Annotated in this window: 37 protein-coding genes, 1 tRNA gene and 3 rRNA genes (2 of these 41 running past the window's edge); 9 read left to right on the forward strand and 32 right to left on the reverse strand. The window is 49.4% G+C overall.

The features are described from left to right. Positions 1 to 1,466, reverse strand: partial view of a DNA polymerase I gene (polA, locus tag CBP12_RS09975; RefSeq protein ID WP_086964297.1) — the 5' portion only. Its footprint begins 1,273 nt before the window's first position; 1,466 of the gene's 2,739 nt are visible here — the first part of the coding sequence; its start codon is at positions 1,464 to 1,466; its stop codon lies beyond the left edge, outside the window. A gap of 311 nt (positions 1,467 to 1,777) precedes the next feature. Here polA and elbB point away from each other — a divergent pair, with 311 nt between their 5' ends. Next, on the forward strand, positions 1,778 to 2,425 hold the full coding sequence (gene elbB, locus CBP12_RS09980) for an isoprenoid biosynthesis glyoxalase ElbB (protein WP_086964298.1): 648 nt from the start codon (positions 1,778 to 1,780) through the stop codon (positions 2,423 to 2,425). Positions 2,426 to 2,736: 311 nt separating this feature from the next. Here elbB and CBP12_RS09985 read toward each other — a convergent pair whose 3' ends face one another. From CBP12_RS09985 to CBP12_RS09995, 3 genes are all read right to left on the reverse strand, one after another. Beyond that, on the reverse strand, positions 2,737 to 3,405 hold the full coding sequence (locus tag CBP12_RS09985; protein WP_086964299.1) for a 7-cyano-7-deazaguanine/7-aminomethyl-7-deazaguanine transporter: 669 nt from the start codon (positions 3,403 to 3,405) through the stop codon (positions 2,737 to 2,739). Positions 3,406 to 3,590: 185 nt separating this feature from the next. Further along, positions 3,591 to 3,872 carry a DUF3630 family protein gene (locus tag CBP12_RS09990; RefSeq protein WP_086964300.1) on the reverse strand — a complete coding sequence of 94 codons (282 nt, stop codon included), beginning with the start codon at positions 3,870 to 3,872 and terminating at the stop codon, positions 3,591 to 3,593. Positions 3,873 to 3,888: 16 nt separating this feature from the next. Further along, positions 3,889 to 5,322: a protein adenylyltransferase SelO gene (locus CBP12_RS09995; RefSeq protein WP_086964301.1), complete on the reverse strand. Its 1,434-nt coding sequence runs from the start codon at positions 5,320 to 5,322 to the stop codon at positions 3,889 to 3,891. A 198-nt stretch (positions 5,323 to 5,520) separates the two neighbouring features. On the opposite strand from CBP12_RS09995, the gene CBP12_RS10000 reads away from it, so the two are divergent. Beyond that, positions 5,521 to 5,820 (forward strand): c-type cytochrome, encoded by a 300-nt coding sequence (locus CBP12_RS10000; protein WP_086964302.1) that lies wholly within the window; start codon positions 5,521 to 5,523, stop codon positions 5,818 to 5,820. A 73-nt stretch (positions 5,821 to 5,893) separates the two neighbouring features. On the opposite strand, the gene recQ is transcribed toward CBP12_RS10000, so the two are convergent. Together recQ and CBP12_RS10010 are read right to left on the reverse strand one after the other, a co-directional pair. Further along, positions 5,894 to 7,720: a DNA helicase RecQ gene (gene recQ / locus CBP12_RS10005; protein ID WP_269765816.1), complete on the reverse strand. Its 1,827-nt coding sequence runs from the start codon at positions 7,718 to 7,720 to the stop codon at positions 5,894 to 5,896. Positions 7,721 to 7,877: 157 nt separating this feature from the next. Further along, entirely contained in the window at positions 7,878 to 8,273 is a 396-nt protein-coding gene (locus tag CBP12_RS10010) for a hypothetical protein (RefSeq protein ID WP_086964303.1), read from the reverse strand. A gap of 418 nt (positions 8,274 to 8,691) precedes the next feature. Between CBP12_RS10010 and rarD the strand changes: the two genes are divergently transcribed. Next, positions 8,692 to 9,594, forward strand: coding sequence for an EamA family transporter RarD (gene rarD / locus CBP12_RS10015; RefSeq protein WP_086964304.1), 903 nt, complete (start codon positions 8,692 to 8,694; stop codon positions 9,592 to 9,594). Between the two features lie 322 nt (positions 9,595 to 9,916). On the opposite strand, the gene CBP12_RS13595 is transcribed toward rarD, so the two are convergent. The 11 genes from CBP12_RS13595 to lptM all read right to left on the reverse strand — a co-directional run bounded on the left by CBP12_RS13595 (position 9,917) and on the right by lptM (position 24,983). Then, positions 9,917 to 11,203, reverse strand: a complete 1,287-nt coding sequence (locus tag CBP12_RS13595; RefSeq protein ID WP_198341790.1) for a penicillin-binding transpeptidase domain-containing protein — start codon at positions 11,201 to 11,203, stop codon at positions 9,917 to 9,919. Between the two features lie 80 nt (positions 11,204 to 11,283). Next, entirely contained in the window at positions 11,284 to 12,015 is a 732-nt protein-coding gene (locus tag CBP12_RS13600) for a transglycosylase domain-containing protein (RefSeq protein ID WP_198341791.1), read from the reverse strand. After that, on the reverse strand, positions 12,012 to 12,581 hold the full coding sequence (locus CBP12_RS13605) for an alpha-2-macroglobulin family protein (protein WP_198341792.1): 570 nt from the start codon (positions 12,579 to 12,581) through the stop codon (positions 12,012 to 12,014). The genes CBP12_RS13600 and CBP12_RS13605 overlap by 4 nt, the downstream gene beginning before the upstream one ends. Positions 12,582 to 12,592: 11 nt before the next feature. Then, positions 12,593 to 17,524 (reverse strand): alpha-2-macroglobulin family protein, encoded by a 4,932-nt coding sequence (locus CBP12_RS10025; RefSeq protein ID WP_198341793.1) that lies wholly within the window; start codon positions 17,522 to 17,524, stop codon positions 12,593 to 12,595. Between the two features lie 232 nt (positions 17,525 to 17,756). Then, entirely contained in the window at positions 17,757 to 19,925 is a 2,169-nt protein-coding gene (gene uvrD, locus CBP12_RS10030) for a DNA helicase II (protein WP_086964305.1), read from the reverse strand. Positions 19,926 to 20,173: 248 nt separating this feature from the next. After that, entirely contained in the window at positions 20,174 to 20,881 is a 708-nt protein-coding gene (locus tag CBP12_RS10035) for an HAD-IA family hydrolase (protein ID WP_086964306.1), read from the reverse strand. A 94-nt stretch (positions 20,882 to 20,975) separates the two neighbouring features. Continuing rightward, the gene (gene xerC, locus CBP12_RS10040; protein WP_086964307.1) at positions 20,976 to 21,893 is read right to left on the reverse strand and encodes a tyrosine recombinase XerC; all 918 of its coding nucleotides are present in this window, start codon (positions 21,891 to 21,893) and stop codon (positions 20,976 to 20,978) included. Beyond that, a complete protein-coding gene (locus tag CBP12_RS10045; protein WP_086964308.1) occupies positions 21,880 to 22,638 on the reverse strand; it encodes a DUF484 family protein in 759 nt (252 codons plus the stop codon). Before CBP12_RS10045 ends, xerC begins: the two co-directional genes overlap by 14 nt. Further along, a complete protein-coding gene (gene dapF, locus CBP12_RS10050; protein WP_086964309.1) occupies positions 22,635 to 23,444 on the reverse strand; it encodes a diaminopimelate epimerase in 810 nt (269 codons plus the stop codon). Before dapF ends, CBP12_RS10045 begins: the two co-directional genes overlap by 4 nt. Before the next feature lie 28 nt (positions 23,445 to 23,472). After that, positions 23,473 to 24,729: a diaminopimelate decarboxylase gene (lysA, locus tag CBP12_RS10055; RefSeq protein ID WP_086964310.1), complete on the reverse strand. Its 1,257-nt coding sequence runs from the start codon at positions 24,727 to 24,729 to the stop codon at positions 23,473 to 23,475. Positions 24,730 to 24,740: 11 nt separating this feature from the next. After that, on the reverse strand, positions 24,741 to 24,983 hold the full coding sequence (gene lptM, locus CBP12_RS13910; RefSeq protein WP_408634958.1) for an LPS translocon maturation chaperone LptM: 243 nt from the start codon (positions 24,981 to 24,983) through the stop codon (positions 24,741 to 24,743). Between lptM and cyaY the strand changes: the two genes are divergently transcribed. After that, on the forward strand, positions 24,936 to 25,247 hold the full coding sequence (gene cyaY, locus CBP12_RS10060; RefSeq protein WP_086964311.1) for an iron donor protein CyaY: 312 nt from the start codon (positions 24,936 to 24,938) through the stop codon (positions 25,245 to 25,247). The two genes, lptM and cyaY, sit on opposite strands and share 48 nt — an antisense overlap. A 24-nt stretch (positions 25,248 to 25,271) precedes the next feature. Here the strand turns inward: cyaY and CBP12_RS10065 are convergent, their stop codons facing one another. Further along, a complete protein-coding gene (locus tag CBP12_RS10065) occupies positions 25,272 to 27,773 on the reverse strand; it encodes a class I adenylate cyclase (protein ID WP_232455052.1) in 2,502 nt (833 codons plus the stop codon). A gap of 196 nt (positions 27,774 to 27,969) precedes the next feature. Between CBP12_RS10065 and hemC the strand changes: the two genes are divergently transcribed. Genes hemC through CBP12_RS10085 form a run of 4 tightly spaced genes read left to right on the forward strand, consistent with a single transcriptional unit; the run spans position 27,970 to position 32,170 of the window. Next, entirely contained in the window at positions 27,970 to 28,899 is a 930-nt protein-coding gene (gene hemC, locus CBP12_RS10070; RefSeq protein ID WP_086964313.1) for a hydroxymethylbilane synthase, read from the forward strand. After that, a complete protein-coding gene (locus tag CBP12_RS10075) occupies positions 28,896 to 29,648 on the forward strand; it encodes a uroporphyrinogen-III synthase (protein WP_086964314.1) in 753 nt (250 codons plus the stop codon). Before hemC ends, CBP12_RS10075 begins: the two co-directional genes overlap by 4 nt. After that, positions 29,638 to 30,897 carry a uroporphyrinogen-III C-methyltransferase gene (locus CBP12_RS10080; RefSeq protein ID WP_086964315.1) on the forward strand — a complete coding sequence of 420 codons (1,260 nt, stop codon included), beginning with the start codon at positions 29,638 to 29,640 and terminating at the stop codon, positions 30,895 to 30,897. The genes CBP12_RS10075 and CBP12_RS10080 overlap by 11 nt, the downstream gene beginning before the upstream one ends. A 10-nt stretch (positions 30,898 to 30,907) precedes the next feature. Next, positions 30,908 to 32,170, forward strand: a complete 1,263-nt coding sequence (locus tag CBP12_RS10085; protein ID WP_086964316.1) for a heme biosynthesis HemY N-terminal domain-containing protein — start codon at positions 30,908 to 30,910, stop codon at positions 32,168 to 32,170. A 61-nt stretch (positions 32,171 to 32,231) separates the two neighbouring features. Here CBP12_RS10085 and CBP12_RS10090 read toward each other — a convergent pair whose 3' ends face one another. From CBP12_RS10090 to ilvG, 7 genes are all read right to left on the reverse strand, one after another. Beyond that, positions 32,232 to 33,098, reverse strand: a complete 867-nt coding sequence (locus CBP12_RS10090) for an NAD(P)-dependent oxidoreductase (protein ID WP_086964317.1) — start codon at positions 33,096 to 33,098, stop codon at positions 32,232 to 32,234. After that, on the reverse strand, positions 33,095 to 33,409 hold the full coding sequence (locus CBP12_RS13760) for an urea transporter (RefSeq protein WP_232455053.1): 315 nt from the start codon (positions 33,407 to 33,409) through the stop codon (positions 33,095 to 33,097). Before CBP12_RS13760 ends, CBP12_RS10090 begins: the two co-directional genes overlap by 4 nt. After that, complete coding sequence (locus CBP12_RS10095; protein ID WP_232455054.1) at positions 33,388 to 33,939, reverse strand: urea transporter; 552 nt, start codon at positions 33,937 to 33,939, stop codon at positions 33,388 to 33,390. The genes CBP12_RS13760 and CBP12_RS10095 overlap by 22 nt, the downstream gene beginning before the upstream one ends. A 202-nt stretch (positions 33,940 to 34,141) precedes the next feature. Further along, positions 34,142 to 35,662 (reverse strand): threonine ammonia-lyase, biosynthetic, encoded by a 1,521-nt coding sequence (ilvA, locus tag CBP12_RS10100; protein ID WP_086965524.1) that lies wholly within the window; start codon positions 35,660 to 35,662, stop codon positions 34,142 to 34,144. 34 nt (positions 35,663 to 35,696) lie between these two features. Beyond that, a complete protein-coding gene (ilvD, locus tag CBP12_RS10105) occupies positions 35,697 to 37,547 on the reverse strand; it encodes a dihydroxy-acid dehydratase (RefSeq protein WP_086964318.1) in 1,851 nt (616 codons plus the stop codon). 170 nt (positions 37,548 to 37,717) lie between these two features. Then, entirely contained in the window at positions 37,718 to 37,972 is a 255-nt protein-coding gene (ilvM, locus tag CBP12_RS10110) for an acetolactate synthase 2 small subunit (protein ID WP_086964319.1), read from the reverse strand. Beyond that, complete coding sequence (gene ilvG, locus CBP12_RS10115) at positions 37,969 to 39,633, reverse strand: acetolactate synthase 2 catalytic subunit (RefSeq protein WP_086964320.1); 1,665 nt, start codon at positions 39,631 to 39,633, stop codon at positions 37,969 to 37,971. Before ilvG ends, ilvM begins: the two co-directional genes overlap by 4 nt. A 379-nt stretch (positions 39,634 to 40,012) precedes the next feature. Between ilvG and CBP12_RS10120 the strand changes: the two genes are divergently transcribed. After that, positions 40,013 to 41,524, forward strand: coding sequence for a YifB family Mg chelatase-like AAA ATPase (locus CBP12_RS10120; RefSeq protein ID WP_086964321.1), 1,512 nt, complete (start codon positions 40,013 to 40,015; stop codon positions 41,522 to 41,524). A 50-nt stretch (positions 41,525 to 41,574) separates the two neighbouring features. On the opposite strand, the gene CBP12_RS10125 is transcribed toward CBP12_RS10120, so the two are convergent. From CBP12_RS10125 to CBP12_RS10155, 7 genes are all read right to left on the reverse strand, one after another. Further along, a complete protein-coding gene (locus CBP12_RS10125; RefSeq protein WP_086964322.1) occupies positions 41,575 to 42,177 on the reverse strand; it encodes a thiol:disulfide interchange protein DsbA/DsbL in 603 nt (200 codons plus the stop codon). Positions 42,178 to 42,217: 40 nt separating this feature from the next. Continuing rightward, entirely contained in the window at positions 42,218 to 43,186 is a 969-nt protein-coding gene (locus CBP12_RS10130) for a serine/threonine protein kinase (protein WP_086964323.1), read from the reverse strand. A gap of 69 nt (positions 43,187 to 43,255) precedes the next feature. Further along, complete coding sequence (gene ccoG, locus CBP12_RS10135; RefSeq protein ID WP_086964324.1) at positions 43,256 to 44,677, reverse strand: cytochrome c oxidase accessory protein CcoG; 1,422 nt, start codon at positions 44,675 to 44,677, stop codon at positions 43,256 to 43,258. 430 nt (positions 44,678 to 45,107) lie between these two features. Continuing rightward, a 5S ribosomal RNA gene (gene rrf, locus CBP12_RS10140) occupies positions 45,108 to 45,222 on the reverse strand. Positions 45,223 to 45,236: 14 nt separating this feature from the next. After that, positions 45,237 to 45,312, reverse strand: a tRNA-Thr gene (locus tag CBP12_RS10145). A gap of 10 nt (positions 45,313 to 45,322) precedes the next feature. Next, a 5S ribosomal RNA gene (gene rrf / locus CBP12_RS10150) occupies positions 45,323 to 45,437 on the reverse strand. Between the two features lie 86 nt (positions 45,438 to 45,523). After that, positions 45,524 to 47,411: ribosomal RNA gene (locus CBP12_RS10155) — 23S ribosomal RNA — on the reverse strand; it runs 1,005 nt beyond the window's last position.

Below are 47,411 nucleotides of genomic sequence, written 5' to 3' on the forward strand. Positions count from 1 at the left end.
AGCGTAATGTCTGCATCCTCAGCCGCATAAAACGCCGCTTCTTCTAGCGGAATTTGGTTAAAAGTCAGCTGCTTGGCGCCCTTTCCGGCAATCGTTTCAAAAGGCGTAGTAGCATGGTTTAAGAAAAAACTGGCCATACTGTCCATATCGTGGCGCGTTTGTACCGAATTAAGCACATACGACTCCAACATGGTGTCTAACCCCATGCCGGCCATTTTAATGCCGTGGTTCTTTAACACGTTGGCGTCGTATTTAAGATTTTGACCTAGTTTTATCGGCTGTTCAGCTTCTAATAGGGGTTTAAGGGCGCTTAACACTACCTCTTCACTTAACTGTTCAGGAGCATCTAAATAATCGTGGCCAAAGGGTACATAAGCGGCTTGGCCCGCTTCAATGGCAAATGACAGGCCCACAACTTGTGCATCGCGATAATTAAGGCTGGTGGTTTCAGTATCAAAGGCAAAGTAAGGCGTTTTAGCTAAACGAGCCACCCAAGTGTGTAAGTCGGCCTCTGTTAAAATAGTGGCATAATCCACAGTCAGGGTCGGTGCAGCAGGCTTAGCAGGGGCGCTGTCTTGTTGGGGGTCTAACTCGGCTAATAAATTACGAAATTCATACTCTTGGTATAGGGCTTTAAGCGCCTGTGTATCGGGCGGAGTTTGCACTAATTCAGCGGGGCCGCATTCCAGTGCTACATCAGTTTTAATGGTCGCCAAGGTATAAGACAAATCAAGCAGCTCTTTATGCTCAATAAACCTAGCGGCAAAGCTTTTCGCTCCCCGAAAGCCAAGATCCGCCACTTTATCTAATTGCTCACTAATCTGTTCAATGGAGCCTAAGCCTTGTAGCAGCGCAAGTGCCGTTTTCTCACCCACTCCTGGCATCCCCGGAATGTTATCTACTTTATCGCCGACCAAAGCTAATAAGTCGATGATCAGCTCAGGTGGCACGCCAAACTTTTCAATAACGCCGTCTCGGTCCATAAATTCATTTTTCATGGTGTCCATTAACAGCACGTGATCCGTGACCAGTTGCGCCATATCTTTATCACCGGTGCTGATCACCACATCCAGCTTTTGCTCTGTGGCTTGGCGCGCTAGCGTGCCAATCACATCGTCCGCCTCCACACCAGACTCAATAATCAGTGGTAAGCCCATGGCTTTAATTATCTGATGGATGGGCGCTATTTGGCTGCGCAGATCATCGGGCATAGCAGGGCGCTGCGCTTTATATTCGCTATAAAGATCATCACGAAAGGTTTTACCTTTAGCATCAAATACCACTGTGACTTGTGACTCTGGAAACTGCTTATGCAGGCTGCGCAGCATATTCGTGACCACGCGGATCGCTCCACTAGGGCGCCCGTCACTGGTGCGCAGATCAGCACGTAAGGATGCAAAGTAAGCACGATAAAGATAAGAAGATCCATCGACTAGGATCAGAGGTTTTTGGAGTAAGGCAGCCATGGTCTATTCTCATTAATGCGTTGCCTATTAGCATGCCACAGCCAAGCGCCTGATACCACGCTCGACCTATTTCAGCCTGTGGATAAGTCTGTGCGAAACCGATCGGGATCCGATCTAAGTAAATTTAATTAGATCTTGTTTATCATATACTTAGATATTTATGCTTGATCTGTAATTAAGATCTTGCAATGTGGAAAATTGCTTTGTGTGAGCTGTGAATAATCATTGAGCTAAATAAATGCTAGCATAACTTATCCCTAGCGCTCGCCAATGACTTCATCGAGCATGCGCATTTTATAAAAGGAGTGAGTATGAAAAAGGTTGCCATTATCTTAAGCGGCTGTGGCGTTAATGATGGCTCAGAAATTCACGAGGCCGTACTGTGCTTATTACATCTCACTAAACAAGGTGCTGGCTATCAATGCTTTGCCCCTGATAAAAACCAAACCATTACCAATCATCTCACTGGTAAGCCAGAAGATAGTCAACAGCGTAACGTACTCACTGAGGCGGCGCGTATTGCCCGCGGTGAGATTAAACCGCTTAGCGAGCTAAAGGTAGCAGACTTTGATGCATTGTTATTACCGGGTGGTTTTGGGGTAGCAAAAAACTTAAGTGACTTTGCCAGCCAAGGCACACAGATGCAGCTAGACCAGGAAGTAGCCAGCGTCTGCAAGGCATTTGCCAGCGCTCGTAAACCTGCAGGCTATTGCTGTATAGCGCCTATTTTAATTCCGCGCATCTACCCTAGCGGAGTAAAAGGCACCATAGGCACAGATAGTGCGACTGCCGAAGCATTTGTCGCTATGGGCGGGGAGCACATTGGCTGTGCAGTAACCGATACAGTGGAAGATAGCCGCTATCAGGTGATCTCAACCCCCGCCTACATGCTGGCCAAAAATATTGCTGAAGCGGACATTGGTATCGGAAAATTAGTGAAGCGGTTATTGGAGATGTAATAAAAAAAGGGCCAGCTAATAAGCTGGCCTAAAAACTCTGGAAGCAATGTGAGCAATGTCGCGCCTTCAAAAACCGTCTCCTATTACGCATAGCGTAATACTGCGGGAGCCCTTCCTCGAAAGCAAGTTAACGATAACTATTATCATTAATGTTTGCAACTATAATTTGTATTTTTTTTAATTAAGTCGCTTAAGCGCCCTCACCGAGTATTTTAGCGAGGCTTTAAACCGGCTGCTCGCTTGCCTATAAAAAAATAAGACCCCTGTATCAAGCGATACTGGGGTCTGCATAAAAAGAGTGCGTCACAGAGCTAACTGATGGCTTGACTACTGACTCTGACTCCCGCCTCACCCACAAATTTAGTGGTTAAGTATTTAAGCAGTAAGCCATACGCAGGGACAAAGAGTGTTAAGCTAAACAATAGCTTAACGCCATAATCCACCACGGCGATCTCTACCCAATGCTCGGCCATAAAGGCATCGGGCGAGCGGTAAAAAGCCAAACAAAAGAACACTAAAGTATCCACTAAGTTGCCAAAAATAGTGGAACAAGTAGGTGCTACCCACCACGCCTTAATTTTGCGCAGTCGATTAAACACCGATACATCCATAATTTGACCTAATACATACGCCATAAAGCTGGCTAGCGCGATACGCGCTACAAATAGGTTAAATTCAGATAGTGCCGCTAGCCCTTGATATTTAGCATCAAAAAACAACACCGATAACACATAGGAGCTGGCTAGGGCCGGTAGCATTACCAATAAGATAATGCGCCGCGCCATGGCCGCACCAAAAATGCGCACCGTAAGATCGGTTGCTAAATAGATAAAGGGAAAACTCAGAGCCCCCCAAGTGGTATGAAAACCAAACAGGGTAAAGGGGAGTTGAACTAAATAATTACTCGCGGCAATAATTGCTACATGAAATAAAGACAGCCTAAGTAAAGCCGTATTGTACTGCTGAGGTGAAATAACCATGATGTACCTTTTTTAAAATGGGGTTAGGGAACCCATTGTGAAAATAATATTGGAGTAAACAGTGTACGCTAAACATGTGATTTATGCAGCGCTGTTGCCCGCTGGCGAGCCCACATGCCATAGCGGGCGCTATACTAGCCCATTATTTGCAACTTGTCTTCAGGTGAAACAAAATCGCCTTCCTATTAAGCCGATATTTGTTGCCAGTACTGAGTAAGCCAGAGAGCCGTTTCTCTATCTTGCTCGCTAAAGGGCACCAGCCAAGCGCAACCGGCATAATGCTCAAAACATAATAGTAAACGGCTGCCTTCAAAATCGATTAACCAACGCTGATAATCCGCTCCCTGTTCGCGTTCATAAAGCACCAGCCCTAATTGACGAATAAATTGCTCTGCCCAAGCGGGAAAGCTATCAAAGGTGAGCGCTTGGCTATTATTGAGCACCTGATGCTGCGTACAAGAGTGCATTTTTTATAACCTGTTATTAAGAGCTACAAGATATCGCTAATTCACTGGCCCATGCGGGGGCCGGCTCGGCATAGCGTTCAAATTCCGCTTGTTCATCAAAGGGGCGAGCGAGCAACATTAGTAAGGTATCGGCCTCGCTCAAATCACCCTGCTCCGCGTTAATAATGGCTTGCTGAGCAAGATGATTACGCAATATATATTTAGGATTAACACTGTGCATCTGGCGCACTCGTTCATGGTCTTTATTTGGCTCACGGGCTAGACGTAGCTGATATTGGCTAAACCATAAGGCGAATGCGTTAGTGTCTGGCAACAAAGCTTGTAAGTCTGCGGGAATAGCGCCGCTTTCACTGACTCCCGCTAATCGGCGAAACCAGCAGGTATAGTCCACCTTATGCTGTTGCATTAGGCTAAACATATCGCGAAATAGCACCGGATCCGTTTCTTCCCAGCTACTTAAACCTAATTTTTGGCGCATCCCTTCAGAATAGGCTCTCATTAATTGCCCTTCATATTGGCTTAATGCAACTTGTAATTTTTCCATTTCAATAACGCCAGAGAGCGCCTGTGCTAAGCGTTGTAAATTCCAATAGCCCACCGCCGGTTGCTGATCGTACGCATAGCGCCCGCCCGTGTCTGAGTGATTACAAATATGATCGCCGTCGTAGGCATCTAAAAAGCCATAAGGGCCATAATCTAGCGTTAACCCTAACATCGACATATTGTCAGTGTTGAGTACGCCATGGCAAAAGCCCACTAGCTGCCACTGAGCAATAAGAGCGGCCGTTTTCTCCACTACCCGAGTAAACAGCTCACCGTAACCGGCACTATCTTTGCTTAAATCAGGCCATTGAGTATCAATTAAATAATCAAGCAAGGTAGGAATATGCTCAGTCTGGCCGGCATAGTAAAAATACTCAAAATGCCCAAAGCGTAAATGGCTAGGTGCCGCACGTAATACGGCGGCACCTGCCTCTACTTGCTCTCGGTAAACAGGTTGTTTGCTGGTTACTAAGGCGAGCGCGCGCGTGGTAGGAATACCTAAGTGATATAGCGCTTCAGAGGCGAGATATTCCCGTAACGAAGAGCGCAAGACAGCACGGCCATCGCCAAAGCGAGAATAAGGGGTTTTGCCACCGCCTTTAAGGTTGAGATCCCACCGCTGCCCACTGGGCGTGATCACCTCGCCTAATAATAAGGCGCGGCCATCGCCAAGCTGGGGGCTAAAACCGCCAAACTGATGGCCTGCATACACTTGGGCAAAAGGTGCCATGCCCGGCGCTAGCCAATGGCCCGCCACTAAATCTCGCCATTGTTCTTGGCTAAGCTCAATACCCAACTGTTCGGCAAGTGCCGTATTAAGTAGCAGCAAACGCGGCCCGACTAAGGGGCTGGGCTGGACATGAGCCCCCGCCCAGGCAAAACCTGCGTATCTATTATCAAAGCGCATAAATTTGTCCTATTGCTGTTAGCAGAGTGTTATTTTTTAGCTTAACTTACTTTATACTGCGCCGGCCAAAGCAATAACTGGGTCGATAATGGGGAAAAGAGCAGTAATGGTGCTTATCACCTTAGTTAAGTCGATGTCTGCAACCGTTATTTGTCTTGGCAGCATTATTTTAATGAGCTAAAAATAACGGAGCCTTATATGCAAAAATGGTTAATAGCCATGGCGGCTTTTGCCTGTCTTTCTAGTCCCGCCTTTGCCGAAGGCAATGCCGATGCCGGTAAAGCAAAGTCTGCGGTGTGCGCCGCTTGTCACGGCGCCGAGGGCGTCTCTTCTTTAGAAATTTATCCTAACCTTGCTGGGCAAAAACAAGCCTATCTGGCAAGCCAACTTCAGCACTTTCGCGATGGCGAGCGCGAAAATCCTATAATGGCGCCGATGGCCAGACCTTTATCTGATGAAGATATCGCCGACTTAGCCGCTTATTACGCAAGTCTGTAATCAATACAGTGAAGGGTGAGAGGTAAATAGTGAGGGATAAGTTCAGCCCTCACTTCTCACATTTGACGATTTTTCAGCTTTGCTGGCGTAATAACGTTAAAAATGCCGCGCCAAAGCGCTCTAGTTTGCGCGCGCCTATGCCATTAATACGCAGTAATTGCGCCTCTGTCGTTGGCCGATAGCGCGCCAGCTCAATTAGGGTCGCATCACTAAACACCACATAAGGCGGCACATCGGCTTCATCGGCGAGCTGCTTGCGTAATTTGCGCATCTCTTGAAACAAGGCCTTATCTTGTGCTTTAGTTAAAGCGGTATCGCTCTTGTCTTTGGACTTAACACGCACTAACCGTGGCTCGGCAAGCTCTAAGCTTACCTCACCCCGCAACACAGGCCGCGCCGCCTCAGTAAGCTGCAACACCATATTACGGGTAATATTTTGGCTAAGTAGGCCACAATGAATAAGTTGTCGAATAACACTGACCCAGTGCTCTTGGCTTTGGTCTTTGCCAATACCATAGGTAGAAAGTTTGTCATGACCATGCTCGCGAATACGCTGGGTATCCGCTCCACGTAACACTTCCACGACATACATAACACCAAAGCCCTGCCCCACCCGATACACACAAGACAGCGCTTTTTGTGCATCTTGGCTCCCATCGTAGCGCGTAGGGGGATCCAGACAAATATCGCAGTTGCCGCAGGCCTCACGCTGATATTCACCAAAATAGTTCAGCAATACTTGGCGCCGACAAGTCAATGACTCGGCAAAGGCGGCCATCACATTGAGCTTATATAGCTCCACTTGGGTTTGCTGAGCATTTTCATTATTTTCTAATAAGCGCCGTACCCGCCCTACATCCCCCGGGTCATACAACAATAAGGCTTCAGCAGGTAAGCCATCCCGTCCACCCCGGCCGGTTTCTTGATAGTAGGACTCGATATTCTTTGGAATATCATAGTGCACCACATAGCGTACGTTGGGCTTATCGATGCCCATGCCAAAGGCCACGGTGGCCACCACTATATCGAGGTCATCACGGGTAAAACACTCTTGTACCGATTGGCGAACCTCTAAGGGCAAGCCCGCATGATAACTGGCCGCCTTATGGCCGCGCGCAATTAAGCGCTCAGCGATTTCTTCCACTCGCTTGCGACTTGAGCAATAAACAATGCCACATAAGCCAGGTTGGTCGGCCACATAACGCAGTAATTGCTCTGCCCCTTTAAATTTATCGACTAAGGTGTAGCGAATATTGGGGCGATCAAAACTTGCGATATGAATTAAAGGATCGGTTAAATTTAATCGGCTCAGCATATCTTGACGAGTGGCTTCATCGGCGGTAGCGGTGAGCGCCATGACCGGAATATGTGGAAACCACTGTTTTAAGCGCCCTAATAGCGCATATTCAGGCCTAAAGTCATGGCCCCACTGGGAAATACAATGCGCTTCATCAATAGCAAATAAACCAAGCTCTAACTCGCCAAGGCGCTCCATAAATTCTTGTTGCAGCAAGCGCTCAGGTGATACATACACCAGCTTTACCTCGCCACGACGCATGGCCGTAAAGTGATTGTGCATCACCTCCCGACTGAGGGTGCTATTGATATATACCGCCGCCACACCATTGGCCACTAAGCTATCTACCTGGTCTTTCATTAAGGAGATCAGCGGCGACACCACAATAGTTAGGCCGGGACGTAATAAGGCGGGAATTTGATAACAAAGAGACTTGCCGCCGCCGGTAGGCTTAATGACTAAGGCATCGCGCCCAGCAATCACAGTGTCTATGATCTCTTGCTGACCTTCACGAAAGCTCTGGTAACCAAAGACTTGCTGCAATACTGCTAAGGGCGTATCAGGAATAGCAACGGAGTCAGCGGGTGCAGTCAAGGGAGTCATGTCAGCCTACAAGATAAAAGCGGATTGCTATTGTAAAGCAGGGGCGCCCAACAATGAAGCTTGCAGCAAAATTGCACAATAAAATGCCACTCCGCTTTTCTATAAGCAAGGTAATGACACGTTATATTTAGGCCATTACCTTACCCAGATATAAGACTTATTTATGGCAAATATCCGCGGCTGAAATATGTACCTTAGGCTGTATTTCTTTGATATCGACTTCGCTATCGACTTGCTCAATAACGATAGATAATCCTAGCCCGCATTCAGTGGCTAGCCCTACTGAGGCTTTAGTAATGTCGTTTATTCTAATAAAGGCAATATTATCTTCAAACTCTATCCCCACGCCTGCCGCGCCAGAGGAGTCTATAAATTTATCGTCTCCGCCTAAAGACACAGTAGCCACCGAGCCTGCGGGCATTTTGATATAAAAAACTGAACTATTCGCCTGCTCTGCACTTAAACTGACAAAGTTAATCGCTTGTACTTCACTGGCCCAAGTCGTTGCGCACCACAAAGTACTTAACATCCCTGCTAATAATAACGTCTTCATTCTATCACCTAGATAACATCACTGACCCACAGCCAGCTTTTAAAGAGCTAACTTATAAAAAACCCATCACCTACAGCTATTAAACGCAGCTAGTTATTGCCCGCTAACCTTAAGCTGGCAACACGCTTTATATTTCAGACCTAGCCTAATAAATAAGGGCAAAAAGCACGATAAATAAGTAAGGATAACGGAGATTTTTCCAGCTCTAAGAGTAGGCTAAAAGCGGCCGCAAACTCCACTCTTAACTTGCTTAAAAGCCGCAAGTGACTGTCTTTACGACAAAAGCTGGCATTGTTTACCCAGCAATATGACTATTTTAGGGGCAGCGATAACAGCATTGGCTTAATACTATAAATGACAGGTGACTTGGGACTAAGCTCGCTATAATAAACCTCTCCTTAACAGCTAAATTAGAGCAATGGAAAAAGATCAAGCCAGCCACGGCGCCATTTATGCAATAGGCGCTTATACGCTCTGGGGTATTGCCCCCTTATACTTTAAGCAACTCACTCAAATTCCGGCCTATGAGATCTTAAGCCATCGAGTCATTTGGTCATTTTTACTATTACTCGTGTTATTGAGCGTACTGAAGTTTTGGCCCAGAGTGCGAGCGGTATTACGTCAACCTAAAAATTTACTGCTACTGAGTTTATCGTCGTTGATTATTGGTCTAAATTGGGGAGTTTATATTTGGGCCATTAACAATAACCATATCTTGGATGCCAGCCTTGGCTATTACATTAATCCTTTATTTAATATTGTGTTAGCCATGCTGTTTTTAGGCGAGCGCTTTCGGCCTATCCAATGGGCGGCGGTGGCATTAGCGACCAGCGGCGTGCTGATCCAGCTTATCGTATTTGGCCGTTTACCTTGGATTGCGCTGGTACTCGCGCTGTCATTCGGTCTGTACGGCCTAATCCGTAAACACGTCCTCGTCGACCCTATTACCGGTTTGATGCTAGAAACCTTAGTACTGTTACCCTTAGCTGCCGGTTATTTATTATTGATTGCCGATACGCCCACCAGTCACTTAACAGCAAACTCATTACAGACAAATTTATGGTTAATCTGCGCCGGTATAGTAACCACAGCCCCCTTATTACTATTTGCTGCGGGCGCTAAGCGTCTTAAATTATCCACTCTAGGTTTTTTTCAATATATTGGTCCTAGCTTAATGTTCTTAGTGGCGGTGGGACTTTATGACGAGCCCTTTAGCGCCGATAAAATTATTACTTTCGGGCTTATCTGGTGCTCATTAGTCATTTACAGCTGGGAGAGCATTAAGCAGCGCAAAAAAACCGCCTTGCGCCAAATTCCTTAAGCTTCGAGAGCCAAATTATTTCTGCCACAAACACAGAACTAAACTCACGGACAAGACCACAAGCGACAAGAGTAAAGCATATTTATGGTAAGGGCTGCCCTCGTTCAAGATCTGGTGTTTAGTGTTTAGCCCTTACCCATTAAGGCTTTTGACCTTTCAGACCTGATCTCTATCGTTGCGTGGCAAAGAAGTTTTAGCCTTTAAATATTGAAAGCGAGCTCCTGATGTTCATCAGGATGACGGCATAACCATCACACTCCCTCGTGTAGACGAGGTGCTCTAGCTCACCCACTTCACACTTCACTTTTTACCCCTTACGGATTTAGCGCAACCTTACTTTGGCTTGGGCCGATTGGCCGCTACTGTCGATAACCGACAGCTCCACAAAGCCAGGTCCCGGCATGGCCACTAACTGCTCGCGCGCGCGAGCACTCACTAATATTGGCTCGCCGTCGGCCAGCCAAGTGAAAGGGCCTGTGCCGCCGCGCACCCGTAACAGTAAGTGATTATCCATCAGCTCCACTTCGGCGCCGTTGGGCGGAAAGTCCACCTTAGGTGCATTGGCCGCCATAAAGGCGCTCTGGCGGGGGCGAAACTTCTGCAAGGGCGGGGGCAAGTTGGCATTGGCCACCATTAAGGAGCTCGGTGGCGGCAAGGGGAGTGGGTCCAACTGGCGTTTTACTCGGGCAAAGGCTTGAAATAATAAGGGCGCGGCCAAATCGGCACCAAATACCCCGGGCACGGGCGTGCCGTCGGCGCGGCCCATCCACACCCCTATTACATGGCTGCCATCGAAGCCGATGGCCCAAGCATCTCGGTGGCCATAACTGGTGCCGGTTTTATAGGGCAGTCGGTTAACCGGCGCCCCTATGGGTGGCGCCACGCCGGATAAAATATCCGCCACTTGCCAGGCCGCCACCTTAGATAACACCCGCAGCCCTTGCGGCTGGGTAGCGGCGTGTTTTGAGTTAACTGGTTGGGGGTTAAAATGCAAAGGCTGCGCCACGCCGCCGCGAGCTATGGTGGCATATAAGCCCACCATATCTTCCAGCGTCACGCCCACCCCACCCAGCGCCACCGCCAAGCCCGGCTTGCCACCGGGCACTCGGGCTTTAACGCCCGCACGGCGCAAGCCCGCCATTAATTTGGCCGGCCCCAGCGCATCGGTTAAGGCCACCACCGGCAAATTAAGGGACAGCTGTAAGGCTTCACGAATGCGCACTTCGCCGCGAAATATCTTATCGAAGTTTTGCGGCGCATAACCGCCAAAGTCCATGGCCCTGTCTTCAATTAAGGTTTCCGGATGGGCCAAGCCTTCATCAAAGGCTAGGCCATAGACTAAGGGTTTTAAGGTGGAGCCGGGGCTGCGCACAGCGCGGCTCATATCGATAAAGCCTAGGCGGTTATCGGCGCTATAGGCGGATGAGCCCACAGACGCCAATATCTCACCGCTATTATGGTTGGCCACCACTATCGCCACCTGTAACCGCTCGCCGTGCGCCGCCACTGCCTGCACGGCCAAGTCTTGTATACGGCTTTGTAAGCTGGCATCTAGGCTAGTGTGGTGGGTTTGCAGATCAGGCTGGGCGGCTATTAATCGGTCGGCCACGTGCGGCGCTAAGGCCACCAAGCGTTGGCGCCGCTTAGGGATGGCTTCACGATTGGCAGCCTGGGCTTGCTCGGGCGCGATTAACCCAGCTGTAACCGCTTGCGCCAGTACTTTCTCTCGGGCAAGGGCTGCGGCTTGGGGGCTCGGTCTGGCCGGCGACCTTCGGGGGATTGGGGTAAGGCCACTAATAAGGCAGATTGGGCGGGGGTTAAGCGTATCGGCTCCTTGCCAAAATAGGCCAAAGACGCGGCGCGTACCCCCTCAATATTGCCGCCATAGGGTGCCACTTGATAGTAGAGCTGCAAAATCTCGGCCTTACTTAAGTGGCGCTCCAGCGCCAAGGCCACGCGGGCTTGGCGCAGCTTGCCTTTAAGTTGGCCGGTGCCGCTATCTTCTAATAAGCGCGCCACCTGCATGGTTAAGGTGGAGCCCCCCGAGACCACACGGCCTTGGCTAACCGCCTGCACCAGCGCCCGTAATAGGGCCTGCAGATCCACACCGCCATGACGGTAAAAGCGCTTATCTTCATAGGCGATTAACATGGCAGTAAAGTCTGGGTCGACCTCGTCAGCGGCAATGGCCATGCGCCAGCGACCGTCGGCTACCGTATAGGCGCGCAATAAACGACCGTCGCGGGCCAACACCTCTACCGACGTGGCCACCGTCAGATTGGGCAATTCGGTGGCATCCAGCCACTTCTCTACCGCCAGCAGCGCCGCCCAGCATACTAACAAGAGCGTGAGGGGCGCACTTAACCTAGAGAGCTGCCAAGCCCGTGCGCTCACTTTTTGATGATCACTTTTTATAATCACTCGGTAATGATCACCCGCCCGGCGTCGGTTTGCGCGCGATAGGCTGGGCGATACATGTCTTCTACCGAGGCCGCCGGGTGATGAAACTCACCGGGCGATACGGCACGCACCACATAGGCTAAACGCAGCGTATTAGTGCCAGACCAATCGACTTGGGATATAAAGCGGTCTTGGCGAAATTCGCTGTGCTCGATATTACTGTGCACGTCCAGCCACTCTAAGCTGCCCACTTCGCCGCCACGCAACAGATTAGGGTTATCAATCTCAAAGCCCGCTGGCAAGGGATCGGCCAAAATTAAGCGCGCTTGCTCCTTACCAAAGGGGATCACCTCCAGCACGGCCACCAGACGCTCACCCGCTTTTACTGGGTTATCTAAGTCGGCTGGGCTGCCGTCCATCTGGTAATAGCTGCGAGTAATGGCATAACCATTACCGGTGGCAGGCTTAGGTACCTTAGGCACGCCATAGGTGGTTAGGGTTAAGGTGGTGGCTTGGTTGGTGCCATTATCCAGCCGCATCTCGCCACTATCATCGGCCTTGAGTACGCGCACTAAGGGACCCGTCACCGGCTTACCGTTTAGGGTGATCCCCTCCCCCCGGGCTGCTCAATTAAGGCGTTGGCCGCCAATAAGGTCCAGCTGGCTTCTTGAGTGGATAAACTACCCCCATCGGGGCGCAGGCTTAAGGCTAACTCTTCGGCGTCTACCGCCTTGGATTTCGCTTGGGTGGCCAACGTCAGCACCGCCGCCACATCGCGACGACGACTGCCGTAATCGCTGCGATAAATTTGTGCCTCGGTCAGGGATTCATAACCCGCCACTCGCGCACCGGCTTTACTAAACATGACATCGGCACGCTGTTGATCGCCATAACTGGCCAAGGCCGCCGCCAGCTGCGCTTGGGCAATGGGCGTGGCAAAGGCATCGCCTTTAACATCGGCGTAGTAACGTAAGTCACCTATGGTGGCCGCCCCTTCGCGGGCCAATACCATCAACGCATAGGCCAAGGCCTCGCCGCCCTTATCGAAGTCGGCGGTGTAGTTGACGCGGTTACGCAAGTTATCCAGTGCCGAGCGCAATGCCACCTCGGGCACGTTATGGCCTTGGGCCTTGGCCCGACTTAAGAAGTCGGTGACATAAGCATCGAGCCAAAAATCCCCCGAGCTGGGTCCCCATAAGCCAAAGCCACCTTCGGCGCTTTGGTTGGTCAGCACTTCGCTAACTGCATGACTGATACGCTTAGGTAAGTCTTCTGCCCCTTTTAGATTCATGGCCTTGGCCACTTGATCGAAGTACAGCAGCGGTAACGCGCGCGAGGTGACTTGCTCGGTACAACCGTAAGGATAACGGTCTAAGCTGGCCAACAAGCCCGGTACATCTAAGCGCGCTATGGGTCCCACCGACAAGGTAGCCAGCCCTGAGCCCGGCGCAAAGTCGGCAAAGGCGTCTTGGTTAAGGGTGAAACTATCACCGGCGGCCAATTGCAGACGTTGGGTATGGGACACTTCAGGATCGCCATTGTGAATAGGTATTAGCAACTCTTTGATTAACTTTTTACCATCGGGCGTAATGAGCGTGACCGTCACCGTTTGCAGCCCCTCGGCGCCTGCGGTAATGGGCACGCTAAACTTAGCCTTGCCGCCTTTAGCTAACTCAAATTCCTTAGGTACGCTACCCAGCGTTAAGTCTGTGGCGGTTACGGCTAAGCCCATCTTGCCCGCAGGTCCAGTAGCGTGCACCACTTCCAGCAACAGCCGACTTTCATCTTGGGGTGACATAAAGCGCGGGATTGAGGCGGTGACCACCACGGGATCTCGTACCAGCACTTCGGCATCCGCTTGGCCAACGGCGGTGTCAGACCAAACCACAGCCATCACCTTAACGGTGCCATTAAAGGAGGGCATATCAAAGGTAGCGCGGGCGTAACCGTCTTTATCGACCGTTACCGGGCCGGTAAAATAGGCTACTAGCTCTTCGGTAGGCGGCGGCGCTTGCATACGCGCTTGGGCGGCGGCATCACCGCCGGAGCGCACCGTGCCTGCCGCACCACTTAGGCCATCGATTAAACGGCCATATAAGTCACGCATACCTACCCCCAGCTTGCGCTGGCCAAAGTAGTGGCCTTTAGGATCTGGGGATTTAAAGGCGGTGAGATTTAAAATGCCGACATCCACCGCCGCTATGGTGGCGTAGGCGGTGTCACCGCGCGTTAAGCCATCTACTTTGAGGGCAATGTCCATGGGGCCCCGAGGCGCCACTTCATCCGCCACTTCAATGGTGGCCGTTAAGGCTTTGTTGCCCGGCGCTATGCTGGCATGAGCCAAGCCTAAGGCGCGGGCCGGATTACGCCCCGCTGCCACATCCATGGGTCTTAATACGGTCGCAGACACATAGACGCCCGTGCCCCAGTCGTCGGTCACATCTAGCTTAATGGTATTTTCGCCAGCCTTAACGTCGACCACCTTCATGCTGACCAATTGATTAGATAATACATACACCAGCGCCTTGCCGGCTGCTCTGGGCACTAAACGTAATTGCGCCACCTCGCCCGGTCTATAGGCCGGCTTATCCAAAGATAATTCCAGCGTATCTGGGCTGCTGGTTACGTCGGCCGGCGCATACCAGCCCGCATAAAAGCGACGTGAGGTAGTGGCATCACCGCCATCGGCTTGGCGCACCACAAGTTCATACTCGCCCCAATCGACTTGGGCGGCTATGGTGGCGGCCTTGGCTAAATCGGCACGGCCCTCGGCCACCCGCTCGCGACTGGTGATCGGCTGCCAGCGCCAGTTACCGTATTCTTGATACCACTGATAACGGGTTTCAATGCGCGATAATTCCCAGGTTACCGCCATGGCGGTGGGGCTTTCATCTGCACCTATCGCCAGTAAAGAAAATTGTGCCTGGCTGCCTTGTTTCACCACCTCATCAAATAAGGGTTTTACGCCTATCATGGCCGCACTGGGTTGCAGCGTACGGGTTAAGCGGCGCTCCACCGGACGGCCCGAGCCTTCGGCTACGCGCGCCGCTACCGTTATTTGCAGCGGACGTAAGGGGTCTGTGACATCGGGCAGCGATAAATTCACCTCGGCGCGGCCTTGGTCATCGGTAGTTTGGCCGCTAAAGCTTTGCATTTGAGTTTTAAAGGGCTCATCTGCGCGGCCAAATTGGTAGCCCGGGAAGGCGGCTAAGCCCGAGGCGGCACTTAAGGTGACCTCGCCTTCTACGCTTAAATCGCTACCGATAGCACCAAATAAATACCTGGCATCCAGCGTCAGTTTGGGACTGTCGCCCAAGCGCACCGGGCTATCGGGTAAGTTGAGCGTAAAATCGATACGCTCCGGTAAGAAGTCTTCCACCAAGAAGGTTTGTGCCGCCAGATCCGGGGCTTCTAAATCCGCTTTTAGCTCCAAGAGCCATAAGCCACGGGGGGCACTGTCGACAATGGGCAGTGCAAATACATGGCCACCACCGCCGGCATCGTCCGCCACCACGCGGGCGTATTCTACGCCATCTGGGCGTTTCACTATGGCGGTAAGCGGCATGCCCACTATCGCCTTAGCTTGGGCATCACGGCTTAAGGCCGTGGCATACACGGTTTCACCGGCCCGATAGGCGCCGCGGTCTGTGGTTAAAAATACATCTATGGGAGGGGCCGGCTCACGGCCTTCCACGCCGCGATCTGATAGGTCAAATTCCGGATCGGTTAACGACAAGAAGGCCATATCAGCTGGGGGTTCTTGGCCAGGGCCTGCCTTAGTACTGCCTTCTTTGGCCACTACCATGGCCGGTGCTTGGGCGCCTAGGCCTCGGGTCAAGGCCGCGGGAAAATGAGCATAGCCTTGGTTATCCGTGACAGCCGTGCCTAACACTTCGTTGCTACGACTAAGCAATTCCACCTTCACATTGGTCTTGGCGTCGGCCGTGCCTAAGCTGCGCACCACCACATGCAAACCGTCGGTGCCGCTTAAGGTGCTAATGCCTAAATCGGACACCACAAACCACTGCCAGGCCGGTGTAACGTCATAGCTTTCTTTACCGGGCATGCTGGCGCGCAGCGCGAAAATGCCGGCACCTTGGCCGGCCAAGGCTTCCGCCATCGGCAAGCGGGTGGTCATGTCGCGATTCACTTCCATGGCCAGCTCCGCATGGCCTTGCCAAATTTCGGCGCCTACGTCACTGGAAAATTCATCTTCACGCCAATAGGACATAGGCTCCCCAAAGTATTCACTTTGGATGGCGCGCAGGATATTGCGGTCCGTTACTTTAAACAGCGTTAAATCTGCCTTGGCGGTATTGACGGCTTCTATGGGCAAGGCTGCATTGTCACCCACTTTTGGTAACACATAGGCGCGGCCCGGAAAGCGCAAGCTAGGGGTACGGTCTCGCACATAGGCGGTAATAGTGACTGGCTTCCCTGTGGTCTGGCCATCGGCGGCCGGAATGCCGGCGCGAAAGATTAACTTATGGCGGGCACCGTGGTCCACGCCTTCGACGCACAGCATTTGGTCACCGGTTTTTTCTACGGTGAGGCCTTTTTCATCGAACTGTACAAACTTATTAAAGTCAACATCGGTTTTGGCAAGATCATCAGAAAACTGCACACAAATACGCGGTCGTGCGCTGTCGGCTTGCACATCATGCTCGATAATTCTAAAGCCATATTTACCAATGGCAGTATCGAGGGCGATTTGGGTGTTAGCTCGGGACTCTATTTGCAGGGCGAGGCGCAGCGCCGGCACCATTTCTAAGCCGCGATCACGCTGCTCGAGAATTTCGGCCATGGTGACCAATAAATTATGGCGCAGTGCTGGGCTGTCGGCGCGTAAATAACCATTGATACTGGCGAAGAGTGCTCGTTGTTGCAGTGAGTTTTTGTTACGGCTATCTCTGGCGGCGGCGCGGCGCAATAAGCTAGCATAGCTAGCCCAATCTTCTGGGGCATCGCTAATATTCACCGCTAACCCCTGATAGGCACTGGCCCGAGACTGATTGCCGTTGTTGGCTTCTCGCATGGCAGCGGCACGGTACTCGGCACTGGATTTAAGCGCGCCCTCGGTATCGGCCCCATAATTAAAGCTCGCGGCGGCACTGTTTAAATAGCGCAGCGACAATTTTTCTGCTTGCTCTAGGGCGTTAGTCAGCTCACGAGCGGGTAAGAAGCTTAATTCTGCGCCGCGGGTTTGCGCCAAGGCCAAGGTAGTCGCGTCCGCAGGCAGCACATACCCCGATAGCGCATCCGCATAATCGAGGGGCTCGCTAAATTCCGCCTTTAAAAAGCAGGAGCCGTTGCTGGAGTTAAAGGTGATGGCGGCACAGTTGTTAGTGCTCACGCAGGCCCGCTGACAGGCTTCAAAGGTGGTATCAAACAGCGAGCTAATATCGCCGCCGGGCAAGTCCACATCTTTGGTCATCACAAAGCGCTGGGCTGGAATCACTTCTGCCGCCATGCTTGAACCTAGACTGAGTACCAACAGCACAGCCAAACTTAGACGACGAACAATCGACATAGTAGAATCCTTTCTTTTATTTCGTTATGCACTCACCTAAGTAGGCTGTTACGGCCTTGCTTTAGCTCGCCTGTTAGCGGGGTGTTCTCTTGGCCTTGTTAAGCCCATCTATAGTAGGCACTAACTTAATAAATTGCTGTGACAGGGCTATAAAAAAGCACCGAGTGTTAGGCTCGGTGCTTTTTGGCAAGTTAGTAAGGGGGAGTGATGGCTTCACTCTTCACGATTTAAATTACAGCGCTTCTAATCGCGCATACGCGGTGACTAGCCACTTGCTACCGCCATCTGCAAATTGGACTTGCACGCGGCTATGAGCCTCAGCGCCTTCAAAATTTAACACCACGCCTTCACCAAACTTAGGATGAGCCACCCGCTGCCCTAAACGAAAACCGGTTTCATTAAAGGTGTCCTGTACGCGGTCTTGACTGAAACGGCCATTAGGCATAGCACGACTGACACTGGCTTTAAGGCGCACTTCTTCTAAACAATCCTGTGGCAGCTCTTTAATAAAGCGACTGGGACGATGGAACATTTCTTTACCATAGACGCGCCGCGTTTCGGCATGGCTAATAAATAGCTTACTCATGGCTCGCGTCATGCCCACATAAGCGAGACGGCGCTCTTCTTCCAGGCGCTGGCTTTCTTCTGCAGACTGCTGGCTGGGAAACATGCCCTCTTCTACGCCCACCATAAATACCAGCGGGAATTCCAAGCCTTTGGCCGAGTGCAGCGTCATGAGTTGCACCGCATCATCAAACTGATCCGCTTGATTTTCACCGGCCTCTAAGGCCGCATGAGATAAAAACGCCGACAGCAAAGACATATCATCGTCTTCTGAGGGCAAAAACTGGCGAGTCGCACTCACCAGCTCTTCTAAGTTTTCTACCCTTGCCTGGGCTTTTTCGCCGCGCTCCGCCTGATACATGGCTTTTAAACCCGAAGTCTCTATCACGCGGTCCGTTTGTACATGTAGCGGCAATTCACGAGTATCATCTTCTAGCTGGTTAATTAATGCTAAGAAGCGACTGACCGCAGTAGCGGCGCGTCCCGCCAAGACTTTCTCTTCAACTAACGCCCACGCCGCTTGCCACATAGTGAGTTGGCGCTCGCGCGCAGCAGCGCGAATAATACCTAAGGTACGCTCGCCTATACCGCGGGTGGGCGTATTGACGATGCGCTCAAAAGCGGCTTCATCACCACGATTATTCATTAAGCGCAGATAACTGAGCGCGTCTTTAATTTCTTGGCGCTCAAAGAAACGCAAGCCGCCATAAATACGATAAGGTAGACGCGCTTGAATTAAGGCCTCTTCTAATACTCGTGATTGCGCATTATTGCGATATAAGATAGCCGCTTCACTTAAGTCATTATCCTGTTGCTGCCATTGCTGGATTTGTGACACCACAAACCGCGCTTCATCTACTTCGTTATAGGCGCCATATACAGATATCGGCTCGCCTTGCTCGCCTTCGGTCCACAGCTCTTTACCCATGCGCTCCATATTATTAGCAATCAAGCTATTAGCGGCTTTTAGGATAGTGGCACTGGAGCGATAATTTTGTTCAAGTCGGATGGTGGCCGAGCCGGGAAAGTCTTGTAAGAAACGAGCAATGTTTTCCACTTTCGCCCCGCGCCAGCCATAAATGGACTGGTCATCATCACCCACTATCATGACATTGGCTTGGCTGCCGGCTAGCATTTGCAGCCACGCATATTGAATGCTGTTGGTATCTTGAAATTCATCCACCAAAATATGGCGAAAGCGGTCTTGGTAGTGAGCTAAAATATGCGGTTTGTAGAGCCAGAGCTCATGCGCGCGCAGTAATAGCTCGGCGAAGTCGACTAAGCCAGCACGGTCGCAGGTTTCTTGATAAACCTGATAAATACGCTGGTAAGTTTGTTGCACCGGATCATGCAAGACTTGAATATCTTTTGGGCGTAAACCTTCATCTTTGCGGGCATTAATAAAGCCTGCTGCTTGGCGCGGTGGCCACTGCTTTTCATCTAAATTCATGCCTTTAAGGATACGGCGCAGTAAGCGCTGCTGATCATCGGAGTCGAGTATTTGAAAGTCTTGCGGCAGTTTAGCATCCAGATGATGAGCGCGTAGTAAACGGTGAGCAAGACCGTGAAAGGTGCCCAGCCACAGGCCAAATAAGCGTCCGCCTAATAACTTCTCTACTCGGGAGCGCATTTCGGCAGAAGCTTTATTAGTAAAGGTTACCGCCAAAATAGCCGACGCCGGCACCTGCTCTACTTGCATTAACCAGGCAATGCGATGCACCAGCACCCGAGTTTTGCCACTGCCTGCTCCCGCCAGCACTAGCATATTCTGGGCGGGAGCGGCCACCGCCTCTCGTTGCTCGTCGTTCATGCCGTCAAGCAGGCTGGAAACATCCATTACAACTCCTGATTAGTATTAATTCGCCGTAACTTTAAGATATAAAAGCATTTTCGCCACGGAATACACGGACGTAGAGCAAAGATAGAATAGTGAAATGTATATATATAAAGATCGTATCAACTAAAAAATCATCTTTCGTGAGTTTGCTCTTTTCCGTGTTGTTCTGTGTATTCCGTGGCAAAGAAGTCTTTAATGCCCTGTCTTTCAACAGGTCTCACAGGCGTTATGTGATATTACTGAAGGGATTATAACAGCTCTAGCATTTGCTCCAACCGCTCTAGCTCTACATGAGGTAAACACTGTAAATCGCCAGTGTGGCGACCTTGGTCATTAAGCCAAATCGCTTGGCAGCCAGCATGCACGGCACCTAAGACATCGGTATTAATATGATCGCCAATGTGCAGTATTTCATTAATTTGCACGCCCATTTGCTCGGCCAAAGTGTTAAACATATCGGCGGCAGGTTTCATGCGGCCATCGATACCGGCGCGCAGTACTGTCTTAAAGTAAGGCGCTAACGGCGTGTGCGCTATGGGCAGGTTGCCATTGGTGATCACCGCCAACGGATAGCGCTGAGCTAGCTCGGTTAATACTTGGTGGCTCATGTCTGGCACAGTTATTTTACCGCGCTCAGTTAAAAAGCCTTGGTAAAACTCTTCTGCTAGCTCGCCAGCGGCGCGCTCACTTAAGCCTTGCTGTTGTAGGCCATGGGTTAAGATGCGCAAGCGCAGCGCACTCACATCGTGAGCCAGCTCCGGCTCGCTCACCAATAGTTGGCGTTTAATAGTGGCAAGCGACTCTTTGCTTAATAACGTGGACTCAGGTCGATGATTTTTAAGTGTCTGCAATAGCCAAGCTTCGGCGGCTGTTATCACGGGCACGTTATCGTATAAGGTGTCATCAAGATCAAAGCTAATCACCTTGACCGGCATCAGTCGTTTATAAAAGCGCATAAAATTCCTAAAGGTAGATAACGCCGTACGCTGTACGTCGTCAGTTAAGAGCTGTGTTGTGTTTAACGTAAAGCGTACAGCGCCAAACGTACCGCTACTCTTTAGTACGCTTAGCTCTAGGGTGAGCGCTGTCGTAGGCGTTGGCTAAATGCTGAAAATCAAGATGGGTATAAATTTGCGTGGTGGCTAAGTCGGCATGGCCTAATAACTCTTGTACCGCCCGCAAGTCGCCGCTGGACTCTAGCATGTGAGTAGCAAATGAATGGCGCAGCTTATGAGGGTGAATATGGCTAGACAACGCCTGCTTACCGCCCCACTCGGCCATACGCAGCTGCACGCTACGGTGGCTAATGCGTCTTTGCTGTTTACTGACAAACAACGCGAACTGCTCACCGCCGGCGATGGCATCGCGCACCGCTAACCATTTTTCTAACCATTCAAGCGCCATGCGCCCCACCGGCAAAATGCGCTCTTTATTACCTTTACCGATCACCCGCACTTGGCGTTCTTCAAACTGAATATCGCCTAAGTTCAAGTCCACTAATTCTGCCAGTCGCAGCCCTGACGAATACATCAACTCCATAATGGCACGGTCACGCACCGCTAACGGATCTGACTCATCGATATTCATTAGTTGATGCAGCTCATCAACATCTAAGTTTTTAGGCAGCGGCCGGCCTTGTTTAGGGGCACTCACGCCACGAGCGGGATTAGCTTGCAACTGACCTTGGATAATCAGCCAGTCGCAAAAGCTGCGCAGTGCACTTAACTGAGTGGCAATGGAGCGTGGCGATAAGCCATTTTTATGCATGCGCGTAGCCAGCCCACGCACATGTTGCACCGTTAGCTGTGTCCAAGCGCTAAGTGACAGTTCACTTAATTGCTTAGTCATGACCTTAAGATTACGGCCATAGTTAGCACGGGTATTCATACTAAGCTGGCGCTCGATGCGCAAATATTCTAAAAAGCGCTCAATGCTGTCATTAAGATCAGACACGCTAACCAGGCTCATTTAATTGAGGCTCAACTGCCACTAACTTGGTTAAGACCCGAGACACCACATCTGCCAGTTGTCTCAACAAAAAGGTATCCATATCGGAGCCATAATGGCTGGCATCGGCACTGCCAAAGGCTAATAAGCCAAGCTCACCTTGCTCACCTAAGCGAATGAGTGCACAGGAATTGACTAACGAGTGTTGAAATAAACGCAGCTTTTCTTCTTTTCCTAAGCGCCCTAAGTATTCATTTTGACTGGCCATTCGCTCGCGATATAAGCGCTCTAGCGACTCGCTGGCAAGGGCAGGCGTGCAGGTAATAGTGCGGCTATCTAAAATTAACCGCACCGCCGCCAAGCGCAATTGGGATTGCAGGGTTTGGCGCAAACACAGCTCGAGTTCAACCACACTTTGGCAATGAAATAGCTGCGGCATCAAGTCCATATAGACTCGGAAAATACGCTCATTTTCGCCGGCCACCGTCATCAAAGCCGTAATATCATCTTCCAGATCATAAATACGCAGCCGCTGTTGCTCTAATTTGGCTTCGACTAAAGACACACTGCCACGGGCTTGATGAGGTAGGCGCAAGTCTTTTAACAACTGCGCATGGCGAGCAAAAAACTCAGGCTCATTTTGCAGATATTGCGCCACTTCTACTTCATCGAGCAAAAACGCCCCAGCAGAGGGGCGAGTAATAAGCTCACTGTCCGCACTGGACGCTGAGGTCTCACTGGTGGCAGCACTAATTATTTTGCTCATAAGTTCACTTGTCCATCAAAAACATGCTCTGCCGAGCCGGTCATAAATACCGGTTTGCCCGGTCCTTGCCAAGCAACGGTTAAGCTACCATGTGCAAACTGCACCTGTACTCGCTCACTTAGCCTACCCCAATACATTCCCATAATGGCGGCAGCGCAGGCATTCGTGCCACTGGCGAGCACTTCCTCACCATGGCAGTGAAAGCTACGCAGTTTAATTTCTCGACCATTAAGCACCTGCATAAAGCCTACATTTACCCGATTAGGAAAACGCTCATGCTGAGTAAGCTCTGCGGCCAAACGGCTATGAATGTCGGCTTTAAGCTCTTTGACTTCGACAATACAATGAGCATTACCGAGCCCAACTACACCACAGAGCACGGTCTGAATGGCAGAGGGCACTAAATAAGTCTTTTCCGCCTTTTGCGCCTTAAAGGGGATCTGAGCAGGCTCAAACTGGGGCACGCCTAGGTTAACGGTTACTTGGTGATCTTTTTCAAGCGTTAGGGTGATTTGACCATGTTGCGTACTCACACTCATGCGATCTTTATGGCTTAAGCCTTTAAGTCGTGCAAAGCGTGCTAAACAACGAGCCCCATTAGCGCACTGTTGGGTTTCGCTGCCATCGGCATTAAAAATACGATAATGAAAGTCCACATCCGGATCATAAGGAGGTTCAACCAACAATAGTTGATCAAAGCCCACACCAAAATGACGATCGGCAAGTTGGCGAATCACCTCGGGATTAAAAAACACTTTTTGGGTGATGCCATCGACGACCATAAAGTCGTTACCAAGGGCCTGCATTTTGGAAAAGTGGATCACAAGTTTCCCCTTACGCCTGCGGCAACAGATGCTCGCCGCGCCACAAGTCGCTTAATACTTCGCGCTCGCGTACTAAAATAGCCTGCTCTTTATCAACCATCACTTCTGCGCTTCTTGGGCGGCTGTTGTAATTAGATGCCATGACAAAACCATAAGCACCCGCAGAGCGTACCGCTAATAAGTCGCCTTCGGTGATCGCTAGCTCACGGTCTTTACCAATAAAATCGCCCGTTTCACAAATAGGCCCTACCACGTCATAGACCGCCTTGGCTCGCTCTAAGGTGTTATCCACGGGGATAATGGCCTGCCACGCACTGTATAAGGCTGGGCGGATGAGATCGTTCATAGCGGCATCAACGATAGCAAAGCTTTTAGCATCGCCAGGCTTTATGTGCTCCACACGGGTGAGCAATACGCCAGCATTAGCAGCAATGGCACGGCCCGGTTCAAACACCAAGGTGAGATTGCGCCCTTGTAATTTAGCCTTAATTTGTTGCACATATTCTTTGGGCTCAGGCGGCGTTTCATTATCGTAGCGCACGCCTAAGCCGCCACCCACATCTAAGTGCTTAATATGAATACCATCACTGGCGAGGGCATCAATTAATACTAATAGCTTATCCACTGCTTCTAAAAATGGCGCCACTTCGGTGAGCTGAGAGCCAATATGGCAGTCAAGTCCGTGAATAGCTAAGTTTTCCATGGCGGCGGCTTGAGCATAAATGTCTTGGGCCTGCTCAATAGGAATACCAAACTTATTTTCTTTAAGACCGGTGGAAATATAAGGATGGGTGCCAGCATCAATGTCGGGATTAACTCGAATAGAAATAGGGGCTATTTTACCCAAACGGCCGGCAACTTCGTTAATCCGCACCAATTCAGCCACAGACTCGACGTTAAAACAGAAAATATTCTTCTCAAGCGCAAATTCAATTTCCTCGACTCGCTTGCCCACGCCAGAAAACACCACTTTGCTGGCATCGCCACCGGCGGCCAGTACTCGACACAGCTCACCTTTAGACACAATATCAAAGCCAGAGCCTAAGCGCGCCAACACACCTAGCACCGCAAGGTTAGAGTTAGCCTTTACGGCATAACAGATTAAGTGCGCCACATCCCCCGCGGCTTGATCAAAGGCGTGCCAGTGCCGCTCTAACGTTGCTCGTGAATAAACATAGAGTGGCGTGCCATATTGCTCGGCTAAAACGCTTAAATCACAGCCTTCACCATAGAGGCGGCCATCGGTTTGATAATTAAAATAATCCAAGGTGTGTTCCTTTACGACTGCTCAACGTGAGATGGATTTTCTGATGTTTGTGGCAAAGTTAGCGGCCCTTTGAGGCCACAAGCCGACAAACTTAGGCATAAAGCCAGCAATGTGGTTAACTTGAGTAGGTTCATAAGATAACTGTAAAAATGTTTCCAGGCTCTTATAATCTCATTCATATTCTCAAAAGCAATAGGAAGCAGATCATGAAAGACAGTGAGTTTCATGCCTTGGCTGACGCCATTTATCAACATATTGAAGCCCGTATCGATGACAGTGGTGTTGATATTGACTGCGAGACCATAGGCGGCGTGATGACGCTGACCTTTGAAAACAATGTAAAATTTGTCATTAATCGCCAAGAGCCTCTGCACCAAATATGGCTCGCTACTCGTGAAAACGGCCACCACTTTGCACTACAAGGTGAGCAATGGATTGATAATCGCCAAGGTCATGAGTTATTGAGCTGGATAAGCTTGCAAGCTAAGTTACAAGGCGAAACGCCGCTTGCACTGTAACGCTTTACGCAGGCGTGGTGTTAATTAAGCTAAGGGGCTCGGGCTATCTTCTCGGCCCTCTTTTGCACTCTTAAAGGGCAGCACTTTCTGCTTACCTTGCTCTTCCACTATTTCGTAATATTGTGGCAAGTTAAAATGGGCAAAACGACTGTGTCCCACTCCTTGCTGATTGGCGGCATAGAAGCGATTAATACTTTGAATAAGCTCATCCTTGCTGCCCGCCACTTGGCGATACACTTCTATCCGGTTCGCTTCATCTAAAATATAAAGATTATAATCGCGACCACTGTCTTCAAAGAAAAACTGCATTAAGCCTTCACTGGCATACACATCGACAATTTCGGGCACCGCTTTAACCATTTGCTGATCGAGCTGCAAAATATCGGCGCTGGCACTGGCAGGTAACGCAGTGCTGACAAACTCAGGCGTCTCATGTTTTTGCACACTCACACCCCGGCGCTCAAAGAAGATATCGTGTTCTTCATGGCCTAAGCGAATAGTTTTGATGGTACTATCTTGACCACGCGTTAAGCGCAGACCAATGCATTCTTTTATTAAAATACCCACTCGAGTGCGAATAAGACTTCGAAAGTTAAGGCTATAGCAAAATACTTCGACGTTTTCCGGCGGCGTCGCCCCTTGGTGCATCTTGCCTAAAATTGCCGTCAGCGCATCTAAAATAGCGCTGGAACCACTAAAGTGTAAGGAGCGGATCTCATCCCAAGAATTGCGATACAAAACATCGATAGAGCCCACCAAGTTCTCTCTATGCTGGCCAAAGCTAAAAGGATCACTGGTCTTGCTGGTAAACTCGATGGCTCGACTGCGCCACTGCGCCGTAGGATCACGCTCTAAATTTAAGAAAATGCCTAACTCTCGCACTTCGCAAGGCCGACTGAGTGCTAAATTGCTCGGCGCGGGTGTACGCACCGGGAAAAAACGTGCTAAGTCGCCGGCAAACTCTTGCAAATGCTGCAAGTTAGCGTCGGTATCTTGGTTAAATAGCTGTAATTGGCTTTCTGGCGTCAATAAGCCATTAAAATGTGCCCAGGCCATTAATTTGCTGGCATAGCGACTGTACTCTAAGGGTTGGCGGCCGATGAGCTCAAGCGCACTCAAACCTTGCTTATAAAGATACCAACCGGCGTCGTGTGCTCGCCCCTCTGGCACTTGTACCAAGCTAATATTAGGCTCTGATAAGTCAGGCGCTATCTTTAAGTTAATAAGCTGAATTTTACCGGGTAGATTTTCAAAGGCGGCGTATAACTTGCGCGATAAAATGCCGATATCTTCTGGGTTTATAGACTCACTAATGCGATTACGCTGAGCAAACTGGATTAAATTACGGTAACTGTGCATCAAGGCTTCAAGCAGCTCTTTATAGGCGGCTTTGACTTGCTCGACTTTCCAAAAGTCACGATTATTAAGTAAAGCGACCTTTTCCGCAGACCACTGCCATTCCTTAATCAAGCGCGCAATTTGCTGAGCCCGTTTGGCAAAGCGGGCTTGGCTTAGGTCTAGGCCTTGGGAGACTTTTAAATAAAAGCAGCGCCGCACTAGGTCTAAGCGCTGCTCATCATTAATAGAAATTAAGTAATGGGTGACTTTTTCTAACATCAACAAGTAATGATCGTGTTGTTCATCCAAAGTGCTTGCTTGATGCAGTTGGCTTTTTAGATGCCGACATAACAACTGGGTATCTGGATACTCGTGTGAGTAAGCTTCCATTAAAATGGTTTTTAGTACTGCTTTATAAGGTGAGTCGATACTCTTATAAAGCTGCCACAGGGCCGAGCCAAAATATTCTTCGGCGGGAATGCGGGCAAAGCCCCCTAAGTCTAACCATTCATCATGGTTAAGTGTGCCACTAGCAAATTGCTCGGCCACAAAGCTGTCGTAGCGCGGTCCAAGCTGACTAGGCGCAAACATCCATACTAATCGCTTACCGGCAATCACTAAGTGACTGCGATAAAATTCATCGAGCAGTAAGAGATGCTGCGCACTGCCACAACTTTCTCCTTGAACCGACTGCTGATTATCGACTCGAAATTTATTATCAGGGATTAAAAATAAATTGAGTTCAACTTTGCGCTGCGCAGCCCACTGGGAAATTAATAAGCATTTTTGCTGTAACCAAGCTACTCGATCAGCGGCTAAGGTATGGGAGTAACACACCCACACATCCAGATCCGAGTCGAGGCTTTGCCCAATTGAAGAGGTACTGCCCATGGCGTAAAGACCAAATATTTCACTGACCCCTGATTCTAAACCTTGATGGCCATTTGCCGCTTGGCATAAGTCATCAATAAACTCTTGTTGGCGAGCATTGGGTAAGAAGTGACAGACACCCGCAGGTACATCGCCCGGCACAAAGCCAGGCAATAAGGGGTGATGATAATGCAGCAAAACCGGCAACAGTTGAAAAACTTGCTGGCCATACCGACTCATAACCGCGAGGGCATGAGCTTGTTTTTGCTCATTAAACTGATCACTTCTTGCTAATAGCTGATCAAAATTCGTGTGCAAAAGTACAGGCCTTTGTTGAACCGACACTAACCCAAGGTGGGTCAAAAGTGTGATCATGGTAACAATTTGGCCTTAGATGAACAATATATGTCGCATCCTAGAGCAGCAAGTTAAAGGCTAAGTCCCTTTCTCTCCTGTAATGAGCGCACAGGAATGATAATATCGAACCATTAGTGGATACTTAGAAGAGATTCAAATGGCAAATCGCACCATACGCATAGCTACCCGCAAGAGTCTATTAGCCTTGTGGCAAGCCCATTATGTAAAAGAACAGCTAGAACAGCTGCACCCTCATATCACAGTTGAACTAGTGCCCATGACCACTAAAGGCGATGTGCTGTTAGATACGCCATTAGCCAAAATTGGCGGCAAAGGTCTTTTTATTAAAGAACTAGAGCAAGCCATGTTAGAAGGTCGGGCCGATATTGCCGTGCATTCAATGAAAGATGTGCCGGTTGAGTTTCCAGAAGGCCTCGGCTTAACGGTAATTTGTCAGCGCGAAGACCCTCGTGATGCCTTTGTCTCTAATAACTACACTCATTTAGAGCAGTTACCTGCAGGCTCTGTGGTAGGAACCGCCAGCTTACGTCGCGAATGCCAAATTCGCGCTCGCTATCCTCACTTACAAGTAAAAGTATTACGCGGTAACGTACAAACGCGCCTGCGCAAGCTCGACGATGGAGAATACGACGCCATTATCTTAGCGGCGGCAGGCCTAAAGCGCTTAGAGCTTGAAGATCGCATTGCTGGGTTAATGAGCCCAGAAGACAGCTTACCAGCTAATGGTCAAGGTGCTGTGGGCATAGAGTGTCGCGTTGATGATGCTGAGCTACTGGCTTTGCTTAAGCCATTAGATCATTATGAAACGCGCTTGCGAGTAGAAGCGGAACGCGCCATGAACCAAGGCTTAATGGGCGGCTGCCAAGTGCCGATCGGCGCGTACGCTGAACTACAAGGCGACCAAGTGTGGTTGCGTGGCTTAGTCGGTCGCCCCGATGGCAGCGAAGTCATTTATGAAGAAATGACGGGCTTAGCCACCGAAGGTAAAGCCTTAGGCGCAGAAATGGCTAAACGCTTGCTTGCGCGCGGTGCAGATAAAATATTGGCCGAGGTGGTAGAGTCATGATCCCTTTGGTGGTACGCCCCGAGCCGCAAGCCAGTGTTTTATCACAGGCATTGCTTGAGGCTGGCCACCAGCCGGTGACCAGCCCTTTGCTTAGCTTTGAAGCAGGCAGAGAGTTGGACCGGCTCTCCACATTATTGCCCGGTCTTTGTGCCGAGGATTATGTGATAGCGGTCAGCGTACAAGCGGTCAATTTTACGCATAATGCCTTAGCTAATAGCGGCTTATCTTGGCCTAAGGCGCATTATATCGCCGTAGGCGAGGCCACGGGTAATGCCTTTGCTGGGGTGGGGGTTTTTGACGTCGCCGTACCTGATGACCCGCGTTCGGAGGGCATTATAGCGCTCCCTGGCCTAGAGAGTCTGGCTGGCCGCAAAGTCGTTATTTTACGGGGAGACGGTGGGCGCCATATGATAGCGCCCACCTTGACCAGTAGAGGCGCTAAGGTTGATTATTGTGAAGTATATCAACGTCGCTATACCTGCGATCCTACAGGTGAGTTAGTTAAAAGTTGGCAGCGCCAAGGTGTGGACAGTATTATCATCACCAGTGGTGGTTTATTAAGCCATATTGCACACTTGGCAAAAACCAGCGCCAAGGACTGGCTATTAAGCCGTTTATTGATTGTGCCCAGCATTCGCGTAGTTGAAGAAGCCAAGGAGCTGGGCTTCACTCAGATCATAAATGCAGAAGGTGCATCCAATCAGGCGCTAATTGCCGCTCTGGATGAGAGGAAACCCAATGACAGATAACAAAGATAAGCAAAAACGCAGACACGCCAGTGCCGATGCCCAAAAGCCGGCCGATGTCAGCAAGAGCCCCATTATAGCGGCGGATAATAAAGCAGACTCAGCGACGGCCAACACAGTCCCCCCTGCGCCTAGCGCCGAGATTAAAACTGACAGCAAAAATCCTGACAGTAACGTTGAAAGCAAGCCCAAACAGCCTGCTGGTCCTCCCCCTGTTCCGCCTCACACTCCTCCTCCAGCTACACCTCATAATAAAGGCGGTAAGTCCGGCGTTATACTAGCCATCATTGCCATTATTATCGCGATTGTGCTGGCCGGCGTTTTATATTGGCATGGCCATAACCAAGCGTTAGCCCAAGCTGAACAAGTGAAGCAACTCGAGCAAAAAATTCAAGGCCAACAGCAGCAAGTTGACGATGCGCTAGCAGAAGCTGAAAGCAAGCAAGCTAAGCAACTCGCCAAGGTGGCCAGTCAGCAAGAAGGCTTGAACGAGCAAATTTCTGGTGTGTCGCGTAAAGTGCTGGATCTGGACACCAAGCGCCCTAACGATTGGATGCTGGCAGAGGCTGAATACTTGGTACGCATGGCCGGTCGCAAATTGTGGCTAGAGCAAGATGGTAAGTCTGCCGCCATGATGTTGGCTAATGCCGATGAGCGCTTAGCTGCGGTTAATGATCCTAGCCTTACGCCAATTCGTCGTGCTCTGGCTGACGACATAGCCGCCATTAAAGCGCTGCCCAACGTAGACCGTGACGGCATGGCCATTAAGCTAAACAGCGTTAGCGAGCAAGTTGAGAAGCTAACACTGGATAAAGTGATTATGGAAGAAGCTCAAGAGCCAGACTTTGAAATCTCGGGTTCAGTTAAAGATTGGAAAGAAAACTTACAAAAGAGCTGGCATAGCTTTAGCGAAAATTTTGTTACCGTGCGCCGACGCGATGGCAAAGTAGAAGCCTTGTTATCTCCCCAACAACACTGGTATTTAAGCGAAAATCTTAAGGGCACCTTATTACAAGCTCAATTAGCTGTGTATCGTGATCAGCAAGAGATTTTTGATAGCGCACTGGCTAAGGCCCAAGAATGGCTCACTACCTACTATGCCGATGACAGTGTACGCCAATCCATGCTGGAGCAAATTAAACAGCTCAGTGGTAAAAAAATCACCGTCGACTATCCAGAAAAATTCAGCGCTCAAGATAAGCTGAAACAATTACTGGATGATAGATTACAACGCCTGTTAACCGGCCAGTAAGGGGAAGTCCATGATACGTCTTGCGATTATCATCGCCATCCTAGCCGCTGGCCTCATTATTGGGCCAAATATTACTGGCCAGCAAGGCTATATGTTATTGGCGTTTGGTAACTACACCATAGAAACCACCGCTACTGTGTTCTTAGTGGCCGTGGTGGTCTTTTATTTATTGCTGTTATTTATTGAGTGGTTACTGGGGCGAATTTTTGGCATTGGCTATAAAACTCGTCATTGGTTTATGGGGCGCCGCCGTAAAAAAGCACTTAACTATACCCAAAGCGGTATGCAAGCCATGATTGCCGAAGACTATGTGGCTGCTGAAAAAATGCTTTATAAAGGCGCAAAAGGCAATGAATTAGCGTTGCTTAATTACTTAAATGCCGCAACCGCCGCTCAAGCACTGGGACAAGATGAAAAGCGCGATAACTATTTGCGCTTAGCTCAGCAGCATAACCCTGATGCTGGCTTAGCCGTTGGCTTAACCCAAGCCCGATTACAATACCAAGAAGGTCAGTACGACTTGGCATTGGAAAAAGTGCGCCAGCTTAATAAAGAGTATGCCAGCCAGACGGCACTGCTTAAATTGCAAAAAGATGTGTATTTAGCGACCAAACAATGGCCTGAGCTAATGATCACCTTAAATGCGCTTAATAAGCAGACTTTACTCATGGATCCAGAGTACTCATTGCTTAAACAGCAAGCCTATGAAGGTTGGTTTGAAAGTGTGGCGACTCATGAAGGCAGTGCGGGACTTATTGCGTTGTGGCAAGACTTACCGCGCAAAGAAAAATATCAAGCTCAGGTGTTAGTACCTTTATGTGAGCGCCTTATTACGCTGGGAGCCCATCAAGAAGCACGCCGTTTATTATTAGAGGGCATAGATAAAGACGCAGATCCTCGTATTTTATTGTGTCTAACTAAGCTTGAACTTAGCGATTACCATCCGCTACTGGTTAGCTTAGAAAAACGCGCTAAAAAACATGCTTCTGCGCCATTACACTCGGTGTTAGGTCAATTATATTTAAAAGATAATAAGCCAGAGCTAGCCGAGCAGCATTTATTGTTAGCAGTTAGCCAGCAAGCTACGCCGACAGATTATATCTTGTTAGCTGGCTTAGCTGAGCAGCGCCAAGATAGTGCACAAGCCAATGAGTATTATCGCCAAAGCTTAGGCTTAGGAAGTGCTGTGGTTCCGTTAGTCGAGACCCCAGAGGTTGAAGTTATCAGTAATGAAGAAGCCACCGCTAAAAAGATAGCGGCGCAAGATGCCTAACCAGCGCAGTAATAATAAAAAAGGAGCCTAAAAGCTCCTTTTTTTATCTTTTAAAAGCGGTTTAGTTTTTATAAAGCTTAATTAAAGTGGCGGGATCGCGCTCTAAGAACCCCTTGCTGCCATGTTGGCGCATTAGCTGGGCGGCCAATCCAGACATAGGGACTGCTGTGCCCTGCTGTTTGCTTTGGCTTACCGCCATGTCTAAGTCTTTTAGCAAGGTGCGCACATGCCACTTAGGATCAGGGTCAGACTCATCGGCCATGAGAGGACCGGTGATCTGCATTGGCTTAGAGTCGGCAAAGCCGCCGGCTAAAGCTTCAGGTATTTTATCTGCCGCCACACCGCAAGACTTAGCTAAAGCCATCATCTCGGCCAGCACCATTAAATTACAGCCCACAATCATTTGGTTGCAGACTTTAGTGACTTGGCCAGCGCCAATGGGGCCCATGTGGGTAGCGCGCTGTGACAGCGGCGCTAAAATAGGCTGAATACGTGCCACATCATCGGCGTCACCGCCACACATAATGGCCAGCGTGCCCTGCTCGGCACCCACTACACCGCCGGAAACCGGCGAGTCGACCCAATTCATTCCACACGCGGCTTTTAATTTAGCGGCAAAATCACGGGTAGCACTGGGATCTGAGCTGGAAAAATCCACTAATAGCTGGTCACTACGACCCGACTCTACTATGCCTCCTTCACCAAACACCACGGTTTCTACCACCTCGGTATTGGCCACACACAGTAAAATAATATCAACGCCGGCTACTAACTCTTTAATGCTGCTAGCCACCGTCGCACCTGCAGCTTGCACATCGCCGAGCTTATCGACACTACGATTCCACACCGTCACTGAAAAGCCTGCCTGTAATAGGCGCTGAGTCATGGGATTCCCCATAAGACCTATGCCAATAAATCCTAACTTCATGATAAATGCTCCTTATTTGGCATAAATTTATGCTGATAATGGCAAAAAATATGACGCGCACCTAAACACAGCCAACAGGCCAACACAAAGGGCATGGTGAGCATAGGCAGGCCTGCTTTCAACATAAAGGCGGTCATTAGACCGGCAATAATAGCAGCAGCTATGCTCCAGTTGGGTTTAAACTGATGCCAAAACATAGCGATAGCCGCTAGCACACCGTTATAACCGGTTAAACCGAAGTCGATATAATCGGGATTAACCAATAAAAATCCCGCCGTGCCACTGGCCACTACGCCCCCACAAAGGCCCAACCTAACATACCAATACCCGCCAATAATAAAGCCGCACAGACTAAGGCTGCTGGCACGGTATCGGGTAAGAAAATCACTTGGCCAATGGCCGACAATGAAAATTCATAATTATTAGGTACTTCGTCGGCTAGGCGCTGCCCGTTCCAATATAACCAGGGTAAAATTAACAAGTTAAAGGGTAAGGTGTAACAGGGGATCTTAATGTACTTATTCCATAGCGCATAGATTAAGCAAGAAAAGCCGCCCAGAATACAAGAAGCGATTAATACCCAAGGCCCAATAGGAGCAAATAGTGCTAACGCTAAGCCAATTAAGGCCCCGTTAAAGCCATAACACCCTTCGGCTTGTAAAGTAGGATTAAATTTAAGGGCTTGCGCAATGAGTACGCCAGTAAAGGCGCCCACTAACATGGCAAGGCCCATAAAAGGCGCGGCCCACAACACACCAACGGTAATTAATAAACCAGCTAACGGACGACTAACAAAGTAGATCTGACTGATTGCAGCCAGTAATGCAGACAACAGAGCCATGACGTGTAAACCCTGAAGAAAAGTTGAGAAACGAGCAGAATTAAAGCAGGAAGCGCGGCTTTTAGCAACAAATAAATGTATACAATGTTAATAAATTGTAGCAATAGCGCCGAGTAAAAAATAGGCGTGCTTTAAGCTTAAGCGCCAATGCGGTTATCTTTACGCTAGCACCGAGTGCGAGTACTCGGCGCTAGTTCTAATGCTAATGAGCTAAGAAAAACTCATAAGCGGCATCTTCGGTAACCTCATCCCAGCGATAGCCTAGCTCCAGCAAATATTGCTCAAAGTAAGCCAACTCTGCATCCGGTAGTTCAAAGGCACAGAGCACGCGCCCAAATTCTGCTCCTTGGTTACGATAATGGAACAAACTGATGTTCCAACGCGTTCCTAAGGTATTTAAGAAGCGCATTAGGGCGCCAGGCTGCTCGGGGAAGCGAAAGCTATATAAACGCTCGTGCAAGGACTTAGGCGGGCGGCCCCCCACCATATAACGCACATGAGATTTGGCTAAATCGTTATCCGTCATATTAGCTACGTCGTAACCGGATTGCTCAAGCTCCATCATGATTTGTGTTAGCTCACGATCGCCATCACTTAAGCGCACCGAAACCAAGACTGCTGCCTTCTCATCACTGGAATAGCGATAGTTAAATTCGGTGACCATGCGATTACCCAACACTTCACAAAAGTCTAAGAAAGCCCCTTTGCGCTCGGGAATAGTCACCGCCAGCAAGCCTTCTCGCTTCTCACCCAGCTCACACCGCTCCGAAACATAACGCAGCGAGTGAAAGTTTACATTAGCGCCACTTAAAATAGCCGTCATCCGAGCATGAGAATAATCCCCCGCCTGACTGTATTTTTTAAGCCCCGCCAGCGCTAGCGCGCCTGAGGGCTCGGCGATAGCGCGGGTATCCTCAAAGACATCTTTCATGGCGGCACATATTTCATCGGTGGTCACCGTCACCACGCCATCTAAATACTGCTGGCACAGTCGAAAGGTCTCGGTGCCGATGCGCTTAACGGCCACGCCATCGGCAAAGGTGCTCACGCGGTCTAGCGAGACAATTTCACCGGCTTTAAGGGCGGCATTTAGACAAGCGGAGCCTTCGGCCTCCACTCCTATCACCTGAACTTGTGGTAACAGCTGCTTAATATATATCGCCACGCCCGCTGCCAAACCACCACCACCCACAGGTACAAACACGTGGGTTAAGCGGGTATCTTGCTCTAGTAACTCTCGACCAATAGTACCTTGGCCGGCAATGACGTCGGGATCGTCAAAAGGTGGGATTAGCGTTAAATGCTGCTCTTCGGCCAGTTTAATACAGTGGGCATACGCTTCATCGAAGTTATTGCCATGCAAGATCACCTTAGCCCCAAAGCCTCGTACCGAGTCAATTTTAATATCGGGCGTCACTACCGGCATCACTATGGTGGCAGAAATATCCAGCTTAGCCGCAGATAAAGCCACCCCTTGCGCATGGTTGCCCGCAGAGGCGGCAATCACCCCTGCTTGCAACTGCTCAGTACTTAACTGGGCAATCTTGTTATAAGCCCCTCTTAGCTTAAAAGAATGCACAGGCTGCATATCTTCACGCTTTAGCGATACCGGATGGCCTAAGCGTTCTGAGATTTTCTTTAATGGCGTCAAAGGCGTCACTCTGGCCGCCTCATAAACCGGAGATAACAAAATACGGCGTAAATATTCGCTCGCAGAGCGCAATGCGGCGGCCTCTTTCAGTGCCGATTGGCTCATTTTATCCTCCTAGTTTGCTGATATCGCGTACCGCACCTTTATCGGCGCTGGTGGCCAAGGACGCATAAGCTCGTAAAGAAAAAGACACTTCCCGCTGGCGGTCGATAGGCTTCCAGCCTTGCTCGCCTTTGGCATCCATGGCCGCGCGACGAGCAGCCAGCTCAGCATCGGACACGTCTAACACTATGCTGCGTCCTGGAATATCGATATCGATAATATCGCCATTCTCTACCAAGCCAATAGTGCCGCCATTGGCCGCTTCCGGAGAAACGTGGCCAATAGATAAGCCAGAAGTACCGCCAGAGAAGCGGCCATCGGTGATCAAGGCGCACTGAGTGCCAAGACCCATGGATTTTAAATAGGTAGTCGGATAAAGCATTTCTTGCATGCCCGGACCGCCCTTAGGCCCTTCGTAGCGGATCACCACTACGTCTCCGGCTTTCACTTCGCCACCTAAAATGCCTTCCACGGCACTGTCTTGGCACTCATAAATACGCGCGGGTCCGCGAAATACTAAATTTTCATCAGCCACGCCGGCGGTTTTAACGATACAGCCGTCAACGGCAATGTTGCCCGATAACACGGCCAAGCCGCCTTCCAAGCTGTAAGCATGCTCAAGACTGCGAATACAGCCCTCAGCGCGATCGTCGTCCAGTGTGGGCCAGCGACAGTCTTGGCTAAAAGCTTTAACGGTGCGAATGCCTGCAGGACCTGCACGGAACATGGTTTTTACCGCTTCATCTTCGGTGACCATAATATCGTATTTGGCTAATTGCTCGGCCAAGGTCATGCCCATAATGGTGGGCAATTCAGTATGCAGCAAACCGGCGCGAGCCAGCTCACCTAAAATAGCCATAACGCCACCCGCACGGTGCACATCTTCCATATGGTATTTAGGCGTAGAAGGCGCCACCTTACATAGCTGTGGCACCTTGCGCGATAAGGCATCGATATCAGCCATGGTAAAATCAACGCCCGCTTCATGAGCGGCAGCTAATAGATGCAATACGGTATTAGTAGAGCCACCCATGGCTACGTCTAATACCATGGCGTTTTCAAAAGCGGCTTTAGTGGCGATGCTGCGCGGCAAAGCGGAGGCATCGTCTTGCTCATAGTAGCGCTTAGTTAGCTCCACAATACGATGACCGGCAGACTTAAATAGCTGCTCTCGATCCGCGTGCGTAGCCAGCAAGGAGCCGTTCGCAGGCTGTGATAAGCCTAGCGCTTCGGTTAAGCAGTTCATGGAGTTAGCGGTAAACATGCCTGAGCAAGAGCCACAAGTAGGACAAGCACTGCGCTCAGTTTCTTCACTTTGGGCGTCACTGACAGTGGGATCAGCACCTTGGATCATGGCATCCACTAAATCGAGCTTAATTAGCTGATCAGATAGTTTAGTTTTACCCGCTTCCATGGGGCCACCGGAGACAAAAATTACCGGAATATTAACGCGCAGCGCCGCCATCAACATGCCGGGAGTAATTTTGTCGCAGTTAGAAATACAAACCATGGCATCGGCACAATGGGCATTCACCATGTATTCCACCGAGTCGGCAATCAAGTCGCGACTAGGGAGACTATACAACATGCCGCCATGACCCATAGCAATGCCATCATCTACTGCAATGGTATTAAATTCCTTTGCTACACCGCCCGCCGCTTCAATCTCACGTGCTACTAACTGGCCCATGTCTTTTAAATGCACATGGCCTGGCACAAATTGCGTAAAAGAGTTCACTACTGCAATAATCGGCTTACCGAAGTCGCCTTCGGTCATCCCTGTGGCGCGCCACAGAGCGCGAGCACCGGCCATATTACGGCCATGAGTAGTAGTGGCGGAACGATACTTTGGCATGCTTAAATTCCTAACAAGGTGAGTAATACAGGCGCCATCCACAAGGCGGCGCCTATCTCTTATCTATAAAATATATCGTGGTATGCCTGACGCTGTACGCCATAAGTCAAAAATAAAACCACGATTTATTTTTCCCTTACAGCGGATGACGTAAAGCGTAGGGCGTTAATTTACGCTATTTTTTTTAGCGCTTGTAACGACTCTTGAACTTGCACCGAGGTGACATCTAACAATTTTTCTAATTGGCGGCTCAGTAACATCACGGCGCGATCACTGCTTACTAAAAGATTAATAACTAGCTCACTGTCTTGACTAGTCATATCCATTTTCTCGATACGAAAGCCACGGTGGCGAGTTAAGCGCAGGACTCTTTCTAACACTTCGGGGCGAAACTGGGCGATCACTTGTAGTTGATATTGGTTCATGATTTTTTCTCCATCATCTGGTCATTGGCAACGCCGGGCGGCACCAAAGGCCAGACGTTTTCTTGCTCAGAAATTCGCACATGCAACAAATAAGCGGAATCTGCCGCCAGCATGCGCGCTATGGCAGGCTCTACTTCTGCTTTACAGGTAATGGTTTCACCTGGAATATTAAACGCGGCCGCCATCGCCACAAAGTCGGGATTATCGGTCAAGATGGTTTCGCTATAGCGCCCATCAAAGAACAGCTCTTGCCACTGGCGTACCATGCCTAAGCGCTGGTTATCCAATAACACCATTTTTACCGGTAACTGCGCGCGCTTTAAGGTGCCCAGCTCTTGTACGTTCATCATAAAAGAGCCATCGCCCGACACTAACACCGATTGATCTTGAGGCCGTGCTAACTTAGCGCCAACAGCAGCGGGCAAGCCAAATCCCATAGTCCCTAAGCCTGAGCTGCTTAGGTGATTACGCGGACTGGTAAAGCGCATATGTTGCGCCACCCACATTTGATGCTGCCCCACATCGCAGCTCACCATGGCACTGTCGTCCAAGGCATTACTTAATTGATGCAGCATTAAGGGCGCATAAATGGCGTCACCGGGATGGTCATAACGCCATGGGTTATCGGCCTTTAATTGTTTGCAATGCTCGCGCCAGTCATCAATGGCCAAGCGATTGCCGGTTATTTTATCACTAGCCAGTAAAGGAAGCACTGTGCTTAGCTCAGTATTTATACTGACTTGGGCGTGGCGCACCTTCCCAAACTCGGAGGCATCTTTATCAAGGTGAATAATTTTGGCATTTACCGCAAATGAGTCGAGTTTACCGGTCACCCTGTCATCAAAACGTGCACCCACCACTAACAGCAGATCACTCTGCTGAACGGCTATATTGGCAGCTTTTGTTCCGTGCATGCCCAACATACCTAAAAATAATTCATCGTGGGGATCAAGAGTGCCAATTCCTTTGAGGGTGGTCACCATAGGGATACCCGTTTGGCGAGCGAATTCGCGTAATTCCTCTACCGCATTCGCCATTCCCACACCCCCGCCTACATATAAAACCGGCTGTTTAGCGGCGGCTAATAACTGCTTCGCTTGGCTAAGCGCCTCGCTATTCACAGGATGAGGTTCGGTATTAAAAACCGGCGTCGTTTTAGGCTCAACTAAGGCGACTTGAATATTTTTGGGCACATCAATTAGCACAGGTCCTGGGCGCCCTGAACGCGCCACTTCAAAGGCTTCGGCAATAATGGCACCTAGATCTTCTACGTTTTCTACAAGATAAGAATGCTTAGTACAAGATAGCGACATACCCAATACATCGACTTCTTGGAAGGCGTCGGTGCCAATAGCAGCCATCGGAACTTGGCCGGTAATAGCGACCAGTGGAATGGAGTCGAGCATAGCATCGGCCAGACCGGTGATCAGGTTAGTCGCGCCAGGGCCTGATGTGGCCATGCATACGCCTACCTGACCACTGGCTCTGGCATAGCCTACTGCTGCCAGCGCAGCAGCCTGCTCATGACGGCACAGAAGGTGATCGACGCCGCCATCATAGAGAGCATCATAAAGCGGCATAATAGCGCCACCGGGGTAACCAAAGATTTGGCTTACTCCCTGCTGTTTTAAGGATTGAACAATATACTGTGCGCCATTCATGTTAGAGCTGTCCATCTGTTAGTACCAAAGCCAATTAAAAAAAAACCCCCGAGCTTAGCTCGGGGGTTTTACGTTTTGTCTGTCGGTGAAGTTATTTTTCGTCAGACCAAAGTACCCCGAGCGGAGATTTAATAATCACCACTAGGATCACAATAATATTGACGAAGTAAACTAAGAAATTCATGTCACCGATCTCTCAATAGGGGGCTGAGCAAGAACCAACTACTCAAGCAGACCTATACAACTAGCATGATGAACTAGACTAAACAAGACTTTATTATATAAAAGAGCCATTCAAGCGGCGCTGAGCTACCGGAAAAGCCAGTTAAAAAAACTACAAATATTTAATTATCAAAAACAAAATATTAGGGAGACTAGGATGTCACTCGCCGTGGTTTTTGCTCGTGCTAGTTTAGGAATAACCGCTCCTTTAGTGACGGTGGAAGCCCATTTAGCTAACGGCTTGCCGGCATTTAATATTGTAGGCTTGCCAGAGACTAGCGTGAAAGAAGCTCGCGATCGCGTGCGTAGCGCCCTCCTCAACTCAGGCTATGAATTTCCTGCAAGACGGATCACTGTTAACTTAGCGCCCGCAGATTTGCCTAAAGAAGGAGGACGCTTCGACTTACCCATTGCCATGGCCATATTAGCCGCCTCGGGGCAAATACCTATAGAGGGACTAAAAGAGCTAGAGTTTTTAGGGGAGCTGGCATTAACCGGTGAATTACGTGCCATTAACGGCGCTTTACCGGCCGTGCTCGCAGCCCGTGATAGTGAGCGGGCTCTTATTCTGCCACTAGATAATGCCAATGAAGCAGGGTTGATACAACCTAGTCCCGCAAGACTTGCTAAACATCTACTGGATATTACCGCTTGGTTACATCATGAAGCCGAGCTTATAACTCCTACCGGTATGAGTGAGCAAGACTGCCAAGAAGATAAAGACTTATGTGAGGTGATAGGCCAAGCAGGCGCTAAGCGTGCGTTAGAAATTGCTGCCGCCGGACAGCATAATTTATTATTTCTTGGCCCGCCCGGCACCGGAAAAAGCATGCTTGCTAGTCGCTTGCCGGGTTTATTACCCGCCATGAGCGAAACAGAAGCCTTAGAAATTGCCGCCATTCGTTCTATTAGTGGTGTGGAGCTAAACCCGAAAAGCTGGCGGTTGCGCGCATTTCGCCAACCCCATCACTCCTCTTCTGCAGTGGCTCTGGTGGGGGGCGGTAGCATACCGCGCCCAGGAGAAATTTCACTGGCTCACAACGGCATATTGTTTTTAGATGAGCTTACCGAATTTGAGCGCCGCGTATTAGATGCCTTGCGCGAACCCCTTGAAACACATGTTATTTCTATCGCTCGCGCTGCACGCAGTGTCACCTTTCCGGCCTGCTTTCAGCTTATTGCCGCCATGAATCCCAGCCCCTGTGGTCATTATCAAGAAGGCTATAGTCGCAGCTCTCCGGAGCAAATTTTGCGCTACCTTAATAAAATATCTGGGCCATTTTTAGATAGGTTCGATTTATCGGTAGAAGTGGCGCTACTGCCACCAGGAGAGTTAAGCCGGCCTCGGCCGGCAACTGAGACTTCCTCTATTATAAAAAAGCGCGTATTAGCTGCGCGAGCGTTGCAACTCAGCCGGGCCGGGAAAACGAATGCCAGACTCAGTGCGGCGGAGCTAGAGCGATTTTGCCCACTCACTCAAGGAGATGCCCAGTTTTTAGAGCAAGCGCTGCATAGCATGAAATTATCGATTCGAGCTTGGCATAAATTAATTCGTGTAGCGCGTACTATCGCTGACTTAGAGCAATCTGCTGACATCAAGCGAGTGCATTTAATTGAAGCGCTGGGTTATCGAGCGATGGATAAATTAATAGCACAATTACAGTTTTAACCAGAGCAGACGCTTAACCTCGTCTGCTCTATTATAATTAGCTTGCGAGCCTAGGACTCGTCTTTAGTAAGCAAGTACTCAACAATTTGATAAAAACGCTCTTCTGAGCCTACTTCCCCCATATCGAGTTCATATTTATTTTTTACGATAACGCTAGGCGTACCGTGTACATCAAAGCGCTCGGTGGCCTTATCGTACTGGCTGATCATGCCATTAAGCATGAAGCTATTAATGACACTATCAAATTTCTTTTCTGATACATCATTCGCTATGAATAAGGCTTTAATGTCTGCCATATTGCTGGGCTTTTTCTTCGCCTTTATCATGGCGTCAAATAGCACAGGCGACATAGTATCTTCTACTTTTAACAGCACTGCCGCAGCATAGGCTCGCTGTAATATAGGACCCATTTCACCACCTAAAAATGCTACCGGTGTTTTCTTCAATTGCATATCTGGAAGGCGCGCTTCTAGCTTTTCCAACATGGGCTCAAAGGTATAGCAATGCGGACAAACATAAGAAAAAAATTCCACAACTATTGGCTCATTGCTAGCTACGCCCTGTACGACTTTATATTCCACCCCTTCTTCAAATTGGGCTGCTTGCACCGAGGATAACACCAGAGAGAACAAAATAAATATGTACTTTTTCATAGTCAATTCCAGTTTATATAAGGCGATTTAAGTTAAGTAATTAGCCCCAAGAGGTCAAGGACAATGGCGGTGCATTCAATTGCTGTAGTTGTTCTTGCAGCACACCAAGTTGTTGCTGCCAGTAGTCTGGCGTATTAAACCAAGGGAAATTAGCAGGAAAAGCCGGATCGAGCCAACGGGCGGTTAACCACGCCATATAATTAATAATACGTATGGCGCGCAGTGGCTCAATCAAGGCCAATTCACGACGATCAAACTCGCGCTCTTGCTCATAGCCATCTAGCAGCGTATCTAATTGCAAAAGTTGCTCTTGGCGAGAGCCACTAAGCATTAGCCACATATCTTGTACAGCAGGGCCCTGAGCACAGTCATCAAAGTCTAATAAATAAGGACCATCTTGCCAGAGAATATTACTGGCATGGCAATCGCCGTGTAAGGTGATAGTGTTGTTAACGACATACAAGTCGCATGTTCGCGCTATTAATGCATCTAGCTGGGTAAAAAAAGCGTCTTTTAACTTAGCAGGGATCGCCGCTTTCGTCATTAACACCTCACGCGCTACTGCCAGCTTATCTGACACACTCTGTGAGGCTCGCGCTACTAAGCTAAATTGCTCACCCACGTTATGTAAACGCCCTAACTGCTCACCTAACGCCGCTAGCTGATCTAAGTTATCCGTCTCAAATTGGCGAGCGGCGACCGCCGGCCACACCGCAAACCAAATACCATTAAAAGAAAACACACTTTGCTGCTCGCGAACTAAAGGCAACGCCACTCGTACCTTGCCTTTAGCCAGCGCAAAAAGAAAATCATGCTCTTCTTGAATTTGTGCTTGGCTCCAGCGGCCGGGGCGATAAAACTTAGCAACAAACGCGCCCTCTTGTTCGCTCTTAAAGCGATAGACTCGGTTCTCATAACTATTTAGTGCCATTAAACCTGAGTCGACATGTAAGTCTATGCTCATCATGGCATCTATTATAACGTCCGGCGTCAGTGCGTAATAATCCATAAGACTCCAAATAAAAGACCGCAGCCTAAGCCACGGTCTGGGATATTAGTTATGTGTTAGTTCAGTTTATCAGTTAAAGGAACTAAAGAACTTACTCTTATTACGCAGTGTTGCCTTATCATCGTCGGCTCCTAGCTCGGTATTGACCAGTACAAACGTAATATCCGTTACCGGTGAAGACAGTAAGTAAGGATCTGTTGATAAGCTTATTGGCAAGCTTAAAATCTCACCACCACGAACACTGACCTCTTGTGGACCTAGCCACTCAACATCCTCTAACCCTTCTACCGATAACCGATACACGGCAGGGTCTAGCGTCTTATTCATAATCTTCATGGTATAGGCGTTTTCAACCAAGCCTTCATTAGTTTCACGGTAGAGCTGGTTGCGGTCACGAATAATTTCTATGCCCATCGGCATAATATGAGAAGCCATATATAAAAATATTGCCGTCATTACGGTAATAACTATGCCATAGCCGATTAGCTTAGGTCGGGCCACATGCGTCACACCATGTTGCAGCTTGTGCTCAGTGGTATAGCTAATGAGACCGGGTTCATAGCCCATGCGATCCATGGTTTGATCACACGCATCGACACAGGCACCACAGTTTATACACTCATACTGTAGGCCGTCACGAATATCGATACCGGCAGGACACACCTGCACACACAAGTCGCAATCGATACAATCTCCAAGTCCTAGCTCTTTAGGATCAGCCTTACGAGGGCGCGGTCCTCTAGCTTCACCACGAGCCGCATCGTAGCTGACGGTAAAGGTATCTTTATCAAACATCGCAGACTGAAAGCGAGAGTAAGGGCAAATATGAGTACACATAATGGTACGCATCCAGCCGGCATTACCATAGGTACAAAAAGCAAAAAACAATACCCAAAAACCGACCCAAAAGCTGGTAGAGAATGTCAGTAATTCCCACGCCAATTCTTTTGCAGGCACAAAATAGGCGATAAAGGTAAAGCCCGTTAACAAGGAGACCGCAAGCCAAGCAATATGTTTAGCCGTTTTTCGCCAAATTTTATTGAAATTCCAAGGTGACTTATCAAGTACTCGACGTTTATTCGCCGTCCCTTCTAGCTTTTCTTCGAACCAAATAAAAATAAAAGTCCATACAGTTTGCGGGCACACATAGCCACACCAAACTCGCCCTAAGAAAGTGGTGACAAAGAATAAAGCCACGGCAGATATCATTAGTAACAACGCAAGCAGCGTAAGATCTTGTGGCCATATGGTGGCAGCAAAGATCTGAAAGCGCTGCTGCTCCACGTCGAATAGCAGTGCTTGTCGCCCATTCCATGTCATCCATGGGCCGGCTACAAAAATTAGCATTAATACCCAGCCTAGATACTTACGTAAACGCTGCCATTTACCGCTTTGCGCACGTACATAAATATGGCCGTCATCGGTGGGGCGATGCGAACGCACCGCCGGAGTAACATCTTTTATTTCTATCTGTGTTTGGTTATCTTTCATTTTGCTCACATTGTTATTCTGACTGCTTATGACCAGATTATCTGCTTAACAAGATAGAAATCATTGATTAGATTTTGTTATGAATTGTTGATTGCTAGCTGTAGAATGTTAATCAATAATGTTTAATAATTAACATGCAGATAAAATACGAGTTATGGCATATTCTGCAGTAAAGCATATAAGAAAAAGGTGATCTTGATCACTCTTTGTCCCCTCAAACGTACCTCTCAGCCGTAGCTTACGCCATCATAGGCATTGTGCTGTTTAAAGACCATGACGGCTATCAGACTTATTTACTTTTTAGTCATGAACTAGGTTATCGCCTTGGCGATAAATTTAACGTATTCAACAAGTCTTGCTTAATAGTCATAAAAATTATTTAAAACACAGCAAAAAGCCCCGCTCAATGAGCGGGGCTTTTTAAATAGGTGTTTGATTGTGACCTACTTTCACATGGCAGCTGCCACACTATCATCGGCGCGGGTGCGTTTCACTTCTGAGTTCGGCAAGGGATCAGGTGGTTCCACAACGCTATGGCAATCAAACAAAACTTTAAAACTGGTGCTGATACCCGGATTCGAACTGGGGACCTCACCCTTACCAAGGGTGCGCTCTACCAACTGAGCTATATCAGCTAAATTTGGCGCCTGGCAGTGACCTACTTTCACATGGCATCTGCCACACTATCATCGGCGCGGCTGCGTTTCACTACTGAGTTCGGCATGGAGTCAGGTGGTTCCACAGCGCTATGGCCGCCAGGCATAAATTGTAATCTGGAAGACTGATGTATCTGAAATAATCTTAAGTAGCCTTGTGACGCAAGGTCTCACACTTCTTGGGTGTTGTATGGTTAAGCCGCACGGGTCATTAGTATTGGTTAGCTCAACGCCTCGCAGCGCTTACACACCCAACCTATCAACGTTGTCGTCTCCAACGGCCCTTCAGAGGGCGTATAGCCCTAGGGATGACTCATCTTGAGGCTCGCTTCCCGCTTAGATGCTTTCAGCGGTTATCGATTCCGAACGTAGCTACCGGGCAATGCATCTGGCGATACAACCCGAACACCAGGGGTTCGTCCACTCCGGTCCTCTCGTACTAGGAGCAGCTCCTCTCAATCATCCAACGCCCACGGCAGATAGGGACCGAACTGTCTCACGACGTTCTGAACCCAGCTCGCGTACCACTTTAAATGGCGAACAGCCATACCCTTGGGACCGACTTCAGCCCCAGGATGTGATGAGCCGACATCGAGGTGCCAAACACCGCCGTCGATATGAACTCTTGGGCGGTATCAGCCTGTTATCCCCGGAGTACCTTTTATCCGTTGAGCGATGGCCCTTCCATACAGAACCACCGGATCACTATGACCTACTTTCGTATCTGCTCGACCTGTCCGTCTCGCAGTTAAGCTGGCTTATGCCATTGCACTAACCGTACGATGTCCGACCGTACTTAGCCAACCTTCGTGCTCCTCCGTTACTCTTTAGGAGGAGACCGCCCCAGTCAAACTACCCACCAGGCACTGTCCGCAACCCCGATAAGGGGCCTACGTTAGAACATCAGACATACAAGGGTGGTATTTCAAGGATGGCTCCACGGCGACTGGCGTCACCGCTTCACAGCCTCCCACCTATCCTACACATGTAGGGCCAATGTTCAGTGCCAAGCTATAGTAAAGGTTCACGGGGTCTTTCCGTCTAGCCGCGGGTATACGGCATCTTCACCGCAAATTCAATTTCACTGAGTCTCGGGTGGAGACAGCGTGGCCATGATTACACCATTCGTGCAGGTCGGAACTTACCCGACAAGGAATTTCGCTACCTTAGGACCGTTATAGTTACGGCCGCCGTTTACTGGGGCTTCAATCAAGAGCTTCACCCGAAGGCTAACCCCATCATTTAACCTTCCAGCACCGGGCAGGTGTCACACCGTATACGTCCTCTTACGAGTTTGCACAGTGCTGTGTTTTTGATAAACAGTTCCAGCCACCTGGTCACTGCGGCTGAGTCACGCTCCATCCGCAAGGGATTTCACATGCCTCAGCGTACCTTCTCCCGAAGTTACGGTACTATTTTGCCTAGTTCCTTCACCCGAGTTCTCTCAAGCGCCTTAGTATTCTCTACCCGACCACCTGTGTCGGTTTGGGGTACGATTCACGTGTACCTGAAGCTTAGAGGCTTTTCCTGGAAGCAGGGCATCAATGACTTCACCACCGTAGTGATTTCGTCTCAGGCCTCAGCATTGAGCGTCCGGATTTACCTAAACACCCTGCCTACACCCTTTCACCAGGACAACCAACGCCTGGCCCATTTAGCCTTCTCCGTCCCCCCATCGCAGTACACGTCAGTACGGGAATATTAACCCGTTTCCCATCGACTACGCCTTTCGGCCTCGCCTTAGGGGTCGACTCACCCTGCCCCGATTAACGTTGGACAGGAACCCTTGGTCTTTTGGCGTGGAGGTTTTTCACCCCCATTATCGTTACTCATGTCAGCATTCGCACTTCTGATATCTCCAGCATGCTTCACAACACACCTTCGCAGACTTACAGAACGCTCCCCTACCACGCACTCAATTAAGAGTGCATCCGCGGCTTCGGTGCATAGTTTAGCCCCGTTACATCTTCCGCGCAGGCCGACTCGACCAGTGAGCTATTACGCTTTCTTTAAATGATGGCTGCTTCTAAGCCAACATCCTGGCTGTCTGAGCCTTCCCACTTCGTTTCCCACTTAAC

This window comes from Oceanisphaera avium, assembly GCF_002157875.1.
In the GTDB taxonomy this organism is placed as follows: Bacteria; Pseudomonadota; Gammaproteobacteria; order Enterobacterales; family Aeromonadaceae; genus Oceanimonas; species Oceanimonas avium.

Bases quoted from the DNA above. Each gene is read 5' to 3' on its own strand.
- dapF (WP_086964309.1), bottom strand. From the start codon at position 23,444: ATGCAGGCCCTTGGTAACGACTTTATGGTCGTCGATGGCATCACCCAA.
- CBP12_RS10035 (WP_086964306.1), bottom strand. From the start codon at position 20,881: ATGCGCTTTTATAAACGACTGATGCCGGTCAAGGTGATTAGCTTTGAT.
- ilvG (WP_086964320.1), bottom strand. From the start codon at position 39,633: ATGAATGGCGCACAGTATATTGTTCAATCCTTAAAACAGCAGGGAGTA.
- CBP12_RS10025 (WP_198341793.1), bottom strand. From the start codon at position 17,524: ATGTCGATTGTTCGTCGTCTAAGTTTGGCTGTGCTGTTGGTACTCAGT.
- CBP12_RS09990 (WP_086964300.1), bottom strand. From the start codon at position 3,872: ATGCACTCTTGTACGCAGCATCAGGTGCTCAATAATAGCCAAGCGCTC.
- rarD (WP_086964304.1), top strand. From the start codon at position 8,692: ATGGAAAAAGATCAAGCCAGCCACGGCGCCATTTATGCAATAGGCGCT.
- CBP12_RS10075 (WP_086964314.1), top strand. From the start codon at position 28,896: ATGATCCCTTTGGTGGTACGCCCCGAGCCGCAAGCCAGTGTTTTATCA.
- lptM (WP_408634958.1), bottom strand. From the start codon at position 24,983: ATGTTGATAAATGGCGTCAGCCAAGGCATGAAACTCACTGTCTTTCAT.
- hemC (WP_086964313.1), top strand. From the start codon at position 27,970: ATGGCAAATCGCACCATACGCATAGCTACCCGCAAGAGTCTATTAGCC.
- CBP12_RS10010 (WP_086964303.1), bottom strand. From the start codon at position 8,273: ATGAAGACGTTATTATTAGCAGGGATGTTAAGTACTTTGTGGTGCGCA.
- cyaY (WP_086964311.1), top strand. From the start codon at position 24,936: ATGAAAGACAGTGAGTTTCATGCCTTGGCTGACGCCATTTATCAACAT.
- CBP12_RS10085 (WP_086964316.1), top strand. From the start codon at position 30,908: ATGATACGTCTTGCGATTATCATCGCCATCCTAGCCGCTGGCCTCATT.
- CBP12_RS09985 (WP_086964299.1), bottom strand. From the start codon at position 3,405: ATGGTTATTTCACCTCAGCAGTACAATACGGCTTTACTTAGGCTGTCT.
- ilvD (WP_086964318.1), bottom strand. From the start codon at position 37,547: ATGCCAAAGTATCGTTCCGCCACTACTACTCATGGCCGTAATATGGCC.
- ccoG (WP_086964324.1), bottom strand. From the start codon at position 44,677: ATGAAAGATAACCAAACACAGATAGAAATAAAAGATGTTACTCCGGCG.
- CBP12_RS10000 (WP_086964302.1), top strand. From the start codon at position 5,521: ATGCAAAAATGGTTAATAGCCATGGCGGCTTTTGCCTGTCTTTCTAGT.
- CBP12_RS10125 (WP_086964322.1), bottom strand. From the start codon at position 42,177: ATGAAAAAGTACATATTTATTTTGTTCTCTCTGGTGTTATCCTCGGTG.
- CBP12_RS10120 (WP_086964321.1), top strand. From the start codon at position 40,013: ATGTCACTCGCCGTGGTTTTTGCTCGTGCTAGTTTAGGAATAACCGCT.
- CBP12_RS10130 (WP_086964323.1), bottom strand. From the start codon at position 43,186: ATGGATTATTACGCACTGACGCCGGACGTTATAATAGATGCCATGATG.
- elbB (WP_086964298.1), top strand. From the start codon at position 1,778: ATGAAAAAGGTTGCCATTATCTTAAGCGGCTGTGGCGTTAATGATGGC.
- ilvM (WP_086964319.1), bottom strand. From the start codon at position 37,972: ATGAACCAATATCAACTACAAGTGATCGCCCAGTTTCGCCCCGAAGTG.
- CBP12_RS09995 (WP_086964301.1), bottom strand. From the start codon at position 5,322: ATGCGCTTTGATAATAGATACGCAGGTTTTGCCTGGGCGGGGGCTCAT.
- CBP12_RS10080 (WP_086964315.1), top strand. From the start codon at position 29,638: ATGACAGATAACAAAGATAAGCAAAAACGCAGACACGCCAGTGCCGAT.
- CBP12_RS10095 (WP_232455054.1), bottom strand. From the start codon at position 33,939: ATGGCTCTGTTGTCTGCATTACTGGCTGCAATCAGTCAGATCTACTTT.
- uvrD (WP_086964305.1), bottom strand. From the start codon at position 19,925: ATGGATGTTTCCAGCCTGCTTGACGGCATGAACGACGAGCAACGAGAG.
- xerC (WP_086964307.1), bottom strand. From the start codon at position 21,893: ATGAGCCTGGTTAGCGTGTCTGATCTTAATGACAGCATTGAGCGCTTT.
- CBP12_RS10045 (WP_086964308.1), bottom strand. From the start codon at position 22,638: ATGAGCAAAATAATTAGTGCTGCCACCAGTGAGACCTCAGCGTCCAGT.
- recQ (WP_269765816.1), bottom strand. From the start codon at position 7,720: ATGACTCCCTTGACTGCACCCGCTGACTCCGTTGCTATTCCTGATACG.
- CBP12_RS10090 (WP_086964317.1), bottom strand. From the start codon at position 33,098: ATGAAGTTAGGATTTATTGGCATAGGTCTTATGGGGAATCCCATGACT.